The organism is Leptospiraceae bacterium, from assembly GCA_016708435.1.
GTDB lineage: Bacteria > Spirochaetota > Leptospiria > Leptospirales > Leptospiraceae > UBA2033.
This window is the reverse complement of sequence record JADJFV010000015.1, coordinates 57672-103277: the sequence shown is the minus strand read 5'-3', so window position 1 is coordinate 103277 and position 45606 is coordinate 57672. Positions and strand designations below refer to the sequence as shown.

Below are 45606 nucleotides of genomic sequence, written 5' to 3'. Positions count from 1 at the left end.
AAATGCCATTATCCCTTCATCCGTTCCACCCATGACACTTCGTAGGAACATTTCTGCTTCCCCTAATTGTGCATTTGCCTTTTCCTGTTGGCTTTGGTAAATAAATAGTTAAGCCAAAACAATTGAAAAAACAATTGTAATATTGATTATAAAGAAAATGACTGAATTTGGCAGGAACTAAAATAGAGAATTAGGATAGATTACTTCAAATATACCTGAGGCAGAGTCATAAAAGATAAATTGTAAACCATTCGAGACTAGATTTTTTATCGCCAAACGTTAAGGAGCCTACAATGGAAGAGTCGCCCAAAGCATAACTGCTCCGCTTGCAAGAAATCCGCCTAGACTCCATTGGAAAAAGGAAGCAAAAGACTAATGAGCAATTGAAAGTTTCTTGTTTTCTCAAAGTTTTTAAATTTATAAAATGAAAATAAATTTATTACGGATAACAGTATAGCCGTAAGGTATAATTGCTGGATAAAAAAAATTAAAAATGAATGCGATCGTTCCCCATATAATACCTCAAGACTCTATGAGAATAGCCAAGTAGATATGAATTTGTGCTTTAATTTTTCTGCTGCATTGTCTTCTGGTTTGTCCCCGATTGATCCAAACTTAGATATAAGCTGTAAAATTGATGGTATCATGGAATTGTAAAATAAGGAAAAATACTTCTATCGAAAAAGCTTAGAATAGGCTTCTAGCTTTATTGGTCAAAATTAAAATATATAATTAATTTGTCTACAATTGAAAGTTTTTTAGATCTTTTTAAAAAATTTTACCCCGTTTAGTTTATAACACCTTTCTACGAAAGAGACGAAAGTCCACTTTTGCTTTATACTTTTAACTTTGTGGGAGTAGAAGGAGATAGAATTATCGAGAGAGTTGGTTGCAGATTACTAGAAAGACAAGATTAATCAAAAGACAATAAAAAACTCTTTTTATGTATCCGTTCTCGGATTATTTTCTGGAAATTTATCTTTATTTTGAGAATATAGGGATTTTAGGAAGATCATAATGAAAATAAATATTTTGTTTTGCTTGATCCTTAAAAAAACGGGAGGCTGTGCATGATGATTTTTTATCCAAATGTCAAATTCAACAAAAGACTCCGGCACAGGTCTGCAGAATCATCATCCTTGTTTCGTATCAGAACCTTCTTTATTTTTCAAAGATTTTTTGTCCCGCTGATCCCCATACTTGCACTCATCTTCACGTCCTGCATTCGTCTCGAACCTAGCATTCTCGATACCTCGAAGAATCCTGCAGCTCTGCTTGCCAGTTTTCTTCTGAATTCAGGCAGGGCAGGCAGCGGAACCAGTGCCGGAACCAGCAGTGGAACTAGCACCGGAACCAGCGGGATCTCATACACCGGTCAAACACAATGCTTTTATGCTAATGGCACAACTTGGACTTTAGATACAAATTGTACGCAAACGTACACTGTCGGAAATTTTAATTTTCCCTATGGTCAGGATTCTCATTACCTGAGAAAACCTTATTCGCGCAGTTTTACTGGACCGACGCTGACGGGAACATCTGATTATATCACAACTGACAAGATAACAAGTCTTGTGTGGAAAACCTGCTCGGAAGGACTGAGTGGGTCAAATTGCGGTACGGGCACAGCTTCAACGTATACCTGGACTGCAGCAGTTTCTGCCTGTACTCCGTTGAACAGTGGTGCCGGCTATGCAGGCAGAACAGATTGGCGTCTGCCGACAATCAAAGAGTTAAGAACTTTGCCCAATTATGGGAACAATCCTGCTTTTGATGCAACGTATTTTCCGGGAACTGTTTCTAACAACTATTGGTCTTCTACGGTAAGAGCTGCTTTGACCACTAATGCGTACTACATGGTTTCCTCTTCCGGCGGTGATTTTTTCGGTCTAAAAACAACGGGCACTTATAATGTACGCTGTGTATCAGGAACTGCCTCGAACACACAGACTTTAACAGACAACGGAGATGGAACAGTTACGGAAAGTCCAACAGGACTTTTGTGGCAAAAATGCTTGGCTGGACAGAATGCATTGGACTGTTCTGGAACTGCGAATTCCATATATTGGTCGGATGCGATTGCGTATTGTGAGAACCTGAGTTTTGCAGGAAAGACAAACTGGCGGCTGCCGGATGTCAATGAACTGAAGAATTTAATTGTAGACAGTCAACTTGGTCCTTATATTAATTTAACATACTTTCCCAACCTGGGAAATTCCGACTGCTGGTCTTCTACCTCAGCCTTATCCGGTCCTAATAGTGCATGGACTGTGGATTTCTCCAACGGTTTTGCACGGACACGCGGTAAGACATTTGTTGTCACTTTTGGTTTACGATGTGTTTCAGGGCCATAGTAATGATAAAGGAGAAATACAATATGCACAAAAGATTAAACCAATACTTCGGCATCAGACAGTCGCGCCTGTTGCTGCTTTTCTGCGGCGTCATTCTGACGTCGGTTTTTGCTCAAGCACAGGCGGAGGAAATTCTTCTGAAAAACGGTTCCATTGTCCTGGGACGTGTTTCAAAGATCAGTGCAGATGCTGTTTTTGTGACCACGGTTAAAGGGAATCAAAGTATACCCAAGGCAAGCATCGTCAGAATTCAAAATACTCCCTTTACTGCTGAACAGAAAGCGCAGGCACTTGAAGCACAGCGAAAAAAGAAAGCTGCTATAACACTGGAACAGGATCAGATTAGAAATATCCAGGAAGCTAAAGAACGGAAGAGACGTGAAGAAGAGCTTGCTGCCAAAATCCGCAAGGAAGAGGAAGAGGAAGCCCGTGCGGCTGCTGACAGAGCCGCAGCCCTTCGTGAATTGGTCGCAAAAGGCCAAATGGAGAAACCCAAGGACGAACCTATCTCTTACAAAGATTTTGCTTGGCGCTCTATGGTTCTTCCCGGCTGGGGACATTTTTACCTCGAACGGCCTTGGTTCGGGGTATTGTATTCAGGAGGAGCAGTTGCGCTTCTATTGACAGTTTATGAAAGGCGCAAGCAGGCACTTTCTGCAAAAACGGAAAATCATAGAGATGCAGAGTTCAATTTTATGCTGGCTGCTGTCCCGAGTACGATAAATGCTGATCTCCGCATTGCTTACGGTGTTTCTGCCAATGCCAAAGCCTTTACTGCAGACCAGCACAAAGTGGATCAGTACAATGGTGCATTGTTTGCACTAGCTGTATTTTACGGAGTGCAGATGGTTCATATTATTTACAATGGATTCGCCTGGGAAAAGGGTTTGTTGATTGTGGAAAACCAAAAAAAGGAGCCGGGCAGAATCAATACTTATTTAACTGCCGTGCCTGAATATACCCCGAATGCAGAAAGAAAATCAGGCCTTGCTTTTGAGGGCGGTCTGACAGTGCACTTCTGAAGATGCCTCTTGACATAACTGCAGTCGTGTCAGAACAGTCTCTGCACTACGCTGAAGGAAGTGAAGGACACCTAGTTCTGTGCAAAAACGAACAAAGGCGGAATTACAGGTTATAAATTTCCCCCGACCAATCCATAACACCTTTCTTTGAAAGAGACGAAAGTCCACTTTTCTAATTCGAAAAAATGTGTTCGGTCTAAACACTTCCTAGTGTTCCCGCACTTTCGTTTGTTGGATAGGAGAAGATAGAATTATCGAGAAGTTGGATGCAGATTACTAGAAAGAAAACATAATGAATAACCCTTTTAATTTAAAATTTTTATTGAATTAGAGACTAGACAGCCAAGAAGTTCAAAGCTGTCTCTTAAGAAAAGAAATGGATCATCAGCTACAACAGGGTGGAGGTATTGAGTAGAGTTTGTAATTGAGAGAAGAGAAAAGATTACGAGCAACACGGTTATTTTTAAAATAATGATGGAATGGATTGGAATACGGGATTGTGAAGGTAAGAAATTGTAAATAACTTCGATTTTCTTCTAACTGATTAAAGCGATAGTCTTCCCCTGTATAAATAAAAGAGGACAAATTGTATTCAGTAGCATAAACCTGAGAACGAAAGGTCTGAAAAGCATTCGAAGACTTTGTCGGTTTCTGAAATGCCTTCGCCTGAGAAAACGGAATAATAGAAAGGCTAAGAACAAAAGATATAATAAATCAGGCTATAACTAGGCTATTGACTGACTTTGCTAAAAACGCTTTCATATCGTAATCTTTCCAAGACTTTATCCAATATACCGAAGCCTTGTCAAGTCTCTTCTAGGACATACTCGAATAGCTTTTGAAATAGTTGCTATGGATTTGCGACTAAGGTGGCCTTCGGAAGGGTAAATGTAAATTTGCTTCCTTTACCAAGCTCAGAGGTTACCCAGATTTTTTCATTGTGCTTGTCTAAAAATTCTTTGCAAAGAATAAGACCAAGTCCAGTGCCTTTCTCTCCACTCGTTCCAGCAATACTATGATGTCTTACATCGATTCGGAACAAGGTTTCTAGGGTTGATTGCCTCATTCCTATTCCTGAATCCTCAACACTTACTTCCAATTTATTTTCAAGTTCCTGAACTGAAACTAGAATTGTGTCATTTTCTCTTGTATATTTCAATGCGTTGTTGATTAAATTTCTAATCACAGTGGTGATCATATCCATATCAAAAAAGGAATAAAATTCTTTTTCTAATTTACTTGCTAAAATGACATTCTTTCTTTTTGCAGTAGTTAAGAATAATTGCATATTAGAGCGAATTATATTATTGAAATTATACCTAGATGGATTATAGGGAATATCCCCTTTTTGAGATCGCGCCCAGACGAGTAGGTTTTCTAGAAGAGTTGAAATTGATTCTGTTGATTCCTTAAGCAAGGGAAGAAACCGTTTGAATTGTTCACCCGTTGAATCATCATCAATACTGGCTAAATAATCAAAAGAAGAATGCAAACTTCCAATCGGTCCTTTTAGATCATGTGCTAATATCGAAAAGAATTTATCCTTCGTCGCGTTCAGCTCTATTAGTTTCGTTTCTGCATTCTTTCTGTCTGTAATATTCATCACAAGACCTATGACAGTTAGCGGTTTTCCAAATGAATCCCATTTCACGATTGACCCAATATCCAGAAACCATTTGTATTCACCTGATCTAGATAAAATTCTATACTCTACTTCATATCTATCCAATTGCCCATTCATATGTTCCAACATTGCATTCATTGCTTTCGTATAATCCTCCGGATGTAGCAAGTCCGTAAAATCTTTATAATGCTTAAATCTTTCTGGGGGATAATCAAGCATTTCCGCTTTCTTTTTATCGAAAGAAACAAAGCCTGTCACTAGATCCATTTCCCACCATGCCATGTTTGCTACGCGCATACCGAGTGTTAGTCTCGTATTGTATTCCAGAAGAGTTTGGTCTGTTTTTTTTCTTGCAATAAAAACTTGAATCGCATTGGCTACACTATCTACTAGCTCTTGTTCTTCTGGTAAAATAAATGGGCTATAATCTGAGTAATACACCCGCAAGTGGCCAATTACATCCTTACCTATTTTAATTTCAGATTGTAAATACTGCGTTAGCAATTTGTCCGATCTACCGTGTGAATAAATCTTACCCTTTAGTTCAATCATCGGGTAGGTAATTTCAGGAAACTGCATCGCAGGTGTTATGAGTTTCAAAATTTTTTCACAGAATTCATCTATGGAAATATTTTCTTGCATTTGAAACCGAACAGCAGACAAACAAGAGAGTTCTTTGTTTCTTTCTTTTAGCGCAAGCTCTGTTTCTTTTCTTTTCGTGATATCAAAACAATAACCAATATATCCAATGAAATCCCCTTGGGAATTGAATCTAGGACGTGCTTCATCTAGCATCCATCGGTATTCTCCATCCTGGCGGCGCAATCTGAATTCCATGCTAAAACTTTCTCTTTGTTCAAATGCATTCGTGTAAATAGAAATGCATCTATCTAAATCTTCAGGATGAATTCCTTGAGTCCAGCCATTTCCATTTTCCTGTTCTAAAGTTCTGCCCGTAAATTTCAGCCATACATCATTAAAATAATTATAAAGTTTATTTTTTCCTGAACTCCAGATTAGTGCTGATCCAGAGTTGGCAAGAGTGCGATAGTTGTTTTCGCTTTCGACTAATTGTCTTTCAGCTTCTTTCTCACTTGTGATATCCATAACGATTAAAAATAATTTTGAAATCGTCACTTCCTCTTTGGATTTAGGTTTAGCTTCAATCAATAAATTTCCAGTAACTTTAATAAAAACAGTCTTGCCACCTTTTCTTTCTAATTTTAATTCCATATTTTTTTCAGTCGGACTTCTAAAAAAAGCATTAAACCTAGCTAAAAAAACGGAACGATCTTCGTTATCCAGAAAATCTGCAAAGCTCACATTGAAAACTTCCGATGAATCTTTATCAACCATATTCATAAATGTTTGATTTGCTTGGAGGATAATACTGTTTTGATCCAGGGTGACGTATCCAGCGGGCGACTGATTGTAAAGCTCTGCATAACTATTTTTGGAATTTTCCAATTGTGTTTGAGTATTTCTGAGTTCTTCATTTTGGAGTTCTAACTCAATCTGATAAACCCGTAGATCATGGATGATTTTATGGAAATCATTTACAATAGTGTCTGAATTTGGGCTGTTACTATTTTTTAAAACCATTTCCGCTTGATCCCGTAGTTCTTTAAATCTTTCGTTCATCGTTAAACCTCCTTTGTCGCTCGACTCTAGTGACTTTCTTGTCCTTCTTGCGTTGCAATTATTTCTTTTTGTCTAGTCACGTCAATAACCAGTCCAACTACTTTCACTGGTTTTTTATTTGAATCTCTTTTTACAATAGCACCTGTATCACGAAACCATTTGTAACCACCAGTTCTTGTCCGTATCCTGTATTCTGCTGTGTATTTATCCGCCTTCCCATCTATATGACTTCGCATAGCAGCCATGGTCGGTTCGTAATCATCCGGATGAACTAAATTCATAAAATCTGAATAAAGTTTAAATGTCTCCGGCGGATAATCAAGCATTTCCGCTTTTCGCTTACTGAAAACAATAAAACCAGTAGTCAAATCCAATTCCCACCAAGCCATATTTGCTGTATCCATTGCCAGATTCAGCATAGTGATATTGTCCCTAAGCTTAGACTCTACAGATAAACGCTCTGTTATATCATTAAAAACTGCATACACCTGAAAAGGAGTAGAGTTTCCTTCTTCAAATAATGGAGTAGCAGAAACATTGATCCAAGCATAAGACTGATGATTGGGATTATAAACTCCCATTGTTACATTTTTAACCGTTTTTCCTGTTTTCAGTGCAATCATTGCTGGATGCTCTTCTCCAATGAAATCAGACCCATCTTCTCGAATGACTCGCCAGCTCTGTTCGGTAGAGACTTTCCCTTTCATTTGCTCAAAGGACATTCCTAGTATTTTCTCTGCTGCCGGATTGGCTGAAATTATTTGTCCCATGCTATTATGGTATACAACGCCTAGTTCCATTGTTTTGAATAAAGTTTGAAAACGAATTTCCAAATTATTTAGTGCATCTCTTGATTTGATAATTTCTGTAACATTTACAAAAGAAATAATTATTCCAGAAAAAGACTTTGGTCCGATAACATACGGATCAATTCGGAGCAGATACGAGCTTCCATCGTGCGTCTTGACTTCTCTTTCGGAATGCATTGTCGTTCTTTGTGTTTCTCTAATTGCTCTAATCAAGTCAAAGTCTACCAGATAATTTGGTATATGCGTTATCGGTCGCCCAATATCATTGCTGAGTAGTTTTAAGATAGAAGATACGTTAGGCGAAAATCTTCTCACTTCAAGATTTTCATCCAAAAGCAACTGACTGATATGAGAAGTGCTAATGATATTCTGAATGTCATTGTGCAGTTCAGTTAATTCAATGATTTTGCCTTGAAACTCAGCGTTCACTGTAAAGAGTTCTTCGTTTGTAGATTGCAATTCTTCATTTGTAGATTGTAGTTCTTCATTACTTGCGAGTAACTCTTCGTTAGTCGCTTGTAGTTCTTCATTGGTCGTTTCTAGTTCTTCAATGGTTGCTTGTAAATTTTCTCTCGTGAATTGTAATTCTTGCTCCAAATCCCGTAAATGCTCTTCTGCTTCTTTGGATAAATCAAAAGATTGAATGGCAGGATTTATTTCTGAGACATCAATTTTTTTAGTTTCTCCGATTAGAATAGTAACTAATTCTTCTTGTCCTTTCTTTAAGGATAATGGTATAATTCGCAGATTAATAAATGTTTCAATATTATTTTGTCTGACTTTTATATTTGAAAATCTGACTTCTTGGTGTTGTCGAAATACTTTCTGAATCCCTGTAGTAATAGGAACAGACAACTCCTTGATTGCCATTTTGGAAATATCATTGGTGAGCTTTCCAGAAGGCACTTTAAAATAATCTTGTGGATCTCCTAATGTGTGGATAACCTCCATTTGCTCATTGACGATAACGGATAGCGGCAAATAGTCTTTAGACACCGTTTGAAAGAATCGCTCCAATACTCGCTCATCCTCCGAGGATCTGAGAAAACGCCTTGTGCCAGTTGCTTGGTTTTTCATTTCCCTCATTCTTGTATCAGTTGGTTGAAATAAGGGAGAATTATCTGTTAATGGCTTTACCTTTCCTTTGGAACGATATATTTTGAATTTAATATCTAAAGTTTCAAAAAAATCACTCATTTCGCTAGTCGATTCACTCGTGCCTAGCATCAAGACTCCCTCTGGATTCAAGGAAAAGTTAAAGAATTCAAAGACTTTCTTTTGCAGAATTGGCTGCAAATAAATTAGGACATTCCTACAACTCAACAGAGAAATATTTGTGAAGGGAGGATCCTTGATTAAATTATGTTGTGCAAAAACAACCATTTCCCTAATGTTTCGCGCTACTTGAAAATTATCATCCTTCTTGTAGAAATACTTGGACAATAATTTTGGAGACAAGTCAGCAGTTATACTTTCAGGATAAATACCGTTAGCCGCAAAATGAATAGCATCTTTGTCTATATCAGTGGCAAAAATTTTCACATCAAAAGTTTGCTTCATCTCTTCCATGCATTCTCGTGCAAGCATTGCTAGGCTATATGCTTCTTCTCCGGTAGAGCAAGCAGCTACCCAAAATCTGATTTCTTTATTGGGAGTAGACTGTAAAATTTTTTGCATACACTTAGAATAAAGAAAATCAAATACCTCTTGGTCTCTAAAAAAACTAGTAACTCCAATTAGTAGTTCACGGTATAATGAATTTACTTCTCCCGGATAACGTACCAAATACTCGATGTATTCTTTAAGATCATTGGTTTGCGAAATGCTCATTCTTCTTTCAATTCTTCTGGTGATCGTGCTTGGCTTATAAAAAGTAAAATCAACTCTACACTTTTCTCTTAAGAGAGAAAAAATTCTGGTGAGACCTTCTTCTTCACTTAACAGTGTTTCCGAACGAACGGATTTTGTAGCGTATGGATGCTTGGAGAAAGAAACTAATTGTCCTGGCATATCCTCTGGAGGCAAAATAAAATCAGCCAGACCAGTAGAAATTGCAGCTCGCGGCATCCCGTCAAACTTGGCAGTATCTTCTTTCTGCACCATGACCATTCCACCTAATTCTTTTATGACTCTTAAACCACGAGTTCCATCACTTCCAGTTCCAGAAAGAACGATTCCAATAGATTTTTCTCCTTGGTCTTCTGCCAAGGATTTAAAAAATACATCGATCGGAAGGTTGACTCCTTTAGAATGATCCTGCTCGCTAAGGAATAGTTTTCCATGAAATATATTCAGATTTTTTTTAGGTGGAATCAGATATACATTGTCTGGAAGAATAAGCATATTGTCTTCAGCCCTATGCACTGGCATCGCAGTTTTTTTTGAGAGTAGCTCAACCATGAGACTTTTGAAATCTGGCGACAAATGCTGAATAACCACATAAGCTAAACCACTTAAAGCTGGCATTGTAGAAAAAAAGATGTCAATCGCCTCAAGTCCACCGGCAGAAGCACCAATCGCTACATAATAAGTAGGTAGAATTACCTGTTGTTTTGGTTCCTCTGAATTTTTCTTCTTCTTTTCTTTGGAAGGTTTTTTCATAAAAAGAATATATTTTGAAAAATCAAATTCTTCATAGTATTTTTTTCCTGTAAAATTCAGTTTTATTGATCAGGACAATCCTGCGTAAGAGACTGAGAGATTACTCTCGATTAACCAGAAAGTTGTGAATACTTCATTTTCTATCTAAAGAATAGTAGAAATTGAATAGCATTTATGGAAAATTTTACCCCGCTTAGTTCATAACACCTTTTTATGAAAGAGAACGGAGAGGAGAAGATAGAATTATCGAGAAGTTGGATGCAGATTACTAGAAAGAAACCAAAAAATATTTTTTTAATCGATGGAGTTGGTGCATTAGTAACTGCATTGATTATTTATTTTATCTTAAATCCATACAATGAATATATAGGACTGTCATCAGAAGTTTTAATATTTCTCTCGGTTGTTGCATTTGCTTTTTGTATCTATTCTATAAGTTGTTTCTTTTTATTAAAGCACCATTGGCAACCTTTTTTAAAAATCATTATTTTAGCTAATGCTATGTATTGTTTAACAACCATTAGCGTTTTATTGTATTGCCAAAAAACAGTTACTACACTAGGACTCTTCTATTTTATTGGAGAAATAATTGTAATTGGAACATTGTTTTTAGTAGAGATGAAATTACTAAAGAAATAGTTTGCAATATCTCTTTGTTTTGCTTTTCAATCGAAGTGTTAGATGCATATTGTCTAGAAAGACAATTGACATTTTTAGATAAGGATTCATTCTACTGTTGGGAATGATTTTTTTTTAATTGAGGTTTGCTATGATTGTTTTACATGGACTTTATGATAATGGGAAAGTGACAATTACAGATAAAGACTTGCCCGATATAAAAGCCGAAGTCGAAATCATAATCCGCAAGAAATCTTGGACAAGAAAATTCAATCTAATTTAGTTTTTAATGGAAGCGCAAAACTAACAGAAGATGTAACATTCTTTTATTATCAGAAATTATTTCTGCTTTATGAAAGAATGCTATAGTTTACACCCGATTAGCCGCTTTTAAAAAAACTTCACTATCTAATTTAGCAACAACTCTATTATTTAACTTACCTTACGCAAAGTAATAAAACTATGGAAATTTAGATGAAATTAAGAATATTAGATAAATCTAATGAATTAATAAAATAATAGCCCGCCTTATGTTGCGCCCACTCGGAAGCAACATTGAGTTCGGGTGTAGCCCCAAATCCAGCGCTGGGCACTCACCTTGCGTAAGGTGAGTTATTTAAGTGACATTTTATAAATGAATAATTTCATTTTGCTTGGAGTTCCGTAATCCCCTTGCTCATAATTAGCAAACAACAAAGTAGAACTTTGTGGATTGATTACAACTCTGTTCAAATAATTGTTTTTAATTTTTTCCATTGAAACCAAGGAGTAGGATTTTACTTGTTTTAAATTAGAAAGTTTACGAGCTTCCACCCATGTATAGTCATCGTCGTAAACTATTGCACTGTCTTCGTAGATTACCATAAAATCACCCATATTGCGACCTTTTAAAACTTGGGTTAGCTTTTTTGTGGCTATGTCTAATGAGTGGTATTCTCCTCGTTGGTTGTTGTAGTAAATAATTTTTCCGGGTATACTCATAGTAGCCGCATATACCGTATGTTGGCCTGGAAATTTTTCTAATTTGCCTGTAGACATTTCACAATAATAGGCAAGTCCTATCGGATTGTTGTTGTGTCCGTCTTCGATGTCGGAGTAGTCAAATAATAGCGCATACTTTTCATCTGCCGATACAAATGGAGTAAGTGCGATAAATGGCATACGGATTAAATCTTTCCCTGTTCTTTTTTGTTCTGCTGCCATTTGAGATTGATGGTCGGAGTAAATTTTGCTAAACTTATCACCACAGGCTTTGTTTTCAGTCACTTCCATTGTAGGAAAGTTAATTCTAAATAGAGAACCTTTTGCATCAGAAAACCACCGAATATCTTCTTTTTGTAAATCACCTTGGTTAATATAATCTAATCCAAAACTTGTATTCCCCGGAATTTTTTTTATCTTTGTAATCTCTTTCGTTTTTAGGTTCAGATGCGTTAAGTATAAATCACGTCCACGATCTTTTTCGGGAGAGAGGATTTCGATTACTAAAATAGCAAATTCTTGTTCGCTGTTTATATACCATAAAATGGGAGATCTTGTGATATCACTTTCTGTGGCAGGTCTACTAACGTCACATATATAATCCTTATTTTCTTTTTTTGCCTTAGAACAAAATTGGTTATAGGAAAAACTAATCTCTTCATATTCTTTGATTTGTAGTGGAGTTTTCGGTATTTGCTCAGCAAATGTTGGATTTTTAATTAAATAGAACTTATAGTTTTCTGGAAATCCTAAGTCTTGACCAATAAGAATTTTTCTGCCTTGGTCAAAGAAAAGATTTGTAATATCATGCCCACTAGTGACTGAACTAGAAAATATTTTTGCACTATCGAGAGATGCTACTTTTTTGAGGTTAACGGCGTGTAAACTTGATTGTGTTATATAAAAAAATACAACTACAAAAAAGAAACTTATTTTTTTAAACATACTTATTCTCTCCTAAAAGAAAATTTTCGGGACTGTCTAAAAGCAATATAATGTGACATTTTTATCTTTTTACACACCCTTAATATGCGTTGATTCTATGTAAATGAATAACTTTGTCAATAAATTTTCAGAGTTCAGTAATAGGTTTTAGACTAGTCACTGAGTGGCTAACGGACAGTAAAAAATTTCCCCCGTTTAGTTCATAACACCTTATTATGTATAAGGAGTAATCCACTTTTGCTATACCCATTCTCAAAAGTAAATTCTGAATTAAAATTGGATACTCTGCTTTTGAAATTGGGGAATTACCCCTTTGTAGAAAAATAGTCGAACTTACTTGCGAGAAGTGGTATTTAAGCTTTTAATTTGTGAGATAGAAGGAGATAGAATTATAGATACGGTTTCATAAATACTTTTCTTAAAGCATTAGTAAATAAAGGATTTTTCTAAATATAATAAGTCCTATTCATTGGATAACTAGTTTTTTTACATGATTTACACTATTTAGTCAGTCAAATATTCAAACTAATTATATGAACTTTGATCGCGAAATTCTACCTTTATTTCAAGAAAGTCACCACTACAAATTTCTGTTACAGAAACTTTCTGAAGGAATAGTGTTTCATGCAGAAGATAAGTCTATCCAGTTTGCCAATAATGCAGCGATAGAAAGTTTAGGACATACATTAGAACAATTAGAGGGCAAGGCTCCTAACGCTGAATGGAAAATAATAAAGGAAGACGGGACAGAGTATTCCACCGAATCACTTCCGGCTATGATTGTATTTGAAACAGGCAAAGAAGTTATAAATCAAGTCATCGGAATATACAATACTAAAAACAATGAAATCAAATGGTTTAAAGTAAACGCATATCCGCTCAGAAAAAAAGATAATGAAAACGGCTACGGTGTGTTTGCCACATTCTCCAAATTTACTCAAGAAAAAAAATCTCAAACATTAGAAAAAACAATCTCTGACAAATTGCAAAGAGCCTATATTGATTTACAACAAAGGCAATTTGCAATAGATCAGCATTCTATCATAGCAGTTACCGATCTATCTGGAAAAATTATATATGTAAATGAAAAGTTTTGTAAAATTAGTAAATTTTCAGAGCAAGAGTTATTAGGAGAGAATCATCGAATTATAAATTCTGATTACCATGCTCGTTTCTTTTTTGAGGAGTTATATAAAACCATTTATGCAGGCAAAATATGGCACGGAGAAATTCGAAATAAAACAAAAAATGGAGAAATTTATTGGGTGGATACTACCATTGTGCCTCTCCAAGATGAAAAAGGTGCGTTAGAACAATTTATTGCAATCATGACAGATATAACGATTCAAAAAAATATTCAAGAGGAATTGCGTTTTTCAGAAGCAAAAATTAGAGTGTTGCTGGAAAGTAATACACAAGCCATTATTTTTCTCGATTCAAATAAAAAAATACAATTTTTTAATAATGTGGCTAATCGAAATAGCCTGCTGGTATTTAATAGAGAATTAGCTTACGGGGAATCAATTCATAAATCTATTTTGCCGGAAGATATTGATAGTTTTGATGCCGCATTTAAGATTTCTCTAAATGGATCAGTGTTTACTTTGGAAAAACCTGTTAATATAAATAATGAAGACTATTGGTTTGAATTACAATTTGCTCCTGTGAAAAATGAGAAGGATTTGATTATAGGAGTATTGTTTACTGTAAATGATATTAATGATCGTAAACAGTTACATAGAGAACTTGCTCAAAGCGAGTTGCGATTTCGCACTATATTTGATCAAGCACCTATGGGTATTGCACTTGCTAATTCTTATTCTGGTATTCCTGTCCAAGTAAATCAAAAATTTTGCGAGATTCTGGGAAGTGATTCAGATGAACTAACAAACATCGAATTTTTGAATTTTATCTTTCCTGGCGATAAAGAATTTTATGAAGAAAACATGAATCGTTTAAATTCCGGTAAAATAAAATTATTCGCTATAGAATTACGATTTATAAAAAAAGATGGAAGTTTGATATGGACCCATGTTACATGTGTTCCCCTTTGGAACAAGGACGACAAGATTAGATTAAACATTCGAATTCTGATAGATATAACTCATCGAAAAAAAAATGAAGAGGAATTGAATCAGAATTTAAAAGAGCTAGAAAATCTAAACAATACGAAGGATAAATTTTTTAATATTATAGCGCATGACTTACGTAATCCTTTTTCGGGTATTATGGGCATTGCCGAATTATTAGAAAATCAAGTAATGTCGGATAATAGCGAGTTTGCTGAATATTTAATAAAATACTTGAAGATGATTCAAACATCTTCCAAATCAGCATATAATTTATTGGAAAATTTAATGCAATGGACAAAGTCACAAACTGGAGAGATTCGAATAAATGCTCGAGAGATTTATTTAAAGAATTTAGTGGATGCATCTATAAATATAATTTCTAGCAATGCATTTCAGAAAAATATTTCAGTAGAATGTGAAATTCTATCCGACGAAAAAGTTTTTGCAGACGAATCTATTGTTAATACAATTTTACGCAATTTACTTACAAATGCAATAAAGTTTTCTTATCCTAACGGTAAAGTAATAGTATCCTCTAACGCAAAGGGAGAATTCCTAGAAATATCGATATCAGATTTTGGTGTTGGAATTGCTCCTAATAATATAGAAAAATTATTTAGAATAGATTCTAAATTTATTAATCCTGGAACAAAAAACGAAAAGGGAACAGGGCTTGGATTAATTTTATGTAAAGAATTTACTGAATTACATGGGGGAGAAATCAGGGTTAAGAGTGAAATAGGGAAAGGAAGCACATTCACATTTACATTGCCCAAAGAAAATTTTTAATCCGTTTAGTTCATAACACCTTCTTATGGAAGAGACGCAATCCAATTTTGCTTTACGCTTTTAATTTTGGAGATAGAACGATGAGAGACGTTGGATGCAATTTACTTGAAAGAAAAAATTAAAATTATCTAAATAGATTTTTTTAATAAAAAAAGCAAAAACGGTCAAGTCAGTGCTTCTATTCTATGAGACAATTATAGTAAAGGGGTAAATTATGAAACTACACAGCGGAATAATCACGGATAAACTAATTGAATCCAAAGAATTTTATACTCAAATTTTAGATTTTGAAATTAAATTTGAGTCCGATTGGTTCATTTTACTAAATGTAAAAGAGAGACCTGAATATGAATTAGCTTTGATGTTACCAGAACAAGCCCAAACTAGGAAAGACTATTTTCAAAAAAAATATTCTTCTGGAATTTGGTTACTTTTGGAAGTGGAGGATATTCAAGAATACTTCACCAAATTGAAAAATAAAAAAGTGAAAATTGATTTAGAGCTTACGACTGAAGAATGGGGTGATACTCATTTTACAGTATTAGATCCGAATGGAATCGGAATCGATATTCTTCAGGAGAGAAAGCAATGAAATCATCACTGGAAGGAAAAATCAATCTAGGTAAAACATTAATTTCAGAGTTAAATCAGATTGGGATTTTTAGTCTAGAAGATTTAAGCAAAACCGGTTCAGTAACTGCTTATTTAAAAATCTGCATAAACAAGCAAGTGAATAAATTGCCTTTTTGTTATTACTTGTATTCATTTGAAGGAGCAATTAAAAATATTCACTGGACTAAATTTAGTAAGTCTGAAAAAAAGAGACTGGTCGATTTAGTTTACCAGTCTTATGAAAGAAAAATATCAGTCAAAAATTTTTCCTGTTCATGAATTTGTTTTGAAGAATTTAGAAAAGAAAATTACTTTAAATCAATTGGCTTTTTTGTCAGGGTTCTCCAATTTTCATTTTCATAGAATATTCAAAGAATTAAATGGAGAACCAATTTCTACCCATCTAAAAAGATTGCGCTTAGAAAAAGCAGCCTTTGAATTAAAAGTAAGTGAAATCCCTGCTAAAGAAATTTCTATCCAGGCTGGATTTGATTCTTATGAAGCATTTAGTCGAGCATTCAAAAAAAGTTTTAAAATGAATCCAACTGAATTTAGAAAAAGATTTTCTAAATTGAATAAATCAATACAAAACTTCTCCCAAGTTCCAAAAGGAATTAAGTTAAATGAAATTCATATTCGAAAAATAGATCCAATCCAAATTGCCTTTCTAAGAAAAATTGGACCATACCAGGAACTTGCCGGTCCGGATAAAAATTCAAAAGAGTTTAAAAAAATAATTCAATTTGCTGAATTAAATCAAATGAATTGGAAGAATCATCAAATGATAGGCGTTTGCCAGGATGATCCAGAAATTACGGAGGCAAGTAAAATTCGATTTGATATTGGACTCACTATTACAAAGAAATGTCAACTTCTTCCTGAGATGGGAATCCAAACCCTGAAAGGAGGAAATTATTTAGTTTGCCGATATAGAGGAGCCTATATCGGACTCTATGATGTTTATATTTTTTTACTTAATGAATTTTGTCCCAAGCATAAATATTCTATATCCAGTGATTCTTTATTTGAAGTGTATGTTTACGGATTCGATAAAGAAATCGCAGATATTTTTATTCCCCTTCGCAATCATTCTTCGGAATAAATTAAAGCTAACAAATATCTATTATTCTTTTATGCAAGACCCTTTTTGCCTGATTGAAAATAAAAAAATTTGGAAGGAAATTTAAAATTGAAATATTTCGGTTCGGAGAGGGTTCTGTATTTAGAATTCATAATTGGAAAAATGCTCTTAAAAAGATATTGAGCAAATTTTTGTATGTAATATTTTTCTGCTGGACAGGCTCTATGATTTTTAACTTTAAAAACCTAATTCTATTTTTGGGAATTTCCTTCGCTTTATTGTTTGGGATAATCGTTCTTCCCCCCTTCCTGCAAAATCCGGATATAATAGCTGCCTTCGGAGCAGGATTTGTGAACCCATACTCTACAGGCTATTCCTTAGATACAATTTTTTGTTGGATGATTCTTACTGTGTGGGTTTTCTATGAAGCGAGAGAAAAAAAAATTAGGTATGGTTGGATTGCAGTTCTACTTGGAATTGTTCCAGGAGTTGCGACTGGCTTTGCTTTGTATTTAATAATTCGAATGAAACAGAATAAATAAAAATTCCCCCCGTTTCGTTCAAATCAGGTCATCACTAGGAAAGATAAAAGCCACAATGGTCATTGAGGGCTTGGTCTAAGAAATAGTGACACTTTGTGATGCTTGTGAAATCCTTATGCAAAAAAGAATTTTTATACCATAAAAAACGTATGGTATCTACTATGTGCATAGACAAAATAAAAATGCAATGCAGTTGGGGAATTATATGAAGTGGTATAGATTTGTAGTGTTTTCGATATTTATTTTTATTGTTACATTATCTGCTCAAGAAACGGAAACTTATATTGTGAAAGACAATGATACTCTAGCAAAAATTTCTAGAGAAAAGTTAAACGATCCTAATCTCTGGAGAGAATTTTTACAATACAATCAAATAGATAATCCGCATAAAATAATACAGGGTATGATCTTAAAAATTCCCACTCATTTAAGTAAAAAAAATTCTCCTAAAATAAATGAGGTAGCTGAACTCCGCTCCTATTTCGGCAAAGTCGAATTTAAATCGTCAGACAAAAGCTGGACGTCGGTAAACAAAAAACAAAAATTTATAGACAATGAATGGATTAGAACTTCCTCCGACTCGAGTGCAGAAATAGAATATGCTGATGAAACAAAGACTGTAATTCAAATGCGGCAAAATTCAAGTATAAAACTGGAGAAACAGTCCGAACAGGGACTTAGTCTTTCATCGGGGAGTATATTTCTAAAAATTTTTAATCATGCGAACAATAAGGAAATCAAATACTCTGTTGTCACCCCGGGAGCAGTGATAGGCGTAAGAGGAACTACTTTTTATGTTAGTCTAGACAAAGAAGAAACAAGTTTAGTAGGATGTTATCAGGGAGAGGTAGACGTTAGTGCACAGAGTGTAACAGTGATTGTTCCCAAGGGCTATGGAACGAGAGTAATCAAAGGACAGCCACCGATTGAGCCTTTCAAACTACTCGAACCTGTAGTTCCGAAACCTGCTTTGGAGAAATAATATGATACTTAAAATAAAAAAAATGTTCGAGATATACAGGTTGATTATTTTTTTCTTTTTCTTTTGCATTTCCTTAAATGCAGAAGAATCCGTTTTATTTATTGAGTGGGAAAATAATTCCAGCGCAACTCAATACCTCATCGAAATATCTGACACTAAGAAATTTAATAAGATATTATTTTCCAAAAAAGTGGAGGATACTCCAATTCTTATCGAGCCAGTTCCAAAATATAAATTTGGAAGAATTGCAGGAATTGATAAATTTGGCTCTATTGGAAAGTTCTCGGAAATCTTTCCATTACGACCGAGGGTCATCGCATCAAAAAAAATTCCTGCTGCCTATAAAGAAACAAAAGTATACCAACCCGTTGCAAATTTATCCAATGTAAAACTAACTAAAGAATCTGAGAATTTGAAAAAAATTTCTGACAAAAGGATTCGTATCAAAGAGAGAGAAAAAACAAACAACGAAATTTTTAGTAAAGTCATAGACGTAGAATCAAGTTTGAACCTTATCCTAAAAAATATTTATTTGCAAAGATATAAACTAAACGAGTTAGAATTGGAAATTTTGAAAAACGAAAATCTAGATGAAAAAGATTTTGGAAAAATTACAAATGAGGCAAACCAAATTCTGGAATCTTTAAAAGATGCTGATAGAGAAACAGCTTCTTTAGTAACACCCATAGAGCGGGAAGCGATGGACTCACAAAAAAATCTGAGTTTACTTAAAAAGGAAATTGAGACGATGAATGGACTTCTATCTCCAAAAGGAAAAAAAGAAAAATTAGAAAAAAACCAAAAGATAGAAGACGGGTATAGAGAATTAAAAACCTACTGCGATGAAGAAATGGAGAGAATGGAAGATTTACTTCGAGTAACTAAATCTTTAAATCAAAAGAAAACTCATATCGTTAAACAAATCAAAAATTTCAAAAAAGAAATTATTTATTTTCAAAGCACAACAGAAGATTTAAAAAAGCAGAAATAGAATAATATGAAAGAAACACCGGAACATAATGAACGTATCGCAAAACTGACATTTGCCTCAGTTTATCCTCTTTACATCGCAAAACTTGAGAGAAAGGGTCGAACAAAAAAGGAATTGCATCAAGTAATAGAATGGCTGACAGGTTTTGATGAAAGAAAACTGCAAGAATTCATTGAAGAGAAAGCAACTTTTAAATCATTCTTTGCGAAGGCTAAATTAAATCCTAAAGCTCAACTAATCAAAGGTGTTATTTGTGGCTATCGTATAGAAGAAATTGAAAATCCTCTAACAAAACAAACTAGGTATTTAGATAAGTTAGTGGACGAGTTGGCAAAAGGAAAAAAGATAGAGAAAATTTTATTCCATTCAGTTTAAGGTAACTTTTTTATAAAATTGCAGGCTTAATAAACAAACAGATTCTAACAAAGATTCCCTGATATGGACCAAAGCTAGGAGTGGCTAATATCGATAAACTTGTATTCTAAGGAAATGGAACTTTTAATAATTATTTATTCAAAGCTAGTGGTGAGGCTAATCCCGGTTATTTGGAATATAGTGGTAATTTTATTTGGATAGCAGAAGATATTTAGATCCAATTTACTGGAAAGATTCCATTTGAGCATGGAAAAAGAAAACTAAAAGTTAAAATGAAAGGAAATACGGTTAAAATAGAAAAATTAGATCACGATCTAACTGATTTCAAAGATAGATGTTCTGCTTGAGAAAAATTTCTTTGCAATAATATCAGGATACTTAATGCTGAATTAGCTATTAACCTCTAAAAATTTAGAGAGGAGTAAAAAAGTGAAATACGAATCATTTTATAAAAAGTAATAATTGTTCTATTTAATTTTAAAAATTGTAGACTATTCATTTGTTGTTTAAAATTCCCAGATATTAATTAAAAATCTCCCATGGTCTTTACTACAATTCATTCTACTGGATTAACCAGAATTACTACGTTGCCTTTTTTATGACCCTTATCTACATACTGATGAGCTTCTACCATTTGATCGAGCGCATAACGTCTATCAATCACTGTCTTTAGTTTTCCTGCTTCACAGAGTTCTTTGAGAAAGATTAGATCTTCCGCCTTCATCTTAAAATTGCTAGACAAATCAAGGACACTAAGGTAAATTCCTGATTTCGTTAAGGATTTTTTACGCTTGGAAGATTCAATCTTTCCCACTGCATCAAAGATAATGTCATAAGTCTCATTACCACTTGTAAAATCTTGTTGTGTATAATCTATAACCTTATCAGACCCCAATAATTTTACCATTTCCAAATTACTAGTACTACATACTCCTGTAACTTCAGTTTCAAAATATTTTGCAATCTGTACAGCGTAGGTACCAACACTTCCAGATGCTCCATAGATTAACACTTTTTGACCTTTCTGAATTTTAGCTTTTCTAAGATTGTACAAAGCCGTTAATCCAGCATTGGAAATTGGCGCGGCTTCTTCAAAGGAAATATTTTTTGGTTTTATGGCAAGGGCACCTTTTTCAGGTAAGCAGCAGTATTCTGCATAAGTACCAAATCTTAATTCAGTAGAAGCAAAAACGGAATCTCCTTTCTTAAAAAGTGTAACATCTTTCCCAACCGATTCAATTTCCCCGGCAAGTTCCATTCCCAATATTTTATTTCTCGGACCGTTAAAACCCAACATGACTCTCATTAAGGGTTTGAATAAAAAATCTGTCATAGGTCCTAGACCAGGTTCTAATCGTCTGAGCTTAGTGTCCCCAATATGTGCAGTAGTTACATGAATTTTTATGAGTACTTCATTGTCTTTAGGTATTGGTTTCTCTACTTCTTGAAGTTGAAGAACTTCGGGTGATCCGTATTTGGTGCAAATAATTGCTTTCATTGTATTCATTTTTCTCTCTAATCGAATTTATTCAATATAAACGAATCAAATCCTTTCACTATAAGCCAAATTGCCAAAACTAATTCAAGTAATATTGGAAGGAAATTTAAAACAGTGTAAACCATTGTGGCAAGAAATTTTACCCCTTTGGATTTAAAACACTTCTTTATGAATAAGAAGAAATCCGATTAAATAAAACCAAGAATAAAATTAGGATGTATAAATTGCCCGTATTGAAAAAGTTAAGCAATCTTTTTATCTGTGTCGTTAAATTCTAGCTTATTGATAATTCCTTGTAACTTCTCCACCATACCTGTAGAAGTATGAACCATAAAATTCATCTGATTCGATCCTTCTACAAATACTTGGGTCTTTTGCGTTATTTCGACAATCGCTTCAAAAACAGTATTTAATCCAATTTTTAATTCTTCCGTTGCAATTTGGATTGCATTGGATTCATTTTTTATTTCTGAAAGTTTTATAGCGAATCCATCTAAGTTGCGGGAAATATCAATTTGTTCCAACGCAATTTTTTTTGATTCATCATTGGATATATCAACTTCATTTACTAATGCCCTTAAAATTTCAGAAGTGGAGGATAAACTGGATTTTGTGCCTTCTATCACTGACTTGGAATTCTTTAATAGACTATCACTTTCTCTTAAGCTTGCACGTGTTCTCGCAGCCAGCTTTGATACTTCGTTGGCTACAACTCCGAATCCACGTCCATATTCCCCTGCACGCGCAGCCTCTATAGAAGCATTAAGAGATAATAAATTAATTTGATCGGCTATTTCGTGTATGCCGTCGGTCAGAGTTTTCATTTCATTATACATTTTATCGACTGATTGTATTGAAATTGCTATATTTGCTAATTGCTTATCACCCTTAGACGCATGATCCTTTGCACGCCCAATTAAAATTGAAAACTGTTGAAACATTTTATCTAATTTTTTTGAAGCATCCATTGACTTTTGCCACTCTTCGTTTACTTTTATTACAGCTTCAGATTGCTTTTCTGTATTATTATGAATAGCTGCAATACTAGAAGAGATTTCATCTAGGCTTGCAGAAATTTCCTCTGTGCTCGCAGCTTGTCTCTGTGATTGATTCAAAATACTCTCCGATGCAGATTTTACATTCAAAAAAACAGATTCAACTTGCCTGGATGATTCTTGGATTTCGGGAACAATCTCAGCATTTGCACTTAGTATTGCAGTTATTCGTCCACTTTGATCCCACTGAATCATCTGCGATTTTAGATTGATCGCAAAATAAACTAATACACCAACTTCTACAATCACAAAGAAAGCATGAAGAATTACGACATCCCAGCCATGACCGTAATTAAATGCTAGGAAGGGAATATTATTAAATTTGAGTTCGAATATTTGTGCAACATTCGCAAGGGCGTGATGAATGGCAATAGTAGCACCACCTGTAACTAAAACAAGCCAATCTTTATAAACTAAAAGAAATGCCAGACAAGCAAATACATGAAAGTGCATTTCGATACGACCAAGTTGTGCGATAATAAAAATCCCAGAAAACAGCATGAGAATAACTGCATTCACGAGCCTAGTATATCTCATTCCTCTTCCAACAAGGTAAACAATATATGCAAAACCTGTTAAAATTAAACTGGAGATAATTGTAATTAGCCCTGTCCCATATCCTAGAGATAAAGCATAGGCTACAGGAATATGAATTAAAAATAAAATTAAAAAAAGCTTATCATATTTCCCACGATTCATAGCCTTTGTTTGTTTTCATTTAATTCTCCTTTATGGAAATTTATCATTTCTTTTGCAATTTGGTCTGTATCTCTATGACTGTTGGTAAAAATTCTAGCAAGCATAAACTTAGAATTAGCAAAAAAAAAATAACCCCGTTTAATTCAAAACACCTGAGGAGCAATTCTATTTTGCTGTAAGCTTTTAACTTGTTGTTTATAATTATGGGAGAAGTTGGATGCAATTTGCTAAAAAGAAAACCCAATGTTGCATTCATTGAGCGCAGCATAATAAATGAGAAATATCACCTTGGTTAATACATTCTATTTTTAAATTGATTTGACTTTCTAATTTTACATAGGTAAATCAAAACGATAAACGGTTAACAATAATTAACCGTTTAAATCTTTTCATATGCAGTGATTAATATTACTTTGCCGTAAGGAATATATGATAGAACAACTGATTGCATTTTCTATTCGTAAAAAATATATCGTTCTTTCTATCACTCTCATTATTTCAATGTTTGGGTTTTACAGTGCTGCAAAGCTTTCTGTAGATGCAGTTCCCGATGTCACAAACGTGCAAGTATCCGCTGTCACTGCCTCTCCCGGTCTGTCTCCTTTGCTTGTCGAGCAATTTATAACGAATCCAATCGAATTACAACTCATTGGGATTCCAGGTGCCACTGAAATTCGATCTATCTCTAGAGCTGGAGTTAGCAGTGTAACTGTAATCTTTCAGGATTCTGTAAACATTTGGTTTGCCAGACAGTTAGTCACAGAAAGGCTCAAAGTTGCCGAAAAGGAAATTCCGTCCGATTACGGTAAACCAGAATTAGCCCCTGTGGCAACTGCTTTAGGGGATATATATGAGTTTGTGCTAAGTTCCGATAGACATACTCCTATGCAGCTTAGAACTTATTTGGATTGGGAATTATCTAAGAAGATTAAATCTGTCCCAGGTGTAATTGAAGTGAATTCAGTTGGCGGAGAAGTAAAAGAGTATCAAATAATAATAGATCCTCGCAATCTAGTCGCCTATAATCTTACTCTATCCAAAATCTATGAAAATATTAGGACTGCTAACAAAGATACAGGTGGTGGTTATATAATAGATGGTGATGAGCAGATGGTGATTCGAGGACAAGGGCAGTTTGAAGGGATTGAGGAAATAAGGCGTGTTGCCGTTCGCACTGCTTCTGACGGAACTCCTTTACTCCTTGGTCAAATTGCGAAAGTAAAAATCGGTCGTGCTTTGCGTTTTGGGATTGCAACAAAAAACCAAAAGGAAGTTGTAGCGGCAACTGTTATTATGCTTCTAGGAGAAAATTCACGGGACGTTGTGCGCGATGTTAAAGTGAAAATAGAAGAAATTAAATCTAAGCTTCCAGAAGGAATGAGGATTGAACCTTTTTATGATAGGTCTGAATTTATTAATCGTGCCTTGTCTACTATTTTTATGAATCTAGGCGAGGGTGCTATACTCGTTTTCATTACTCTGATAATTACATTGGGCTCTTTAAAAGGTGGTGCACTCGTTGCAATGGCAATCCCAATATCCATGTTAGTTGCTGTAATTTTTATGAGGCAAATAGGAGTGGTCGGAAATTTAATGAGTCTGGGTGCTCTTGACTTCGGGCTGTTAGTCGATGGGTCGATTGTTATGCTTGAATCTGTAATGACAGGCTTTGTTACAAAAAAATATTTATTTCAAAAACCGATGGATAGTTATCAAATTGCTGAAACGACTGAAAAAATTATTTTAGAAAATTGTATGCGGGTAGGAAGGGCGGCTGCTTTTTCTGTTGCCATTATTATGCTTGTGTATTTACCTCTTATGGCTCTTGAAGGAGTAGAAGGTAGAATGATTCGTCCTATGGCGGTTACTGTTGCGTTAGCCCTTGGAGCAGCGCTTTTATTTTCCTTAACTGTTTTTCCTGCAAGTCTTGCAATCGTATTTCAAAAACCGAATTTCTATAAGAGTAAATATTGGGTCTTTCTAGAAAATAAATATGACATACTTCTAAGTCTGGCATTTACAAAAAAGAAAGAAATTTTTATCGGAGCATTTTGCTTTGTATTTTTTTCTTTTATAATTTCCGCAACATTAGGCTCGGAATTCATTCCTCGGATTGATGAAGGAGAAATTGACATGGATGTAAAAAGACTCCCTTCCGCATCTATTGAATATTCAAGAAATTTAAACATGGAAATAGAAGGAATTCTTTCTCAGTTTCCCGAAATCCAAAATGTAGTTTCTCGCGTGGGAAGGGGCAATTCATCAGCAGATCCACTCGGCACAGATGAAACAAGTATTATGATTAAGTTAAAAGATCGAAGCGAATGGAAAACAGCAACGACCAGAGAAGATTTAATGAGCGCGATTAAAGAAAAAATTCTATTGAGCGTTCCTTCTAGTTATATCAGTATGTCGCAGCCAATTGAAAATAGGGTTAATGCGTTGTTAGCCGGTTCAAAGGCAGATATAGTTGTCAAAGTATATGGTGATGATCTTCATCAATTAAAAAAGATTGGCGATGAAATTTCCGATGTAATGAAAAAAATTCAAGGAACAGGTGATATTCGCGTTCAGAGAATTTTAGGACTTTCTGTTCTTCGTATCAATGCAAATTATGATTTAATGGCACGCTATGGTGTTTCTGCTTCAGAGATTTTACGCACAGTAGAAATGCTACGTGTAGGAACTAACGCTGGAAAGATTTTTGAAGGAATGAAACGATTTGACCTTGTCCTCAGGTTGGATTTAGATGTGATCAAAGATATTAAGGAAATTCATAATATTCCAGTTATGACAGCAGGTGGAAAAACAATTCCACTTGGAGAAGTTGCAGATATTGAATTGGTTGAATCGGCTGCCTCTATTCTAAGAGAAGGGCTTAAGAGAAGGCTTTTCGTGGAAGTAAATATTCGTGGAAGAGATTTGGTTGGCTATATAAAGGAAGCACAAGAAAAAACAAAGGCGATTAATGATAATTTGCCTCCCGGATATAAATTAGTATGGGGAGGTCAATTTGAAAATTTCACACGCGCAAAGAATCGACTAATACTCGTTGTCCCCATTGCACTTATCATTATCTTTGCAATGTTGATTTTAGCCTTCGGAAATATTTTCTATGCACTGGGTGTATTTATCGTTGTGCCATTAGCCGCATCGGGTGGAATCTTAGGTTTAGTTCTAAGGGGACTTCCCTTTAGTATCCCGGCTGGAGTTGGTTTTATTGCTGTGAGCGGCATAGCAGTATTAAACGGTATTGTCTATGCTTCCAATTTAAAAGCAAAACTGAAAGAAGGAGTATTATTGCCCTTAGCCGTTCGAGTAGCTGCGATTGAATCAATGCGACCTGTTTTAACAACCGAAATAATTGCAGCCATTGGTTTTATCCCCATGGCGATTTCTAACATGGCGGGTGCAGAGGTGCAAAGACCGTTAGCTTCTGTAGTTATCGCTGGAGTGATTTCTGCAACAATTCTTTCATCTGTGCTTCTTCCGATTACCATGGAGTATCTCCTTTCTATTGGAGAGAAATTGGAAGAAAAAAAACAAAAGAGAATTACTGCCAAAAGAAAAAATCTTGTTACGATTCTAAATCTAAGTAAAGGTGAATAATCTAGTTTAGAAAAATTTACCTGATTGTGGAAAGATTTGGGCAAGGACAGAAGAGCATAAAGGAAGTATTTTTTACTTTACTTTAGGCCAAAATTCTTAGTAATTCACCATTCAATGTAATTCAGTATTTAGGGGCGGGAGGGTGATTATTTTTATTCTCTTGCGTAAGGTGAGTTAATTGAATTACTTGGAATCGAACTCTGTTAGAGTAGAAAATAAAGGAAGAATTGTATGTCAAAAAAAATTGGAATTTTAGGTTCAGGTTCTGTGGCGCAAACATTAGCGGGTGGATTTATAAAATACGGATATGAAGTAAAGATGGGAACTCGTGACCCCAAAAAATTGGAAGAGTTTATTCAGAATAATTCTGGTAAAATTTCTGTTGGATCGTTTCAGGAGGCTAGTGCATTCGGAGAGATTGTGGTTCTTGCTGTAAAAGGAAGTGTAGCGAAATCATTGGTAGAACAAATTAAGGATAGTCTAACGGGAAAGGTAGTTATTGATCCTACAAATCCAATTTCAGATATTCCGCCCGTAGATGGAGTGTTGAATTTCTTTTCTAATATCAACCTATCGCTTATGGAAGAATTACAGGCTTTAGCACCTAAAGCTCATTTTGTAAAAGCATTCAATTGCATTGGCGGTCATTTTATGATTAATCCTGATTTTAATGGTGTTAAGCCCTCTATGTTTATCTGTGGGAATGACACTCATGCCAAAGGAGAAGTGACTCAAATCGTCTACCAATTTGGATTTGATGTAGAGGATATGGGATCGGTAGTTTCTGCAAGAGCCATCGAGCCACTTTGTATGCTTTGGTGTATCCCAGGCATTAAAAATAATAGTTGGTCCCATGCATTTAAACTGCTAAGGAAATAATTTCGTTACGATAAAGGCGGCTACTATGCTCTCGGCAATTATTAGCCATTAGCCGCTTCTTATAATGATTCATTGGTAAGGTTGAATGGTCGATGAATTTACGAAAAGAATTACTGAAAAAATCAATCTTACTTTCCATATTACTCATTTAGTTTAATTAGACTAAAGAAAATTTATTGTATTGCATTATATTCTTGACTAAAGAAATCCTTTTTTATAAATAGTAAAGCAAGGAGAATATTTAAAAATGTTCAATAAAATAATAGGTATTACATTGGTTTTGTTTGGAATTGGTTGTGCGTCTACTGAAGTAGGTTTTCAAAAGGGAAAAAGCTTTAACCCAGATACTAAAAGAGTTGTAACTATGGCTGTCTTTGATATGGGTTCTAGTGCAACTGGGTCATCCGATGATGAAAGCAACAAAACATTTGGAACGATTGCACAAACGGAAGTTGGAAGTATATATGGTAGTCTTATTCCAGGCGGCGACATTACAATTAAAGCAGCCGAAGGCCTAGGCATCAAGGCTGAATTAGACAAAGCAATTGGCAAGCTGACAGAAGCGATTGTAAATTCAAATAGTGTTGATCCTAAGACAACGGAGGTTTTTGCAAAAATTGCAGTTAAGCTCGGTGTTGAGGCTCTTGCCTTTCCACTTGTATCGGGAACAAAAGATGCTATGACAAAAGATCCCGGATTAACCTATCGCTTTGCTCTTTACGATGTAAGAAATTCAGGCATACAATATGTAGCTCAAATCGATTCAGTGACTGTAAACGGTATGATGTATGACAAAGCAGATGCGAATCAAAAGAAAGCATTGGTTTCTGCTGCTGCCACGAAAGCAGTCAACTCTCTGTTTGCAAAGGTTAAAGAAGAATTGGCAAAGGAAAAAAAATAGAGTAATTGGTTTTATTGCAATAAGGCGCATGTGCGGATAATGCTATTGTGCTTTAATGCATAGTTTCGTTTACATTCAATTAGCCGACAAGCACTAGACAGAGAATCTAAATTCAGAATTTGCGACTCATATACCGCAGCATATATGCAAAGAATAAAACAGAAAAAGTTCTTAAAAAAAGATTGCCTTTCATTTAAGAAGAATTATGTTTTTAATTCTATGAAGATACTATCAAAAATTATTTTATTATTACTCATTTCGGGCAATATACTCTATGCAGAGGATAATCCCGCGGACAAACTTACTGTTACTTATCCAACGAATCATTCCCTTCCTTCCGGCGGAGAATTGAATATCGATGTGAAAGTTTCTGTTCCGAGCGGCTTTCATATTTATCTTGGTAAAGAGAATAAATCCAAATTAACTATTACGGATTTTACAATCGAAGATGCGGGACTTCAAGTAGCTAAAGTAAAAAGACCCGTCGGTAAAAAATTAGACAAAGAGACAATTCTAGAAGGCGACGGAACTTTTTCTCTAAAAGTTTTCGATTTGGTCGGTAGAAAAAAAGGCGATAAGATTAACACAAATCTTCTTATCAAAACACAGATTTGCCAAACCGGTAAAAATGGAATTTGCTACAGTCCAACCGTTTTGAAAAAACAAATTGTCATTGAATTTAATAAAGATAAAGAAAAAAAATTCGCGGTAAAAAATAGCTTAAAGGCTGACAGATCTCCGATCAATTGGCTTTCTGAAAAAGAAGCTGCTCTGCAACAAGCTAAAAAAGAAAACAAAAATGTTTTTGCTCTCATGTCAGAACCTGATTGGTGCGGTGCTTGTAGATATATGGAACAAGAAGCTTTCGCTAAAAAAAATGTTCAGGATATGCTGAATTCAAAATTTGTAACATGGAAAGTCAAGGATGAGGACTACGGACTATTAGCCACAGGATCTATCGGTTTACCAACATACTTTGTATTAGATTCTTCGGGTAAGAGCCTTGTGAAAGAAGTAGGCGGAAGAGATGCAGATGGTTTGATAGCAGTCATTCAACCTTATATAAAAGGCGACTCGAAACCAACTCCGCCACCAGAAGAAAATAACATACCTCTTCCTCCCAATCCAGAGCCAGTTCCCGATGTTCCAAGTTCTGATCTAGAACCAATTCTTCCTGAATTTACAGAAGTTTTCGGAGAAGGAGAAGGTATTCGTTATACAGTAAAGGAAGTTTCCCTTAACGGCGGAGGTAATACTATAACCGTAGAGAAAGGGACCAAGAAAGTAGAATTAAAGATGAAACTACTTCACAACTGCGAGTCTTGCGGAGGTGCGATCAATCAAGTAATCGTAGGTCTTTCCGGAGAAGAAAGAGCGCAAGCCTGTGCCTGGAATGGACAGCAAAAAAGTAGAGGATGGGTAAAAGTAAAATATAACTTAAAACTTCCTAAAAATCCGGGCGTGTATTATATTCGCACCCGCTATGCTCAGGGCAATTCTTGTGCCGGTGCATACGGCTGGTGGAAAGTAGATAGACCAAACGGACCTGATTCTAGTTCCAACATCGGCGCAATTATAGTTAAATAAATTAACTGGACTCCGAAATTTATTGACTAATTGGACAAACTTGTGTTCAATTAGTCTATGAAACTTAAATTTATATTTTTATTCATTCTCTTTCTATTGAATCCAGTTTTCGCAGAAGAGGGTTACTATTCATTATCCTACAATATGAACTCCATTGTAGCTTCCATTGAATTAAATGGAATTATGCAAACAGAGCCAAGTAATGAAGAATTTAAATCGGGTGTAGCGACTGATCTCAATTTATGGATTATGCCAGGGGAAAATACTCTAAAGATAAAACTGTTGAAGCCTTACAAGAAAGGTAAAAATCCATCTGAGCCAAAGATAAAGGTCTATATTAGATTTGGACAGGCAGGTCAAACTAGTGACGAAGGAAAAGAGATTGTAAGCTTTATTGCACCTGAAGTAGAAGGGGATAATATTACTTTTCCTTTTGAAAAAGAAATTAAATTTACTCCTGCAATCATTCCTCCTTCCGAACTATGGACTAAAGCAGAGAAAGTAGAATTAGATGATTCATCTAAAAAAGAAATCTCAGACTTAATTCAAGCTTTATATAAGACATCCAATTCTGGAAATAAAAAAGATTTCCTAAAACTAAATGAGTTTAAATTGAATGATATGCCTAAATCTATGTATGCAAATCAAAAAGAAGATAAAGCAAGAGATGAAAAATCAATCGGTGGATTCTTAAAATTAATCAAAGGGAAAATGGAAAAGATTCCAACCAAGCTTACCTTCGTTCCAGTAGCTAACGGCAATATAATTTATGTTACGAATGCTAAGGGAGAAGATATTATAAAAACAAAAGGCAGTCAAGACGATGGAGCTTTCAAAACTCCAGTGTATGTTGCTAAAATTGATGGCAAGTGGACTTTAGTAAGATAGGAATTCTGCAATTTCTTTTTTTCTTTTCTTTAATATAGTCCAGAATAAAAAGGAATATCTCGTTAGAGAAAAGAAAGGAGAATTGACTAAATATGTCAAACGTAAACACAAAATCACTTGAATATTACGCAGCAATATTATTTGTGCAAGCAGTAGCTGAAGACGGAAAGTTATCTCAGGAAGAAGCAAAAGGAGTAGAAGATGCTCTTGGCGGTTTTTTGGAAGGTGCTGGAAGCGAAATACCGGCAATTGATTTCCTAAATCATATTGCAGACGAAATGACAGAAAACACCGAAAGTTATGTAGAGAGCCTAAAAGAAGCTATCATTTTCTTTGGAGAACAAAATGATGAGGTAAGAGCGGGTATTCTTGATCTCATGAAAGACTTAGCAGGCACAGATGGAGTTTCTTTTATAGAATCAAAATTTTTCGATAAACTCAAATCTGCATGGAACTTATAATTTACTTCTAAGTTTATCTTCAATGAAAAAGAAATCGGCTTTGCTTATGTATCAAAGGCTAACGCCGATTTGCTTCCGTTTTTTAAAATTTAACTACAAGATTGCCACAGACTCAAAGAGAACAGAGAGTGGTTTAAATGACGCCTGATCCAGAAATACTCTTACAATTAGTGAATATGGAAATGCCTTATGGGAAATACAAAGGAATAAGATTATGCGAGCTTCCTATGTTCTATCTTGAGTGGTTTCAACGAAGCGGTTTTCCAAAAGGAAAATTAGGAGTATTACTCGAAACAATTTACGAAATAAAACTAAATGGATTGGAAAGTCTGCTCGAACCTTTAAAGAAAAGAAAGACTGATTAGAAGAGTAAATCAGCGCAACACAAACACGGCTTCATAAAAAGGTAGTGCTTTAGTAAAAAAGTTTTCTTCTACTAAGACGAAGCCAGACTCTTTGAGGATAATATCTGTTTTGCGATTGAGATTACAACCCATAGAAAATATTTTCCAGAAAGGATTGAATAGATTGTGCATTGCGGTAAATGGAAATTTTTTAGGATGAATATGCTCTAGCACAATTAGCTTTCCTTCTTTTTTTAATTTCGATTGGATGAAGTTGATTGTATACTTAAGATCAGGGACGGTGCATAAAACCAAGGTGCAAACCACTGCATCTAGACTGCCCTCTGCAATTTCTTTTTCTAATTCAGGATTTCCTATTCCAGAATTGATTGTTTTAATCGAAGCGGCTATTTGCTCTCTTCCCTTGCTTTCTGAAATTCGCGTTTCCGCTTTCTGCATCATTGCAGAGGAAGGCTCAATTGCATATACATTTGCTTTTTTATTATAAAAGGAAAAGTTGATTCCAGTTCCACTTCCGATTTCTAATATGTTTCCTTCTAGAGAGGATAACAGGCGTTTTCTTTTCTTGAGGAGTATCGTTCTCTCCAGTCTATACATAAATGCATCATAATACCGAGCAAATATCTTTGCATAATAAGATTCATTTTTCATTTCGTAGTCTCCGTGCTTTCTTCTGAGTAAGCCCAATACAATAATTGGGAAACTATTTCTAAAAAGATATAATTTTTTACTTCCTATTTAAAACGCTTTTTAGATATATTTCAAATACTAATACTAAAAGAGAGAGAGCATGTCAGACCATCTAACAAGCATTTACGAATGTAAAGAAAAATAAGCCATTTAAAATCTCTCGGTTGGGCAGAGCCTGAAAATGGAGAAGGTAATTTTTATAAAAACTGGACGATTCAATCAGATACAGACCGCAGACAAGTAGCAAAATTCTTACTACAAACTCTGGAAGAGGTCTATGATTTATTCGGTAACGACTCATTAGCCGCTAATCTAGTTCTAGAATAGATTTATTTTGCACAGCGAACATGTTAGAGTTCGTTTGGGGAAAAATAGAATACGAAAAAAAGTTAAATTAAAAATAAGAATTTGCAATTTCATAGAAAGCAACGACTCTGTCCTTTTCACAAGTAAAAAAATCTAAAAAGGTTTTAATCTCTTAAAAATAAATTCTGGTATTAAGCGAATAACGAGCATAATCCACCTCCATTGCCAGAGAATATAGACCTCGTCTTTATTGGCTAGACCGGCTTTGACTATTTTCTCAGCGGCTACTTCTGGTTTGGCGGTGTGAAGAGGCATTAGTTTATGACCTTCTGACATTTTGGTATAAACGGGACCTAAGAGTATCGTAGTTACGTTGATTTTATCTTTATAGAGTCTATTTCGTAGACCGGAAAGGTAAGTGGTTAATCCTGCTTTGGCGCTTCCATAGAGAAAGTTCATCTGTCTACCGCGAATGCCGGCGACAGAGCTAATTGCAATGATAGAGCCTGATTTTCTTTTTTGAAATTGGTTTGCTACAAGGTTGAGAAGAGAAACTGCTCCTATATAGTTTACGCTCATAGTCTTAAAAGCTTCTCCGAAGTCAGAGAGAGCTTTTTCCTGATCTTTGTAATAGCCAAAGCAGCAAACAACGATATCAGGAAATTCAGGGAGAGATTTTACGAAAGTGGCATGAATGCTAAAGTCGGTAATATCAAATTGGTATTCTTGCACTTTCACATTGTATTTTTTTGTAATGCTTTCCGTAATAGGGCGCAAAGAGTTTATATTAGTAGACGTGAGTAATAGCTCGTAACCTCTTTTGGCAAAACTTTCTGCAATATGCCTTCCAATGTCAGAAGTAGCGGCTAATAGCAATACCTTTTTAGGCTTGATTATATTTTTCATGTGGCAAGTCTTATGGTCGGTTGTTGACTTTATCCATTTCTGATTGAATCTCTTTTACAGCGTGTTCTGCTAAAAAATTAATTCGACAGGTCTCAAGGAGCAAATCGTTCTTACTCCATACAAGACCGAAGCCGCCTATCGCAAATTTTAATCGTATCCACGGAGTCCAGTCAATGCCAGGCTCTTTGATAACATTTACAAAAATATTTCCTGTTTCAACACTGATGACTTTGATGTTGAAGGAATTTAAGCAATATTCAATACTTTTGTTTTCGATCATGAGTTGTTCGCCTTTTCCGATTACGATTGCGTCAACACCAAGAATTTTTCCCATCTGCGCTGCTGTTGATTCGTCGATGATGCCTGTTCTTGACAGACTTTGCTCTCCGATGACTTTGCTAATTACCAACTTATCTCTTTCGATTACGTTTAGCTTTGTTGATTTTAGAAATTGGTGTGCTATGATATCGGCGAATTCTTGTTCTTTCGGATCTTTGTTGCTCATCTCAAAATTCATGACTGCAACTTTTTTCATACTTTTCAAAAGTGTTTTATTTGCAGTAACAGCAACATCGATAGAAGAACAACCGATTAGTAGTTGGAATAGAAAAAAAGAAATTAATAGTTTAATTAAATACATAACGTCTAGTCTGAAAAAGAATCAAATTTAGTAAATAGATTTTTTAGGGGCGGTTCGGCGGTATCTCGTGTAGGGGCTTAATATTCAAAAGGGTTGAATATATTCAACCCCTACACGGGATAGCCGACCGCGCTCGCAGCTACGGTCAACAAATTTCATTCAAAATTTGTTGACCCCGCTTTGATCGCTACCGCAGCTTTCTACATAACAGAATAACTTTTAAAAAACTCATTGTGGAATAACTGAAATTATCCTCTGAAATTTTAATGCCAAAAAGTTATTAAATAGAAGCTCTTTTATCTAAAATAATTTTATTACGTCCGGCTGACTTAGCGGTATACAACGCTTTGTCGGCGCGGAGCATTAATTCAAAGTCATTTTCCTCCCGCATAAAAGAGGCAACTCCGATGCTTATAGTTACGAAGATAAGTGCATTGTCTACTTGCAGAGGTTGACTGGCTAAATTTGCCCTTATCCGCTCAAGGGGTAGAAAGGCTTCCTCCATTGTGCAATTTGGAAATAGAATTGCAAATTCTTCTCCCCCCATTCTCACAATCGAATCACTCGATCTACAATTTTCATTCATGATTTTCGCTATGGAGCAGAGAACCCTATCACCTGATTGATGACCGTAGCTGTCATTGATAATTTTGAAATGATCCAAATCTAAAAGAGCAAGTGTATAAATTTTTCCAGTCTGGTTTGCTCTTTGATGCTCTTTATTTAAGATTGGTATAAAGGCGCGTCGATTGATTAGACCTGTAAGTGGATCATGCTCTGCAGCGTCTTGCCAGAGTTTGCTAGATGATTCACTAATTCCTAATTGGTGGCTCTGTAATACAACACCTAAAATTGCAAGAGAGCTAGAGAAGACAAATGCCATTAGCCGGAAGTTAGAATCCTCAGGATCTTGAAAAATAAACGGACCGAGATTTTTTGCGGTAGCCGCAATGATCAATACTAAAGTAAGACTCGTAATAATCATTACATTTAAGCGCTTAACGTTAAAAGAAAGAATGATGATGATTGGAACTATAAAAAAAATCATTCCGGGCAAAACAGTAAAACCAAGGATTAACAAAGCGGTTATGATTGCTATTGCTAGCATAGAAAATAAAATATCTTTTTTTATAAAGAGTCTGTCTGATTTCCAGCTTGTATAAAGCGGATAAATTAGTATTATTCCCAGACTATCAGCAAGGACTAACATACGGATAAAACTAAATACCCGCTCAAGAGGAATGTATTCTCCGATTACCATGAAAACTGAAATGAAGCTACTCGTAATCGAAGTAGTGATGAACCATACAAGACCAAAAGGAAATAAATCATTTGTATACCGCAGTCCGTTCGGTAAAAACTTTTTCAAAAGTTGCATGGCTAACATTCCGGTAAATCCATCTGCACTTGAATTGATTGCAGTAAATAGAAGTGGATATTTACCCGAACTCATCGCCATTCCCGGATAATTTGCAAGAAAACTTGCGAGAATGATAAAAGGAACAGAGATAAATCCCCATTCGATTGCCATTATAAGTGCCAGCCCAGAGGGTAGCCAGAGAAGAGTAATATTTCCTGGCTCAAGTGAGAATAGTGACATTCCAAAGCGAGCCAGGAGATAATACAATATAGTCGTAGCGGATAAAAGTAGAGTATCCGCTAAAAGAATTTTTCTCATGAATAAAGCTTTCTAGAAATCTGAATCAATCAATGAGTCCGAGTTCGAACGCAAACTTGATCATGGCAGTAGCAGCCGCTTCTTTTGGGAACGGATGATCTAGGTGAGCCGAGCCAAAGCGCATATTCTTTGGAAATGGACTATAAGAAAGATCCCAGTGATGACCATGTAGCATAGCAAGATCGGTCGCCATTGGAGAAGCAATCTTAGCCCCATGTTGTGTGACTTGCATATCGTTATTTGCATCGTATTTATTTAATTCCATCACACCTTGCATTTGAAAATACGGAACTTCGGTTACTGTCGTTGAGCCGCTGATATTAAAAATAGGAATATTCATTTTATCAATTTCTTTTAAGTGCTTTTGCAAAAATTCTTGTCGGTAAGTTGTAGTGATTGATTCAACTGCATCTTTGATATGGTATTCATCAAGTCTTCTGACTTTATCGCCTAGGTTAATCATTGGGTTTACGACTTTGATTATTTCGGTGAGATTTTTAAGAGCAGCCATGTCTGCATTCTTGAGAGAGGCAAATATATTGTCGGCTAATGGCGAACCACCGGGAGCGCCCGCCCAGTTGAAGATACAACGGATTCTATCTTTTAACTCCGGCATTTCGATTAGTGCTGTTAATAGATCGGGCATTCCCTTGCTATAGCAGATAACAAAGATATCTTTCGGCGCTTTGCCTTTTGTAATTACTTTTGCATTTGCATCTAGACCAATTCCTTTCTCGACTGCGTTACGAATATCGTTGACATTAGCCTCACAGCCTCTCATTGGATGAGAATCGGATTGTAGAATTTTGATTTTGTATTTTTTTTCGATAGCGGGAAATGCTTCTTGGAATGCCATTACGGGAAGTAGACCAGTAAGAAGACCCGGACAAAAAAGTAGAGTAGTATTTTTTAGAACAGGATTGCGTGCTTGCGGATAATCAATATTCCACTCTGCTGGACCATCATTGCGAAGAAATCTTTCGTAGGCTTTTTGCTTAGCAGGGCGTGTGTCTTTTCCGAAGAGTGGCTTTTCAGTAGCGACTTTCATTGCGATTGGATCTTCGATTGCTTCATTGATAAAAATATTACGGAAACGTTTTGCACAAAATGCTTTTACTTCCGGGTCTGTGAAGGCTCGTTTGTTTTTTTGGATTTTGGCAAGGACTTTATTTAAGGCGGCAGAAAATTGGGACTCATTATTTAGTTCTGTGGTTTTTGTCATACTCATCATTTAGGAAAAAGTATTTTTTTTGTCATGCAAGAAATTTAAAAAATGTAAATAAATATTCGAAAGAAAGGGAGGAATATTACCACCGATGATTTTCACGGTCATTTCGAACCTACGTAGGTGTCGGATTTGCGACTAAGCAAATGGGTGGACACATCAGTTTGTGCGATGTGTGAGAAATCTATTTTGCAAACATAGTATTAGGTTAATCTTATACTATCTTTGCAAAATAGACATCTCACGATAAAGCAGTTCGATGTGACTGTGACCGCTTAAATCTTTCCTGACCAATCACAATCTATTATCCGTGTTCAGTCCCCCCTTCGCTCCAAGTATTCGCGACCTACGCCTTCGCCTGTTCATCGGTGGTAATCTTTTTTATCCAGCTTTTGGATAAGAGTCTAGCTCGGCTAAAGATTTTTGAATGTCTCCATCGGATAACGCATGGTCTGTTAGTTTGCCCGCGAAGTAATCGTCGTAAGAGCTTAAATCCATATAACCATGACCGCAAAGATTAAAGAGAATTGTTCTAGATTTGCCTTCTCGTTTAGCTTCTTCTGCTTGTCTAAATACTTCCGCAATACCGTGAGTAGCCTCTGGTGCAGGAAGAATTCCTTCTGCCTTAGCGAATGCAACACCTGCTTTAAAACATTCAAGCTGTTGGATTGCAACTGCTTCGATGATTTTATCTTTTAAAAGTTGGCTTACGATTGCACCTGCTCCATGGTATCTAAGTCCACCGGCATGAATAGACGCTGGAACAAAAGAATGTCCAAGAGTATACATTGGAAGGAGTGGGGTTAAACCAACAGTATCCCCGAAGTCATATCTAAATTCACCTTTTGTTAATTTTGGACAGGAAGATGGCTCAACTGCAATGCATCGAACTTTTTTTCCTTCTGTTATCTTTTGACGTAGGAATGGAAATGTGAGTCCAGCAAAATTCGATCCGCCACCAAAGGGAGCAATGATAACGTCAGGATATTCTCCTGCTTTTTCCATTTGTAGAATTGCTTCTTGTCCTACGATTGTTTGGTGTAGTAGAACATGGTTTAACACACTGCCTAACGCGTATTTTGTGTCAGCATCACCGACTGCTCTTTCTACTGCTTCTGAAATGGCAATACCTAGACTTCCGGGTGAATCAGGATTAGCCGCTAAAATTTTTCTACCGGATTCTGTTTTGTCTGTTGGGGAGGCATATACTGTTGCGCCCCAGGTATTCATTAAGCTTTTGCGGTAAGGTTTTTGTTGGTAGCTGATTTTTACCATGAAGACTTCAAGTTCAATTCCAAATATATTGCAAGCAAAACTCAGAGCGCTTCCCCATTGTCCTGCTCCTGTTTCGGTAGTAATTTTTTTAACGCCTTCTTTTTTGTTATAATACGCTTGCGGTATAGCGGTGTTAGGCTTATGAGATCCGGCAGGGCTACCACCTTCATATTTGTAAAAGATTTTAGCAGGAGTATCTAGAAGTTTTTCTAATCTATGCGCTCTAAACATAGGCGTTGGTCGCCATATCTTGTAAATGTCTCTAACTTCTTCGGGAATTTCTATCCAACGTTCAAGACTCACTTCTTGCTTGATTAACTCCATCGGAAATATAGGAGATAAATCTTCAGGTCCAACTGGCTGCTTTGTGCCAGGATGAAGAGGAGGGAGCATTGGATTTGGCATATCTGCCTGGATATTATACCAATGAGTTGGGATTTCTTTTTCAGTAAGGTTGATTTTATTTTCCATACTATGTAAAATTTGTTTTCTATTTCTTTTGGAAAAGTAAAAAAAATAAATACTCAAAAAAAATCGCGCTCTATGGAATGGTGAAGAAGAAATATTTCTCACAGAGTTCACAGAGAAAAAATCACTTGGTGTTCTTTGTGAGAACCATTGTGACCGTAATGATTTTAAAAATCCTTATTGTAAAATTGGTCTTTGTTCTTCGAAGACTTAATTCAGTTTTTCTTTCAGTTTCAATTCTTGTCGTCTTTCTGGATATTTCAAATAGCCTTCTAACATTCTAAAAAAATATCCTGCGTCTAGTCCATATCGTTCCGGCAAAATGAGAATATGCGCGCTAGCCATGGTGAGAGTCCAACTTATTTTGGAATAGATTTTTTTTATAGTCTTGTCCCGTCTACCTTTGTTTACGAAGAGATAACGGGTAGTATCCTCTGGATTGATTAAGGTGATAAACACTGCTATATTGCTATGCCATTCATCGGAGGAAATTTTCATGATATTGTCCCATCGAAGAATATAAGAGTAATTCTTAAAGCCCATTCGTATTCCATCAAATTCGAAGATTAAATATTCCCTGGCGATAAATCCAAATAATACTCCAAAAAATAGTAAGAATCCAATGAGCCCAACAAAAGCTGTTAGGATCATAAATGGTAAACTGATTCTTACAAAAAAAGAAAGAAAGCCCCCTAGGAAGAAGAGGATAATCGCCATTACGTAGTATTTGCTTTTGTCGATTTGAAACCTTCTTCCTCCTTCTATTGAGACAGAGCTTGCATTTGCTTTGATTTGCTTTTCGAATACTCTTTTTCTCCATGCAAAATAAATAAATGTAAAAAAGGACAATCCAAAAAGACCAAGACAACCAATCCCGAGATTTCTTTCCTCAATAGTTTTACCGTTTAACGCGATGAAACCTCCCATGATACTAAATACGAAGGAAACTAATAATAGAAGTGCAGTTTGAAAGTTCATTTTTCTACTTCAGCTTTCATTCTAAGGTTAAAGTTTTCCAATAATTTTTCTTCCTCTGCTGACTTTGGAAATACAAGAGAGCCAATGATTCCGCTACCAAAAATAAGTGGAATTCCATAAGCCGCCCAGAACCAAGTATAACCCCCATCTTCCCCAAGATACGCATAACAACCAATACCCCACACAAGACCTGCACTGATGCTGATAATCGCTCCCGTGCGAGAAGCCTTTTCCCAATAAAATCCGGCAAGCAAAGAAAAAGAAAGTGCGGCTATTGGTATATTGGCGAGAATTAGTTTGTTTAAAATTTTATCTACAAAGATATTTCCCAAGAGCCAGGAGATAACAGCGAATGCAAAATAGATTTTCATACTGCCTACATAGTCTTTTCCCAGCTTCGGATTTTTAGCGGATAATAAGTAGTCACCTACGAGCATAGTAGTCAGAGCACTCCATATTCCTGAAAGAGTAGTGGCAGCAGCAGCGAATAATACTGCGAATGCGACAGCCCTTAAACCCTCTGGAAAATACATTTTGATGATATAAGGAATTCCTTCTTCGGGGTTAATTCCGATTATTCCTTTAATTCTTAAGAATGTAAGTGCAAGGATTGGAAAGGAATAAAGAATATAAACTAGAACACTTGAAATTCCAACTGCGATAAAAGCTGTTTTTTCGGAGGCGGCGGCAAATATCTTTTGTCCATACCAGGGAGCTGCAATATAAGTAAACATGGTAATGATAATAAGAGATGCAACGTAGCGAATGGGAAGCGCGTTTGATGATTCAGGTGGAAATACACGAACGATATCCTCAAATCTAGCATGAGTCTGAGAATAGGAAAAGTAAAAAATCATTGGAATTACAATCAATGTTCCGATGAATCCTAAAATGTCTGTGGAGATAACAGAGACTAGCCCCCCACGCAGAGTCATAAACAATACAACCGCAACTAGTAAGGCACTTACGATAAAAGAATTTAACTCGGGCACAAAAGGCTGAAAGATGACAGTCATTGATTTTACATACGTGGCACTAAAACCAATCATGGCAAGGATTAGAAAAAGACTTGCGACTGTTCCAACTCCATTTCCATAGCGAAGAGAAAAAAGTTCTGCAACACTCATTCCATTTAGCTTTTTCCATTTTCTGGCAACAGTAAAAGTATAGAATCCAAGCCCGATGAGAAATACGAGCGGAAGCGTTAGACCCCATATACCTGTTGTATAACCCGCCGCGGAGAAACCGAGCAGGGTAGAAGTATTAAACTCAGTCATTACAAGTGTAGCGACTAATGCGAATAAACCGGTTTTACGATTCGCTAATAGGTAAGAAGAATCGTCTTTTACTTTCTTAGACTCTCGTAGACCTACGAAAATAAATCCTAACAGTATGATAATAAAAATTGCGATGTCCATGATTGGATTCCTTTTGAAAGAACTCTACTCGAAAGTGTCGTGAGTTCCTTTGTAAATTTTATAGAAGCGGGGGATAAAGGTAAACAGAATATAAATCTCGATTACCATTGAAATAAGAAGCAAAGGAGCTAATACAAAAGTATTCAATTGCTCCATCTCGGATGTGAAATGGTTGAGTATGTCTAAATTTTTAGAGATTACAAAATTAAATTCATAAAGACCTAAGATGATAAAGTTTAGTGCAGTTCCTATCTTTGGAATTTTTTTAGGCTTCACTTTGAACTGAATTTTTTTCCAGAGCAAAAGAATTGGAATCGAAGAGAGTTGCAAGATGTTACGGGTAAACACTAAGTAAACGTAAATCGGCGCCACTGAATCATAGACTAGCAGATGAGTAAAGAATGCGATTACTACCAATTTGTCGGCGACAGGGTCTAGAATTGCACCTATTGGCGAAGTTTGATTGAGTTTACGGGCAAGGTATCCATCGAAAAAATCTGTCAGTAAAAGAATTAGAACACAAAAGACGGCCAGAGTGAATAGAGATTTTTCTAGGAAATAAATAGACGGAATGATTAGAAAAATTCTAGATAAAGTTAAGAGATTGGGAACAAGTAATAATTGTTTCATGCTAAATGAGCAATTTACAAATTTAGCATTTCTAGGCAATTCATTTCGAGAAAAAAAGTAAGTTGTCTTGCCACGGAGGCACAGAGACACGGAGGGGTTTATGATGGAATCCTTTCTTTTCTTCGTGTTTTTCGTGCCCAAACTCAATGTTGCTTCCTAAGGGTCGCAACATAATGTGGTTAATTCTTTTTTCCTCTTTCCTAACTTAATGATATGGATCGCTCTGTCAGGGTTCGGTCTGCCTTCGGTCAGAGTTCGATTAGTGTTCGATTAGTGTTCGATTAGTGTTCGATTAGTGTTCGATTAGTGTTCGATTAGGTTAGGATTGGAGACGAAGGTAGGTCGGAGAGTGGTGGGTTGGTGATTGAAGTTTTTCATTGAGAATCCCAAAGAAAGCATAACGACTCGCATTTGCGAGGTTAAGCAATGAATAGGATATTTGTTGACAAATCTGAGCGTATTTAAAAAGTCGAAAGGGAATGAAAACTTTATTTGCAAAAGTAGTCATTAGCTTGATTATCGTGTTTGCGATTCTCTCGCAAAGCTTGATATATGATTCAGGGCTTTGCTATATGCGAAAGTTCAGGCAGATATGCACGTGTAACCACAACTCCAAAAAAGAAGTCCATTCTCAAGTCTCAAAATCGGATTGCCATGATTCCACGAAGGTAACGCATATTTGCTCCTGCAAAAAAAATAAAAATCCTAACGAACTATCAAATTTAATTAAGCAGACTTTTTTTCTTTCTGAAATTCAAAATACCCTATTTATTCATTTAACGAAATATATACTTCCTACTCCCTATCTTATTTCCAATCTAAAAGGATTCCGGTTAATACTGATTAAGCCCCCCCGACTTTCTTAAATTCTGGGCGATACGGCGATTTATACGTGTATGTAACGATACATTGGAAAACGCCGCCCGCGCTCGCCTTCCTGACTGGGACGAAGAAACTGTCCCAGTCATCCAGTTGATCGCTATCGCTCGCTTTAAAAAATAATCAATATAATTCCACGGCATAACTTTGTATGCCACAAGAATAAAAAGGCTTCTATGCCTAAAATTTATAGCGGTAATAATCTATTAACCGCTTACTAAAAGGATATTTTATAATGAAACAAAAATTATTTTTAACAATTTTACTATCTTCTCTACTATTTAGCTCCTGTGATACAATCACTGGAAAAAAAGATGATAACAACACTGCAAGTTTAATTGCAGCGGCTGCACTTGTAAATCAAACAAAAACCTCTACAGCAGCTTCAGTGAAAACAATTAACTTCAATGTAGTCTCTGGAACATCAAATGTTACCTGTGCAGGAACTATTCCAGGAACAGTCGCTGGAGTAACCGGAACAACTTTAAATGATTTAAGATTCTATGTGCATGATGTAAAGTTAATTTCTGCAGATGGAACTAAAGTAGATTTTACAATTACCACTGACAACAAATGGCAATTAGCCGCAGGATCAAATCAGTATGGTGCTTATTCTGGAGTTGCGCTATTGGATTTTGAAGATAAGACAAATGGCTGCGCAACTACAGGGACTACCGATATGAACAAATCTATCACAGGAACATCTCCTGTTGGAAATTATATTGGAGTTGAATTCAAAGTAGGCGTTCCGTTTTATTTGAATCATATGAATGTTGCAACTGCTACTTCTCCTTTGAATATAACTGAAATGTATTGGGCTTGGGCAAGTGGATATAAATTTGTGAAAATAGAATACACTGCAAGTAGCAAGAATAGTTTTCATTTAGGTAGTCACACTTGCACTGGAAATACTACCGGTCCTGTAAATCAGTGTAGTCAACCCAATATTCCAACCATTACTTTAACAAAAGCAACAGGATTTGATTCTACGAAAGATGTAGTTACACTGGATATAAATGCTCTCTATACAGGTGCAGATGCATCTAGCACAGGGATTAATACTTGTATGGCGGGAAATGCTACTTCTAGTCCAAAAACAGCTTGCGAACCAATGATAAAAAATATTGGACTAAATTTTACTACAGGTGCCACAGCAACAACGCAAACTGCCTTTAGCCTCAAGTAGATAAAGCGGATAACGTTTAAATTGAAGACTATTAAGAAATAGAAGCGCTCCTTCGATAGTTCAGGACGAGTATTAGAGTTACCATGACGATTAAGTTCATGGGACTCTAATGTCCTTGAGCTAGACGAACCATGCATAGCTTCTTTGAACAGCATTTAGGAGAAAAAATGAAACTAATTACTATTATACTCATCTTATTTACAATACATTGTAGCGGAAGTCTTGATTTATCAAATAAGGATAACAATAAGAATTCCCAACTCATTCAATCTGCAATTCTATTACGACTATCTAATCAATCATCGAGTGGGTATAACTGGGGACTTCCAAATGGGTTCCCGACTCCAAATGTTCCTGCTGAAAATCCGATGACAAATGAAAAAGTAGAATTGGGAAGATTCTTGTTCTATGATAAAAAACTTTCGCAAAATCAAACACAATCTTGTAGTTCTTGTCATCTCCAGGAGTTTGCGTTTACTGACCGTAAGCCGTTTGGAGTTGGCTCTACCGGACAAGTTCATCCTAGAAGTGCACAGAATTTGGCAAACGTTGCGTATCATCCAAGACTTACATGGTCGAATAATTTAGTTAAAAGTCTAGAAGAGCAAGCACGAGCGCCCATGTTTGGAATCAGTCCAGTTGAATTGGGGTTAACCGATGAAACCTATCTAGATCGGCTAAAGGCAGATAGCCGCTACAAGGAATTATTTTCAAAAGCATTCGGAGGAGGAGTGGAAAATATAACAGAGCAAAATGTTCGTTTCTCCATTGCTTCCTTTCAGCGAAGTCTCATAAGTGGTAGATCAAAATTTGACTTGTATCAAAACTATGGAGATAAATCAGCAGTATCCGCTTCTGCCATTCGAGGGTCGGCGGTATTCAACGGGGAAATTGCAGAGTGCTTCCATTGTCATGGGGGATTTAACTATACAGATTCATCCTCTCATACTAAGTCTGTATTTGAAGAATTCTCTTATCATAGCAATGGAATTATTTCAGATGCGACTTATGCAAGTTTGCCTAGCACGAAAAAGGGTTTATACGATGTAACCGGACTAACAAAAGATATCGGAAGATTTAAGGCGCCGTCTCTTCGAAACATTGCATTGACTTATCCCTACATGCATGATGGAAGTATTACTTGCACAATAGCGAGTCCTAGTGATACTGATGCTTGCTCTACTGAAGCTCTTGGAAAGGTAATTGATCATTATGCGTCAGGAGGACAATCGCAACAGAATAAGGATACAACCTTGATTCGAGGTTTTAGCTTAACACCACAGGAGAAAACGGATCTAATCAATTTCTTAAAATCACTCACCGATGATGAGTTTATTTCTAATGCA

Annotated in this window: 35 protein-coding genes (1 of these 35 cut by a window edge); 20 read left to right on the top strand and 15 right to left on the bottom strand. The window is 35.8% G+C overall.

Annotation, left to right across the window (positions count from 1 at the left end; all coding sequences use genetic code 11):
* The first annotated feature begins 1070 nt into the window (after positions 1 to 1070).
* Together IPH52_17130 and IPH52_17125 are read left to right on the top strand one after the other, a co-directional pair.
* Positions 1071 to 2354 carry a DUF1566 domain-containing protein gene (locus tag IPH52_17130; protein ID MBK7056733.1) on the top strand — a complete coding sequence of 428 codons (1284 nt, stop codon included), beginning with the start codon at positions 1071 to 1073 and terminating at the stop codon, positions 2352 to 2354.
* Between the two features lie 23 nt (positions 2355 to 2377).
* Positions 2378 to 3376 carry a hypothetical protein gene (locus tag IPH52_17125; protein ID MBK7056732.1) on the top strand — a complete coding sequence of 333 codons (999 nt, stop codon included), beginning with the start codon at positions 2378 to 2380 and terminating at the stop codon, positions 3374 to 3376.
* An 850-nt stretch (positions 3377 to 4226) separates the two neighbouring features.
* Here IPH52_17125 and IPH52_17120 read toward each other — a convergent pair.
* The gene (locus IPH52_17120) at positions 4227 to 6641 is read right to left on the bottom strand and encodes a PAS domain-containing protein (GenBank protein ID MBK7056731.1); all 2415 of its coding nucleotides are present in this window, start codon (positions 6639 to 6641) and stop codon (positions 4227 to 4229) included.
* A gap of 26 nt (positions 6642 to 6667) precedes the next feature.
* Positions 6668 to 10051, bottom strand: a complete 3384-nt coding sequence (locus IPH52_17115) for a PAS domain S-box protein (GenBank protein ID MBK7056730.1) — start codon at positions 10049 to 10051, stop codon at positions 6668 to 6670.
* Positions 10052 to 10264: 213 nt separating this feature from the next.
* On the opposite strand from IPH52_17115, the gene IPH52_17110 reads away from it, so the two are divergent.
* Positions 10265 to 10690 carry a hypothetical protein gene (locus IPH52_17110; GenBank protein MBK7056729.1) on the top strand — a complete coding sequence of 142 codons (426 nt, stop codon included), beginning with the start codon at positions 10265 to 10267 and terminating at the stop codon, positions 10688 to 10690.
* Between the two features lie 591 nt (positions 10691 to 11281).
* Here IPH52_17110 and IPH52_17105 read toward each other — a convergent pair.
* Complete coding sequence (locus IPH52_17105; GenBank protein ID MBK7056728.1) at positions 11282 to 12595, bottom strand: hypothetical protein; 1314 nt, start codon at positions 12593 to 12595, stop codon at positions 11282 to 11284.
* 617 nt (positions 12596 to 13212) lie between these two features.
* On the opposite strand from IPH52_17105, the gene IPH52_17100 reads away from it, so the two are divergent.
* The 8 genes from IPH52_17100 to IPH52_17065 all read left to right on the top strand — a co-directional run bounded on the left by IPH52_17100 (position 13213) and on the right by IPH52_17065 (position 20039).
* Positions 13213 to 15456, top strand: coding sequence for a PAS domain S-box protein (locus IPH52_17100; GenBank protein MBK7056727.1), 2244 nt, complete (start codon positions 13213 to 13215; stop codon positions 15454 to 15456).
* A 214-nt stretch (positions 15457 to 15670) separates the two neighbouring features.
* The gene (locus IPH52_17095; GenBank protein MBK7056726.1) at positions 15671 to 16048 is read left to right on the top strand and encodes a VOC family protein; all 378 of its coding nucleotides are present in this window, start codon (positions 15671 to 15673) and stop codon (positions 16046 to 16048) included.
* Entirely contained in the window at positions 16045 to 16347 is a 303-nt protein-coding gene (locus IPH52_17090; GenBank protein ID MBK7056725.1) for a TfoX/Sxy family DNA transformation protein, read from the top strand. The genes IPH52_17095 and IPH52_17090 overlap by 4 nt, the downstream gene beginning before the upstream one ends.
* Complete coding sequence (locus IPH52_17085) at positions 16307 to 17170, top strand: AraC family transcriptional regulator (GenBank protein MBK7056724.1); 864 nt, start codon at positions 16307 to 16309, stop codon at positions 17168 to 17170. The genes IPH52_17090 and IPH52_17085 overlap by 41 nt, the downstream gene beginning before the upstream one ends.
* 203 nt (positions 17171 to 17373) lie before the next feature.
* Positions 17374 to 17691 carry a DUF2834 domain-containing protein gene (locus tag IPH52_17080; GenBank protein ID MBK7056723.1) on the top strand — a complete coding sequence of 106 codons (318 nt, stop codon included), beginning with the start codon at positions 17374 to 17376 and terminating at the stop codon, positions 17689 to 17691.
* A gap of 205 nt (positions 17692 to 17896) precedes the next feature.
* A complete protein-coding gene (locus tag IPH52_17075; GenBank protein ID MBK7056722.1) occupies positions 17897 to 18673 on the top strand; it encodes a FecR domain-containing protein in 777 nt (258 codons plus the stop codon).
* Between the two features lie 22 nt (positions 18674 to 18695).
* Positions 18696 to 19664, top strand: coding sequence for a hypothetical protein (locus IPH52_17070; GenBank protein MBK7056721.1), 969 nt, complete (start codon positions 18696 to 18698; stop codon positions 19662 to 19664).
* Between the two features lie 6 nt (positions 19665 to 19670).
* Positions 19671 to 20039 (top strand): DUF2200 domain-containing protein, encoded by a 369-nt coding sequence (locus tag IPH52_17065; protein MBK7056720.1) that lies wholly within the window; start codon positions 19671 to 19673, stop codon positions 20037 to 20039.
* Positions 20040 to 20595: 556 nt separating this feature from the next.
* Here the strand turns inward: IPH52_17065 and IPH52_17060 are convergent.
* Both IPH52_17060 and IPH52_17055 read right to left on the bottom strand, forming a co-directional pair.
* Complete coding sequence (locus IPH52_17060) at positions 20596 to 21537, bottom strand: NAD(P)-dependent alcohol dehydrogenase (protein MBK7056719.1); 942 nt, start codon at positions 21535 to 21537, stop codon at positions 20596 to 20598.
* 242 nt (positions 21538 to 21779) lie between these two features.
* Positions 21780 to 23291, bottom strand: coding sequence for a hypothetical protein (locus tag IPH52_17055; protein ID MBK7056718.1), 1512 nt, complete (start codon positions 23289 to 23291; stop codon positions 21780 to 21782).
* 429 nt (positions 23292 to 23720) lie between these two features.
* Between IPH52_17055 and IPH52_17050 the strand changes: the two genes are divergently transcribed.
* Positions 23721 to 26900 carry an efflux RND transporter permease subunit gene (locus IPH52_17050; GenBank protein ID MBK7056717.1) on the top strand — a complete coding sequence of 1060 codons (3180 nt, stop codon included), beginning with the start codon at positions 23721 to 23723 and terminating at the stop codon, positions 26898 to 26900.
* Between the two features lie 231 nt (positions 26901 to 27131).
* Entirely contained in the window at positions 27132 to 27779 is a 648-nt protein-coding gene (locus tag IPH52_17045; protein MBK7056716.1) for an NAD(P)-binding domain-containing protein, read from the top strand.
* Here IPH52_17045 and IPH52_17040 read toward each other — a convergent pair.
* Complete coding sequence (locus IPH52_17040; GenBank protein MBK7056715.1) at positions 27760 to 27927, bottom strand: hypothetical protein; 168 nt, start codon at positions 27925 to 27927, stop codon at positions 27760 to 27762. The two genes, IPH52_17045 and IPH52_17040, sit on opposite strands and share 20 nt — an antisense overlap.
* A 99-nt stretch (positions 27928 to 28026) precedes the next feature.
* Between IPH52_17040 and IPH52_17035 the strand changes: the two genes are divergently transcribed.
* The 5 genes from IPH52_17035 to IPH52_17015 all read left to right on the top strand — a co-directional run bounded on the left by IPH52_17035 (position 28027) and on the right by IPH52_17015 (position 31981).
* Positions 28027 to 28680, top strand: a complete 654-nt coding sequence (locus IPH52_17035; protein MBK7056714.1) for a hypothetical protein — start codon at positions 28027 to 28029, stop codon at positions 28678 to 28680.
* A 219-nt stretch (positions 28681 to 28899) separates the two neighbouring features.
* Positions 28900 to 30267, top strand: a complete 1368-nt coding sequence (locus IPH52_17030) for a thioredoxin family protein (GenBank protein ID MBK7056713.1) — start codon at positions 28900 to 28902, stop codon at positions 30265 to 30267.
* A gap of 57 nt (positions 30268 to 30324) precedes the next feature.
* A complete protein-coding gene (locus IPH52_17025) occupies positions 30325 to 31155 on the top strand; it encodes a hypothetical protein (protein ID MBK7056712.1) in 831 nt (276 codons plus the stop codon).
* 92 nt (positions 31156 to 31247) lie between these two features.
* On the top strand, positions 31248 to 31616 hold the full coding sequence (locus IPH52_17020; protein ID MBK7056711.1) for a hypothetical protein: 369 nt from the start codon (positions 31248 to 31250) through the stop codon (positions 31614 to 31616).
* A gap of 137 nt (positions 31617 to 31753) precedes the next feature.
* A complete protein-coding gene (locus IPH52_17015) occupies positions 31754 to 31981 on the top strand; it encodes a DUF3820 family protein (GenBank protein ID MBK7056710.1) in 228 nt (75 codons plus the stop codon).
* Positions 31982 to 31990: 9 nt separating this feature from the next.
* Here the strand turns inward: IPH52_17015 and IPH52_17010 are convergent, their stop codons facing one another.
* From IPH52_17010 to IPH52_16970, 9 genes are all read right to left on the bottom strand, one after another.
* A complete protein-coding gene (locus IPH52_17010) occupies positions 31991 to 32632 on the bottom strand; it encodes a methyltransferase domain-containing protein (GenBank protein ID MBK7056709.1) in 642 nt (213 codons plus the stop codon).
* 498 nt (positions 32633 to 33130) lie between these two features.
* A complete protein-coding gene (locus IPH52_17005; GenBank protein MBK7056708.1) occupies positions 33131 to 33883 on the bottom strand; it encodes an SDR family oxidoreductase in 753 nt (250 codons plus the stop codon).
* Between the two features lie 10 nt (positions 33884 to 33893).
* On the bottom strand, positions 33894 to 34523 hold the full coding sequence (locus IPH52_17000; GenBank protein MBK7056707.1) for a curli assembly protein CsgG: 630 nt from the start codon (positions 34521 to 34523) through the stop codon (positions 33894 to 33896).
* Positions 34524 to 34803: 280 nt separating this feature from the next.
* Positions 34804 to 36201 (bottom strand): sensor domain-containing diguanylate cyclase, encoded by a 1398-nt coding sequence (locus IPH52_16995; GenBank protein ID MBK7056706.1) that lies wholly within the window; start codon positions 36199 to 36201, stop codon positions 34804 to 34806.
* Positions 36202 to 36226: 25 nt separating this feature from the next.
* Positions 36227 to 37423: a hypothetical protein gene (locus IPH52_16990; GenBank protein ID MBK7056705.1), complete on the bottom strand. Its 1197-nt coding sequence runs from the start codon at positions 37421 to 37423 to the stop codon at positions 36227 to 36229.
* Between the two features lie 384 nt (positions 37424 to 37807).
* Positions 37808 to 39172 carry a TrpB-like pyridoxal phosphate-dependent enzyme gene (locus IPH52_16985; GenBank protein MBK7056704.1) on the bottom strand — a complete coding sequence of 455 codons (1365 nt, stop codon included), beginning with the start codon at positions 39170 to 39172 and terminating at the stop codon, positions 37808 to 37810.
* Between the two features lie 207 nt (positions 39173 to 39379).
* Entirely contained in the window at positions 39380 to 40147 is a 768-nt protein-coding gene (locus tag IPH52_16980; protein MBK7056703.1) for a hypothetical protein, read from the bottom strand.
* Positions 40144 to 41565: a hypothetical protein gene (locus IPH52_16975; protein MBK7056702.1), complete on the bottom strand. Its 1422-nt coding sequence runs from the start codon at positions 41563 to 41565 to the stop codon at positions 40144 to 40146. The genes IPH52_16980 and IPH52_16975 overlap by 4 nt, the downstream gene beginning before the upstream one ends.
* 24 nt (positions 41566 to 41589) lie before the next feature.
* The gene (locus tag IPH52_16970; GenBank protein MBK7056701.1) at positions 41590 to 42195 is read right to left on the bottom strand and encodes a CDP-alcohol phosphatidyltransferase family protein; all 606 of its coding nucleotides are present in this window, start codon (positions 42193 to 42195) and stop codon (positions 41590 to 41592) included.
* 1114 nt (positions 42196 to 43309) lie between these two features.
* On the opposite strand from IPH52_16970, the gene IPH52_16965 reads away from it, so the two are divergent.
* Positions 43310 to 44260: a metallo-mystery pair system four-Cys motif protein gene (locus IPH52_16965; GenBank protein MBK7056700.1), complete on the top strand. Its 951-nt coding sequence runs from the start codon at positions 43310 to 43312 to the stop codon at positions 44258 to 44260.
* Between the two features lie 167 nt (positions 44261 to 44427).
* Positions 44428 to 45606: the 5' portion of a di-heme enzyme gene (locus IPH52_16960; protein MBK7056699.1), read on the top strand. The gene runs 24 nt beyond the window's last position; only the first 1179 of its 1203 coding nucleotides appear in the window; it begins with the start codon at positions 44428 to 44430; its stop codon lies beyond the right edge, outside the window.

Excerpts from the sequence above, each read along its gene's own strand:
- IPH52_16990 (MBK7056705.1), bottom strand. The coding sequence starts at position 37,423 with ATGACAAAAACCACAGAACTAAATAATGAGTCCCAATTTTCTGCCGCC.
- IPH52_17040 (MBK7056715.1), bottom strand. The coding sequence starts at position 27,927 with ATGAGTAATATGGAAAGTAAGATTGATTTTTTCAGTAATTCTTTTCGT.
- IPH52_17025 (MBK7056712.1), top strand. The coding sequence starts at position 30,325 with ATGAAACTTAAATTTATATTTTTATTCATTCTCTTTCTATTGAATCCA.
- IPH52_17030 (MBK7056713.1), top strand. The coding sequence starts at position 28,900 with ATGAAGATACTATCAAAAATTATTTTATTATTACTCATTTCGGGCAAT.
- IPH52_17090 (MBK7056725.1), top strand. The coding sequence starts at position 16,045 with ATGAAATCATCACTGGAAGGAAAAATCAATCTAGGTAAAACATTAATT.
- IPH52_17060 (MBK7056719.1), bottom strand. The coding sequence starts at position 21,537 with ATGAAAGCAATTATTTGCACCAAATACGGATCACCCGAAGTTCTTCAA.
- IPH52_16965 (MBK7056700.1), top strand. The coding sequence starts at position 43,310 with ATGAAACAAAAATTATTTTTAACAATTTTACTATCTTCTCTACTATTT.
- IPH52_17055 (MBK7056718.1), bottom strand. The coding sequence starts at position 23,291 with ATGAATCGTGGGAAATATGATAAGCTTTTTTTAATTTTATTTTTAATT.
- IPH52_17085 (MBK7056724.1), top strand. The coding sequence starts at position 16,307 with ATGAAAGAAAAATATCAGTCAAAAATTTTTCCTGTTCATGAATTTGTT.
- IPH52_16985 (MBK7056704.1), bottom strand. The coding sequence starts at position 39,172 with ATGGAAAATAAAATCAACCTTACTGAAAAAGAAATCCCAACTCATTGG.
- IPH52_17120 (MBK7056731.1), bottom strand. The coding sequence starts at position 6,641 with ATGAACGAAAGATTTAAAGAACTACGGGATCAAGCGGAAATGGTTTTA.
- IPH52_17000 (MBK7056707.1), bottom strand. The coding sequence starts at position 34,523 with ATGTATTTAATTAAACTATTAATTTCTTTTTTTCTATTCCAACTACTA.
- IPH52_17115 (MBK7056730.1), bottom strand. The coding sequence starts at position 10,051 with ATGAAAAAACCTTCCAAAGAAAAGAAGAAGAAAAATTCAGAGGAACCA.
- IPH52_17130 (MBK7056733.1), top strand. The coding sequence starts at position 1,071 with ATGATGATTTTTTATCCAAATGTCAAATTCAACAAAAGACTCCGGCAC.
- IPH52_17045 (MBK7056716.1), top strand. The coding sequence starts at position 27,132 with ATGTCAAAAAAAATTGGAATTTTAGGTTCAGGTTCTGTGGCGCAAACA.
- IPH52_16975 (MBK7056702.1), bottom strand. The coding sequence starts at position 41,565 with ATGGACATCGCAATTTTTATTATCATACTGTTAGGATTTATTTTCGTA.
- IPH52_17065 (MBK7056720.1), top strand. The coding sequence starts at position 19,671 with ATGAAAGAAACACCGGAACATAATGAACGTATCGCAAAACTGACATTT.
- IPH52_17070 (MBK7056721.1), top strand. The coding sequence starts at position 18,696 with ATGTTCGAGATATACAGGTTGATTATTTTTTTCTTTTTCTTTTGCATT.
- IPH52_17005 (MBK7056708.1), bottom strand. The coding sequence starts at position 33,883 with ATGAAAAATATAATCAAGCCTAAAAAGGTATTGCTATTAGCCGCTACT.
- IPH52_17015 (MBK7056710.1), top strand. The coding sequence starts at position 31,754 with ATGACGCCTGATCCAGAAATACTCTTACAATTAGTGAATATGGAAATG.
- IPH52_17080 (MBK7056723.1), top strand. The coding sequence starts at position 17,374 with ATGATTTTTAACTTTAAAAACCTAATTCTATTTTTGGGAATTTCCTTC.
- IPH52_17095 (MBK7056726.1), top strand. The coding sequence starts at position 15,671 with ATGAAACTACACAGCGGAATAATCACGGATAAACTAATTGAATCCAAA.
- IPH52_16995 (MBK7056706.1), bottom strand. The coding sequence starts at position 36,201 with ATGAGAAAAATTCTTTTAGCGGATACTCTACTTTTATCCGCTACGACT.
- IPH52_17020 (MBK7056711.1), top strand. The coding sequence starts at position 31,248 with ATGTCAAACGTAAACACAAAATCACTTGAATATTACGCAGCAATATTA.
- IPH52_17105 (MBK7056728.1), bottom strand. The coding sequence starts at position 12,595 with ATGTTTAAAAAAATAAGTTTCTTTTTTGTAGTTGTATTTTTTTATATA.
- IPH52_16980 (MBK7056703.1), bottom strand. The coding sequence starts at position 40,147 with ATGAACTTTCAAACTGCACTTCTATTATTAGTTTCCTTCGTATTTAGT.
- IPH52_17050 (MBK7056717.1), top strand. The coding sequence starts at position 23,721 with ATGATAGAACAACTGATTGCATTTTCTATTCGTAAAAAATATATCGTT.
- IPH52_17125 (MBK7056732.1), top strand. The coding sequence starts at position 2,378 with ATGCACAAAAGATTAAACCAATACTTCGGCATCAGACAGTCGCGCCTG.
- IPH52_16970 (MBK7056701.1), bottom strand. The coding sequence starts at position 42,195 with ATGAAACAATTATTACTTGTTCCCAATCTCTTAACTTTATCTAGAATT.
- IPH52_17035 (MBK7056714.1), top strand. The coding sequence starts at position 28,027 with ATGTTCAATAAAATAATAGGTATTACATTGGTTTTGTTTGGAATTGGT.
- IPH52_17010 (MBK7056709.1), bottom strand. The coding sequence starts at position 32,632 with ATGAAAAATGAATCTTATTATGCAAAGATATTTGCTCGGTATTATGAT.
- IPH52_17110 (MBK7056729.1), top strand. The coding sequence starts at position 10,265 with ATGAAAGAGAACGGAGAGGAGAAGATAGAATTATCGAGAAGTTGGATG.
- IPH52_17075 (MBK7056722.1), top strand. The coding sequence starts at position 17,897 with ATGAAGTGGTATAGATTTGTAGTGTTTTCGATATTTATTTTTATTGTT.